Below are 57,671 nucleotides of genomic sequence, written 5' to 3' on the forward strand. Positions count from 1 at the left end.
GGGCGTGGTCACATGGTATCAAGTTCGTAGTTAGGTCTACCTAACCGCGCCCGCCCCCGAACCGCAGGAGGCGTCCATGCCGGCCACCGATCCCCCGCCCCGGCCGCCGCGTCCCCTCGCGCCCGCCCCCGCCGTGTCCATGCGCGATCTGCTGGCCTCGTGCGCGGCCGCCGAAGCCGTCTCGACCCCTCCGCGGCTGCCCGACCCCGCCCCGGCCAAGAAGCCGGACCGACGCCGCCGGGCGGCCTGACGCGCCATCGGACGGTGCGACGCGGACCGGCTCGGACGAGGGGGCCTACCGGACCACCTCGACCGGTCGGCCGATGGTCGCGAACGCCCACATCGCGTCGCCGTCGGCGACGCTCTGCCGGATGCCGCCCGTCTGCACCCTCGGGTCGCGCTCGGGCGGAGAGCCGTCCAGGGCCGCGCTGAAGCCGATCGTCACGCCGTCCGCCTCGGCGAACCGCACGACGTGCTCGACCGGGGCGCCGTCGGTGCCGGTGATCGCACCCGACCGGGAGCGGACCGCGTAGCTGCCCGGCAGCGGGTCCACACTGCCGGGGGCGACCTTGAACGTGCGGTTGACGTGACCGTCCGCGCCGACCAGCCACACCCGGTCGGCCGCCAGCGCGTACACCACCCGCTCGCCTGCGCCCGAGCCGTCGGGCAGCGCCGTGGAGGCGATGGGGCCGGGAGCCTTCGCCGCCTTCGCGGGCGCGCTGCCGCGACGCGGCTCGGCCGGGTCGTCAGGCGCGTTCGCGGACGCCTGGAACGCGAGGAACCCGACCGTCGCCAGGGCGGCCGCGGTGAGCCCGGCCACGAAAGTCGAGCTGCTGCTGGGCACCGGTGACCACCTCGTCCGTCCTGCGCCCGTTCCGGGCCTCTTCCGCGTTCTGTCCCGTACGTGATGTACGTCATGTTTCGCGGCGACGTTAGCAGCCGTCACGGCTCCGTCCGGGACGGCGGTGTCGGGGGCACGGGAGCCGTAGGCTGTTTGCGTGCTCTTGCTCGCTCTGGATACCGCCACCCCCGCCGTCACCGTCGCCCTGCACGACGGCACGGACGTCATCGCCTCCTCGAGTCAGGTGGACGCGCGCCGGCACGGCGAGCTGCTGCTGCCGGCCGTCGACCGGCTGCTCGCCGGCGCCGGGCTCGCGCTCGACGCCGTCACCGGGATCGTCGTCGGCGTCGGCCCCGGCCCCTACACGGGGCTGAGAGTCGGTCTGATGACCGCCGACACCTTCGGGATGGCGCTCGGCGTCCCCGTGCACGGCCTGTGCACCCTCGACGGCCTCGCCTACGCCTCCGACCTCGAAGGGCCCTTCGTGGTGGCGACCGACGCCCGCCGCAAGGAGGTCTACTGGGCGCGCTACGCCGACTCCCGCACCCGGGTGTCGGGCCCCGCCGTGGACCGGCCCGCCGACATCGCCGACGCGGTGGCCGGGCTGCCCGCCGTCGGCGCGGGCGCACTGCTCTACCCGGACGCGTTCCCCCACGCGCACGAGCCCGAGCACGTCTCCGCGGCGGCCCTCGCGAGTCTCGCGGCGGAGCGGCTGGCCGCGGGCGTGGAACTGCCCGCGCCACGGCCCCTGTACCTGCGCCGGCCGGACGCCCAGGTGCCTAAGAACTACAAGGTGGTCACCCCCAAGTGACCGAATCCGTCGACCTCGTGCTGCGCGAGATGCGCTGGTGGGACATCGAGCGCGTGCTCGAACTCGAGAAGGACCTCTTCCCCGAGGACGCCTGGTCCCGGGGCATGTTCTGGTCCGACCTGGCCCACGCCCGCGGCCCGGAGGCGACCCGGCGCTATCTCGTCGCGGTCGACGCGTCCGCGGGCGACCGGATCGTCGGGTACGCGGGCCTGGCCGCCGCCGGGGACGTCGCCGACGTCCAGACCATCGCCGTCGCCCGCGACCAGTGGGGCACCGGCCTCGGCGGTCGGCTGCTGACGGAGCTGCTGAGCGCGGCGACCGCGTTCGAGTGCGCCGAGGTCCTGCTCGAGTGCCGCATCGACAACGTCCGCGCCCAGAAGCTCTACGAGCGCTTCGGGTTCGAGGCCATCGGGTTCCGGCGCGGCTACTACCAGCCGGGCAACGTGGACGCCCTGGTGATGCGCCTCACCGACCCATCGACATCCGCAGCGGGAACACAGGGAAACGAGACCAATGGCTGACGAACCCCTCGTTCTGGGGATCGAGACCTCCTGCGACGAGACCGGCGTCGGCGTCGTGCGCGGCACGACCCTGCTGGCCGACGCGATCGCCTCCAGCGTCGACGAGCACGCCCGCTTCGGCGGCGTCGTGCCGGAGGTGGCGTCCAGGGCCCACCTGGAGGCGATGGTCCCGACCATCGAGCGTGCGCTGAAGGACGCGGGGGTGAGCGCGAAGGACCTCGACGGCATCGCGGTCACCGCGGGTCCGGGGCTCGCCGGCGCGCTGCTGGTCGGCGTCTCGGCGGCGAAGGCCTACGCCTACGCCCTCGGCAAGCCGCTCTACGGCGTCAACCACCTCGCCTCGCACATCTGCGTGGACCAGCTGGAGCACGGCTCCCTGCCCGAGCCGACGATGGCGCTGCTGGTGTCCGGCGGACACTCCTCCCTGCTGCTGTCCACCGACATCACCTCCGACGTCCGTCCGCTGGGCGCGACCATCGACGACGCGGCGGGCGAGGCCTTCGACAAGATCGCCCGGGTGCTGAACCTGGGCTTCCCGGGCGGCCCGGTCATCGACCGCTACGCCCGTGAGGGCGACCCGACGGCGATCGCGTTCCCCCGCGGTCTGACCGGTCCGCGCGACCCGGCGTACGACTTCTCCTTCTCCGGTCTGAAGACGTCGGTCGCCCGCTGGATCGAGGCCAGGCGGGCGGCGGGCGAGGAGGTCCCGGTGCGCGACGTGGCGGCCTCCTTCCAGGAGGCGGTCGTGGACGTCCTGACCCGCAAGGCCGTCCGGGCCTGCAAGGACGAGGGCGTCGACCACCTGATGATCGGCGGCGGCGTGGCCGCCAACTCCCGGCTGCGGGCCCTCGCCCAGGAGCGCTGCGAAGCCGCCGGGATCCGGCTGCGCGTGCCGCGCCCCAAGCTGTGCACGGACAACGGCGCGATGGTGGCGGCGCTGGGCGCGGAGATGGTCGCCCGGGGCCGGGCCGCGTCCGGCTGGGACCTGTCCGCGGACTCGTCGCTGCCGGTGACCGACCCGCACGTGCCCGATCGGAGCGCCGGGCACGGCCACGGTCACGACCATGTGCACGAGGTCGCCAAGGACAACCTGTACTCATGACCGTCGCGCTGATGTGGGAGGCCCGGGCGGCGGCCGGCCGGGGCGGGGAACTGCTGCGGTGGGCGCAGGAGCAGGCGCGGCGGCTCGCGCCGGGGCCCCTGCGCTGCGAGACCTTCCGGGCTCCGCAGGACCGGGTGCTCGTCATCACCTGGTGGGACGCCGGATACGACGACGCCGGCCTGCCCGAACTTCCGGATCCGGACGGCGGGTTGACGGCCAGGGCGGTGCACCGCTGGCGGTTCGAGGCGGTGCCGGACCGGCCCTGAGCGGTCAGGGCTCGCCGGTCTCGCTTTTCGGGGCGGGCTTCGGCAGGGCTCTTGCGAGGAACCCTAGGCGTTCACGCCTGGGAGGAATCGCATCGTGTGGTGGCGACCGGGAGCGTCGCACTGTCCGGGGGTTCGGGCGCGGAGCACCGGGCAGGGCTGCCCTGCGGAGCCGGGAGGTGGGAACACGCGGGCGACCGGTCACCGCACAGGGGATGCCTGTACGGAAGTGGCGCGTTTGTGCGGGCTGCTGCGTGGGGTCGGGTCCCGTGAAGCTCATCGTGCAGGTCAAGCTGCACGTCATGCGCACAGCATCTCCCCGTCGGCGGATCCGGTGCACCGCCCGTGCCGACGTGGGACGCCGGGGGCCGCACCCGCCGGGGGCGCACTCCGGCGGGTTCGAGGAGGTCCGTCCCGCAGGCTCAGTCGCGCGAGACCTCCGCCTCGCAGCGCAGTCGCCGCCCCGCCCCCGTCTCGCGCACCGGCCCGGTGAGCCGCAGCCGTGCCGTGGCCCGCACGTCGGCGCTGGAGGCGCCCAACCGCAGTTCCACATCGCCGGGTTCGACCACCCGCCGGCCCGCGCGGTCGGTGAAGGCGGACAGGTCGGCGTGGAAGCGGAAGGTCACGCGGGCGGCTTCGGCGGCGGCCAGCTCCAGCCGCTGGTAGCCGATCAGCCGCACGTCGGGGCGGGTCACCTCGGCCACCGGGTCGTGCAGATACAGCTGGACGACCTCCGCGCCCGCCCGGTCACCGGTGTTGCGGACGGTGACGGAGACGTCGTACGAGCCGTCCGTGCCGATCTCCGCGTCCGGACCGGTGAAGGACTCCCAGCTGAACTCCGTGTACGAGCGTCCGTGTCCGAAGGGGTACAGCGGCGTCGGGTCCAGGCTGCTGACCTGGCCCGCCAGGCCGAGCGGCGGCTGCAGATACGTCCACGGCTGACCGCCCGGCACGCGCGGCACGCTCACCGGCAGCCGGCCCGAGGGGTTCACCCGGCCCGACAGCACTCCGGCCACCGCCGGACCGCCCTCCTCGCCGGGGAAGAACGCCTGGACGGCCGCCCCCAGCCGCCCGTGCCAGCGGCCCAGTGCGTACGGGCGGCCGGTGAGCAGCACCAGGACGACCGGGACGCCCGTCGCCACCAGCGCGTCCAGCAGGGCGCCCTGGACGCCGGGCAGGCTCAGGTCGGCGACGTCGCAGCCCTCGCCGGACGTGCCCCGCCCGAACAGGCCCGCCCGGTCGCCGAGGACGGCCACGCAGACGTCCGCCTCGGACGCGCGCGCGATGGCCTCCGTGAAGCCGGACGGGTCCGGGTCCGAGACCCCGCAGCCCTCCGTGAACGTCACCTTCGCGTCGGGGAGCTCGGCCCGCAGGGACTCCAGGAGCGTCGGGATGTCGATGCCGGTCTCCACCCCGGGGTGGTGGGGCAGGACATGGGACGGGAAGGAGTAGCAGCCGAGCATCGCCAGCGCGTCCGCCGCCCGCGGCCCGATCACGGCCACCCGGGCGTCGGGGGAGAGCGGGAGCAGGCCGTCGGGGTTGTCGAGCAGGACCACCGACTCCTCCGCCAGCCGGCGGGCCAGCGCGCGGTTCCCGGGCGGGTCGAGGTCCACCGACTCGGGCACGTGCGGCTGCCAGTCCTCGTCCAGCAGGCCCAGTTCGCACTTCTGCAGCAGGACGCGGCGCGCGGCCCTGTCGACCAGCTCCTCCGGAACCTCGCCCGCGCGGACGGCGCCGGCCAGCGCCTCGCCGTAGTACTTCACGGTGGGCAGCTCGACGTCGATGCCGGCGTCCAGCGCCAGCCGGGCCGCCTCGACGGGGGTGCCGGCCACCCGGTGCAGGGTCTGCAGGAAGCCGATGCCGAAGTAGTCGGCGACGACCGTGCCGGTGAAACCCCACTCCTCCCGGAGCAGACCGGTCAGCAGCTCGGGGTCGGCGGAGGCCGGGACGCCGTCGCGTTCGGTGTAGGCCGCCATCACCGAGCGGGCGCCGCCCTCGCGCAGCGCCATCTCGAACGGGGGCAGGGTGACGTCCGCGAATTCGCGGACGCCCGCCCGCACCGGCGCCAGGTTGCGCGCGCCCGCCGAGGAGGCGTACCCGGCGAAGTGCTTGAGGGTGGCGACGACCCCGGCGGACTCCAGTCCGCGGACGTAGGCCGTGCCGACCGTGCCGACCAGATACGGGTCCTCGCCGATCGTCTCCTCGACTCGCCCCCAGCGCGGATCGCGGACGACGTCCAGGACCGGGGCGAGGCCCTGGTGGACGCCCATCGCGCGCAGGTCCCGGCCGATCGCCCGCCCCACCTCCTCGACCAGCGGCGGGTCGAAGGCCGCGCCCCAGGCCAGCGGCACCGGATAGGCGGTGGCCCGCCAGGCGGTGAATCCGGCCAGGCACTCCTCGTGGGCGACCGCCGGGATGCCGAAGCGGCCGGCGGCGACGATCCGCCGCTGGGCGCCGGCCAGTGCGCGGGCGCCGAGCGCCGGCTCCACGGGCGCGGTGCCGAAGGAGCGGGTCAGCTGGCCGAGCCCCCGGGTGATCAGCTCGTCGAAGTCGTAGTCGGCGGTCATGTCGTGCTGGTGCGGGGCGACTCCCTCGCCGTCCGTCGCGGCGCCGACCCACACGCCGTACAGCTGGGCGGTCTTCTCCTCGAGCGTCATCCGGCCGAGGAGGTCGTCGACGCGGGCCGCGGCGGTCAGGGCGGGGTCACGCCAGGGGGCGGTGGTCATGAAACTCCTGTCAGAGGTCGGTGAGCCACCAGGGGGAGGGTGCGCCCTGGAATCCTGTGGAGCGTCCGGCAGGGCGGGCGTCCTGTCGAATGTTTCGATGCGTATTCCGAATGTTCCGGGAACCTATGGCGTCGGCATGGGTTCGTCAAGAGGTCGCGTGACGATACGATCGCCGCCATGACACCCTCGGAGCCCACAGAAACGCGGACAGAAGCGCGGCCGACGCAGACCGCGACGCTCGCGGAGATCGCCCGCGAGGCCGGCGTGTCGGCACCGACTGTTTCGAAGGTCCTCAACGGCCGCGCCGACGTCGCCCCCGCCACCCGCACGCGCGTCGAAGAGCTGCTGCGCACCCACGGCTACCGGCGCCGCCGCGCGGAGGCGACCCGCTCCCCCCTGATCGACCTGGTCTTCCACGAGCTGGAGAGCGCCTGGGCGATGGAGGTCATCCGGGGCGTGGAGAACGTGGCCCGCGACGCCGGCCTGAGCGTGGTGCTCAGTGAGAGCGCCGGACGGCTGACCCCCGGGCGGACCTGGGCCGACCAGGTCGCCGCCCGCCGTCCGCACGGCGTGGTGCTGGTGCTGTCCGGGCTCGACGAGTCCCAGCGGGCCCTGCTGACCAGCCGCTCCATCCCGTTCGTCGTGATGGACCCGGCGGGCGACCCGGGCGCGGACGTGCCCTCCATCGGGGCGACCAACTGGCAGGGCGGCCTCGCCGCCACCCGGCACCTGGTGGAGCTGGGGCACCGCCGGATCGGCGCGATCAGCGGCCCGCCGCAGATGATGTGCAGCCGGGCCCGGATCGACGGCTACCGGGCCGCCCTGGAGACCGCCGGGCTGCCGGTCGAGCCGGGGCTGATCAAGACCGGCGACTTCCACCACGAGACCGGGTACCGGCTGGGCCGTGAGCTGCTCGACCGCCCGGACCGGCCCACCGCCGTCTTCGCCGGCAACGACCTCCAGGCGCTCGGCTGCTACGAGGCCGCCCGTGAACTGGGCCTGCGCATCCCGGAGGACGTGAGCGTGGTCGGCTTCGACGACCTTCCGGTCGCCCGCTGGGTCGGCCCGCCGCTGACGACGGTGCGCCAGCCGCTGACCGAGATGGCCGAGGCGGCGGCCCGGCTGGTCCTCGAACTGGGCCGGTCGGCGTCGCGGGAGGCCCCGACGGCGACGCGGGTGGAGCTGGCCACCAGCCTCGTGGTGCGGACGAGCACGGGTGCGCCGCCTGTGGCCGGAAGTTGACGTATTGACGGGTGTGCGGGACGCCTCCACACTCCACCGAAGTCAATCGGTTGAACAACCGAAACTTTCGGAGGCACCTGCCATGAGATCCTCCAGAACCTCTCAAACCTCTCAGACCTCTCGAACCTCACCCGGGTCGTTCTCGCCGAAGGCCCGCCTCGCCGCCCTGGTCACCGGCGCAGCCGCGGCGGCGGCCCTGCTCGTCGCCGCTCCCGTCTCGCACGCCGCCGACGCCCCGCTGCGCGACCTCGGGGCCGCCAAGGGCAAGGTCGTCGGCACCGCCGTCACCGGCTCCAAGCTCACCGGCGTCTACGGTGACGTCGCCGGGGCGCAGTTCTCCTCGCTGACCCCGGGCAACGCCATGAAGTGGGCCTCGGTGGAGCCTGCGCAGGGCGTCTTCAACTGGGCCGAGGCGGACCAGATCGTGGCGTTCGCCCAGGCCCACGACCAGCAGGTGCGCGGCCACACCCTGGTCTGGCACAGCCAGAACCCGAACTGGCTGACGAACGGCAGCTGGACCTCCGCCCAGCTCACCACCCTGCTCCAGAACCACATCAGCACCGAAGTGGGCCGCTACAAGGGCAAGCTCGCTGCCTGGGACGTCGTCAACGAGCCCTTCAACGAGGACGGCACGTACCGCCCGACCCTCTGGTACAACGGCCTCGGCCCCGACTACATCGCCAACGCCCTGACCTGGGCGAAGGCCGCCGACCCGGCCGCCAAGCTCTACGTCAACGACTACAACGTCGAGGGCGTCAACGCGAAGTCGACCGCCCTGTACAACCTGGTCAAGTCGCTGAAGGAGCGGGGCGTCCCGATCGACGGGGTCGGGCTGCAGGCGCATCTGATCCTGGGTCAGATGCCGTCCACGTTCCAGCAGAACATCCAGCGCTTCGCCGACCTCGGCGTGGACGTGGCGATCACCGAGCTGGACATCCGGATGCCCCTGCCCGCCGACAGCGCCAAGCTCGCGCAGCAGAAGGCCGACTACAAGGCGGTCACCGCCGCCTGCGCCGCCGTCACACGATGCGTCAACCTCACCGTCTGGGGCTTCACCGACTCCGACTCCTGGGTGGAGAGCACCTTCCCGGGCGAGGGCGCGGCGACCCCGTACGACGCGAACTACGCGCCCAAACCGGCGTACCACGGAATCTCCGAGGCGCTCGGCGGCACGACCACGCCCGCGCCGACCGGCAAGTGCACGGCCGCCTACGGCGTCGGCAGCCAGTGGAACACCGGGTTCACCGGGAACGTGACGATCTCCTGCTCGGGCGCCTCGCTGTCGTCCTGGAAGGTGACCTGGACCTATGGCGCGGGGCAGCAGATCACCCAGGCCTGGAACGCCGTCTGCACCCAGTCGGGGGCGGCCGTGTCGTGCGCGAACGCCTCGTACAACGGGACGGTCCCGGACGGCGGTTCGGTGAGCTTCGGGTTCAACGCGAACTGGAGCGGGAGCAATCCGGCGCCCACGGTGACACTGGGCTGACACGTCGGTGAATCCCGCCCTAACACTCTTCTCATATTTCGGACGTACGTTCTTCGTGTGACGGGACTCGGAGAGCGCGGCGGAACCGGCAGGAAAGCGGGCCGGCGGTCGAGAGCGCTGAAGGCCGCCGGCCTCACCCTGGCCGCCGTCCTGGCGGTGGGCGCCGGGGCGGCTGGCTGGGCCTACCGGCACCTCGACGGCAACATCAAGAGCGTCGACATCGACAACGCGCTCGGCGACGACCGCCCGCCGAAGGCGGTCACGACCCCCTCGGCCCCGGCGTCCGCCTCCCCGACGCCCACCGAGGCCGTGAACCTCCTCGTGCTGGGCTCGGACTCGCGCAGCGGCGCGGCGAACCAGGCGCTCGGCGGCGGCGACAGCACCGGCGCCCGCTCCGACACGGCGATGGTCGTGCACATCGACGCCGGCCGGACGACGGCCACCGTCGTCAGCATCCCGCGCGACACCCTCGTCACCCGGCCCTCCTGCCCGCTGCCGGGCGGCGGCTCGACGGCGACGGCGTACGGCGCGATGTTCAACACCGCCTACGCGGTCGGCGGCCCCGCGTGCGCCGTCAAGACGGTGGAGTCGATCACCGGCATCCGCATGGACCACTACGTCGAGGTCGACTTCTCCGGCTTCGCCAGGCTCGTGGACGCGCTCGGCGGGGTCACCGTCACCACCGACGTGGACATCGACGACAAGGACAGCCGCCTGCACCTCGCGGCCGGCGTCCACCATCTGGACGGCGCCGGGGCCCTCGCCCTGGCCCGTACCCGGCACGGCATAGGAGACGGCAGCGACCTCGGCCGTATCGGCCTCCAGCAGACACTGGTGAAGGCCCTGCTGGAGCGAATCGCCTCCACCGACCTCCTCTCCAGCCCGACCCGGCTGTACGAGGTCGCCGACGCGGCCACCGGCAGCCTGACCACCGACACCGGTCTGAACTCGCTCGCCGAGCTGACGGAATTCGGCCGGAGCCTGAAGGGCCTGTCCGCCCAGCACGTCCGCACGGTCACCATGCCCGTGGCGCCGGCCCCCTCCGACCACAACCGGGTGGTCGCGCTGGAGCCGGCGGCGAGTGCGCTGTGGAAGTCGCTGAAATAAATTCCGGTGACGGTGTCGATCCGGCCCGCCGCCGTTCGACGCAGGGGGGAGAGGCCGGGAAGGACCCGGCTCACCGCACCCGAGGAGTCACCATGCCCCGCTACCTGTCGCTCGTGAAGATCGACGAGGCCACCGCCCCCGCCGAGGGCCCCAGCCCGGAGCTGATGCAGCGGATGGGCGAACTGATCGAGGAGGTCACCAAGGCCGGCGTCATGCTGGAGACCGCCGGGCTGACGCCGTCCGCGCAGGGCGTCCGCGCGCACTGGGAGGGCGGGAAGATCACCCTCACCGACGGGCCCTTCACCGAGGCCAGGGAGGTCGTCGGCGGCTACGCGATCATGCAGTGCAAGGACATGGCCGAGGCCGTCGAATGGACGAAGCGGTTCCTGAAGGTGCACGAGGAGCACTGGACGGTGACCTGCGAGGTGCGGGAAATCGCGGAAGGCTGAGCGTTCTTGGCCTGAACGGGCGCCGGGTGTTCGATGGTGAGCTGTGGAACGACAGCCCGCCCCGGACCCCGGCCCGCCCTCACGCCCCCGTACGCCCCCTGACTCCGACGGCGCCCCTGACTCCGGAGGCGTCCCGGTCTCCGGCGGCGCCCCGCCTTCGCGCGAGAGCCCGGACGTCCGTCCGGACCGCCCGGACGCCGGTACCGCCCGGGACGCCAGCACCGGCCCGGACCCCCGTACCGCCCCGGATGCCCGTGCGGCCATCGAGACCGTCTTCCGTCTGGAGTCCCCCCGTGTCATCGCCGTCGTAGCCCGGCTCGTGCGGGACGTCGGCGTCGCCGAGGAACTGGCGCAGGACGCCCTGGTCGCCGCGCTGGAGCAGTGGCCGCGCGACGGAGTGCCGGACCGTCCCGGCGCCTGGCTGACCACCACCGCCCGGCGCCGTGCCGTCGACCTCATCCGCCGGCGTGAGAGCCACTCCCGCAAGCTCCAGGAGATCGGCCGCGACCTGGAGACCGCCACGGCGCCGCCCCAGGAGCCCGCCGACCCCGACGACATCGACGACGACCTGCTCCGGCTCGTCTTCACCGCCTGCCATCCGGTGCTCTCCGCCGAGGCCCGCATCGCCCTCACCCTGCGTCTGCTGGGCGGCTTGAGCACACCCGAGATCGCCCGCGCCTTCCTGGTCCCCGAGTCGACGGTCGCCCAGCGGGTCGTGCGCGCCAAGAAGACCCTGGCCACCAGGAACGTGCCCTTCGAGGTGCCCTACGGCCCCGACCGGGAGGCCCGGCTCGGCTCCGTCCTCGACGTCATCTACCTGATCTTCAACGAGGGGTACGCAGCCACCGCCGGCGACGACTGGCTGCGCCCGGCGCTGTGCGAGGACGCCCTGCGGCTGGGCCGGCAGTTGGCGGCGCTGATGCCGAAAGAGCCCGAGGTCCACGGCCTCGTCTCGCTGCTGGAGTTCCAGGCGTCCCGGACGGCCGCCCGCACCGCCCCCGACGGCACGCCCGTCCTGCTGAAGGACCAGGACCGCCGCCGCTGGAACCGCATGCTGATCGCGCGCGGCATCACCGCCCTCGACCGGGCCCGGAGCGTGGCGGGGGGCGGGGCCCCGGGGCCGTACGCCCTCCAGGCGGCCATCGCGGCCTGTCACGCCCACGCGTACACGTACGACCAGACCGACTGGGCGGGCATCGCCACCCTGTACGGGGTGCTGGCGGCCCGCTTCCCCTCCCCGGTGGTCGAGTTGAACCGGGCGGTCGCCGTCTCGATGACCGATGGCCCGGCGGCCGCCCTGGTCATCGTCGACGCGCTGACGGCCGAACCGGCCCTGCGCGAGTACCACTTGCTGCCGAGCGTCCGCGCCGACCTGCTGTCCCGCCTCGGCCGCACCGCGGAGGCCCGTGCCGAGTTCGAACGGGCGGCGGCGCTGACGGCCAGCGCACGCGAACGGCGACTGCTCCTGCACAGGGCCGCATCGTCGGACTGACGCCCGCGCGGGCCGCCGCGGACCGCCGAGGGATGACTCATGGCCGACCGGCGTCAGGCGGTGGCGGGCTTCCCGATCAGCATGGTCGGGGCGCCCGCCACTCGTGTGAGGAACACCGTCGCCGCCTCGGAACCGTGCGGCTTGGGAAGCACCTTCTTCCGCAGCTCCTCCGGCTCCACCGCCGACCCCCGCTTCTTCACGGTCAGGACTCCGACCTCCCGCTCCCGCAACAGCGCCTTCAACTTCTTGACGCCGAACGGGAGTTGATCGGTGATCTCGTAGGCGGCGGCGTACGGGGTCGGGCGGAGGGCGTCCGCGGTGACGTAGGCGATCGTCTCGTCGACGAGCCCTCCGTCGAGCTCCCTGGCCACGTCGGCGACCAGATGCGCCCGGATGACCGCGCCGTCCGGCTCGTACAGATACCGCCCGACCGGCCGGACGTCAGGGTCGGGCAGGCCGGCGCCGACCAGGGTGCGCGGTCCCGGCAACAGGGTCGCCCGGACGGTCCCCGGCTCGGTCCCGAACCACAGCACCGCCTCCTTCACGTCCCCGCCGTCCGAGATCCACTCGGCCTCGGCCTCGGCGGGGATCGCCTCGTGCGGCACCCCGGGCGCGATCTTGAGGGCGGCGCGCGGGGCGGCGAGCGCGGCGGCGACCGCCCACGACAGGGGAGGCGAGTACGCCTCGGGATCGAAGATGCGCCCCCGGCCGCCCCGGCGCGCGGGATCCACGAAGACCGCGTCGTAGCCGCCGGCGTCCACCTCGGTGACGTCCGCCTCCCGCACCTCGATCAGCTCGCTCAGCCCGAGCGCCTCGGCGTTCGCACGCGCCGCCTCGGCGGCCGCCGGGTCCCGGTCCACGGCCAGCACCCGGATCCCGGCGCGGGCGAGGGCGATCGCGTCCCCGCCGATCCCGCAGCACAGGTCGGCGACGGAGGTCACCCCGAGCGCCTTCATCCGGTCGGCCCGGTAGCCTGCGACGCTCGCCCGCGTCGACTGCTCCACGCCGTTCGGCGTGAAGAACATCCGCTCCGCGTCCCGCGCCCCGAACTTCACCGCCGCCCGCTGCCGCAGCCGGGCCTGGCCGAGGGCCGCGGAGACCAGGTCGGCCGGATGCTCGCGGCGGAGCCGGGTGGCGACGGCGAGTTCGTCGGCGGGGGCGGTGCCGCGCACCGCGTCGAGGAGGGCGCGGCCCTCGGGAGTGCGCAGGGGGGCGAGGTCGTTCACCGGGCCATTGTGGGCCAGTCGGTGGACAGCGCGCCTGTGGCGGCGGTGTCGGGCCGGGTTGGGGAAGGGCGACTGCGAAGATCCGGCGCCATGGGACCTGTCGTACAAAATGACATGAACGGCCTTGACGAGCCGGCCCGCCGCCGCACCCGCCCGAATCCCCGCCCCCGCCCGAATCCCCGCCCCCGCCGGGGGACTCGCAGCGCCGCCGGACGGCCCCTCGGCGCCGCCGGGACCCGCAGTGCCGTCGGGTTCAGGAGCCTCGTCGCCGTCCTTGCCCTGGCCGCCGTCGCGTCGGGCTGCGCCGGAGGGGGCGCCGGAGCCGGCGCCGACCGCTCGGCCCGCCCCGCGCCCGGACAGCAGCCGGAGAAGGCTGCGCCGCCGGTGGTCGCGCCGGCCCGCGCCCTGTACGGCTACGCCGCCCGGCTCCGTGCCGCCCACCTGGCGCGCGTCGCCGCGGCCAGGCGCTGGGGCCTGCGAAAGGTCCCGCTGACGCCCCCGCCGCCCCCCGCGCACAAGCCGGAGATCACCACCCGCAAGGGCTTCGAGGTCGACGACCACGAGGAGCTCGGTCTCCCGCCGGTCTTCACCTCGATCCCCACGGAGGACCGGGTCGTCTTCCTCACCATCGACGACGGCGCCGAGAAGGACCCGGCGTTCCTGCGCATGACGAGCGAGCTGAAGATCCCGTACACCGCCTTCCTCAGCGACTACCTGATCAAGGACGACTACGGGTACTTCAAGGAGATGCAGGACCGGGGGGCGACCCTGAACAACCACACGCTCCACCACCCCTACCTGCCGGCCCTCTCCTACGCCCGTCAGAAGCACGAGATCTGCGGGATGCAGGAGGTGATCCGGGAGCGCTACGGCGCCCGCCCCGCCCTCTTCCGGCCGCCCTTCGGCAACTACGACCAGGACACCCTGCGCGCCGCGAAGAGCTGCGGCGTGCGCTACGCCCCGCTCTGGGACGAGGAGGTCTTCGTCGACCACTGGGAGTACCGCGAGGGGGACCGGGAACTGCACCCCGGCGACATCGTCCTGAGCCACTTCCGCGGTCGCGGCGACTGGAAGGGCACGATGCCCGACCTCGTCCGCCGCTTCCTGGACAAGGTCACGGCGAAGGGCTACGCGGTGGCCCGTCTGGAGGACTACCTGTGAGGGCACGGCAGAAGTGCGCGGGAGCGGCGGCCGCCCTGCTGGTCCTGCTCGTCCTGACGGCCCTTGCCGGCTGCGCCCAGTCCGTCGACCCGATCGAACGGCTGGGCAGGAAGGCCGCGGCCCGGGTCCACCCGGCCGGCCCGGCCGCCGGGCAGCCCGCCTATCGCCGCTGGGGTCTGACGGCCCCGCTGGCCCCCGCCCCGGCCCACCCGGCCCGCTCGCTGGCCGGCAGCCCCGGGACGGCTCTCCCGCCGGTCGTGGACCACGTCCCGACGACCGACAGGGTCGTCTTCCTCACGTACGACGACGGCGCCGAACGCGACCCGCGCTTCGTCGACATGGTCCGCGAACTGCGCCTGCCGGTCAGCATGTTCCTCACCGACAGCGTGATCGGCCCCGGCTACGGCAGGCTGGCCCGGCTGCAGTCGGTCGGGGCCAGCGTCCAGAACCACACCCTGGACCACCCGGCCCTGCGCGGCCTGCCCTACGCCGGCCAGCGCGCCGAGATCTGCGGCCAGCAGGACAAGCTGCGCGCCCGTTTCGGTCTGCGCCCCCGCCTCCTCCGCCCGCCCTACGGCGCCTACGACGCCACCACCCGACGCGCCGCCGCCGACTGCGGCATCGCGGCCGTCGTCCTGTGGCGCGCCTCGATGGGTCCCACGACCCTCGCCTACGCCCACGGCCCCCACCGCCTCCGCCCCGGTGACGTCATCGCCGTCGCCCCGGACGAGACGACGGCCCCGGACCTGCGCGACCGCACGACGCGACTCCTGCGCCAGATCCAGCACGAGCACCTGACGGTGGCCCGCCTGGAGGACTACCTCTGACGCCTCGCCCTCAGACATTGGAGCCGGGACACCGGCCGGGTCCGTCTTCTGCGCCGGTCCGGTGTCGCCGTTCGGCGCCGGCCGGAACGTCGGAGGCAGGTCGTCGGTCGGGGTCGGCATTCTCAGCCCGTCCGGCGTCCGAGGACGAGGCCCGTCCAGGGCCGAAGCGGGGGCACGGGGGCGGCAGCCCCCGGAAACGGCGCCCCGCCACCGGGTGACCAGGACGCTCACGGCGGCCGAAAACCCGACGACGCGCCGCAGGCATTGGCACTCCGCTTGACCGAGTGCTAATCGCGGTCATAGTCTCGGGTCTGGCACTCCCCCCTGGAGAGTGCCAACAGCGACGGGCAGGTCCGGCACCCGCGACGACGGATCCACCTGGTCGCCACCTCAGACAGTTAGCCCCGTGAGATCTCCGAAGGGGGAGGTCGGATCGTGACGACCACCAGCTCCAAGGTTGCCATCAAGCCGCTCGAGGACCGCATTGTGGTCCAGCCGCTCGACGCCGAGCAGACCACCGCCTCTGGCCTGGTCATCCCGGACACCGCGAAGGAGAAGCCCCAGGAGGGCGCCGTCCTCGCGGTGGGCCCGGGTCGCTTCGAGAACGGCGAGCGCCTGCCGCTCGACGTCAAGGTCGGCGACGTCGTCCTGTACAGCAAGTACGGCGGCACCGAGGTGAAGTACAACGGCGAGGAGTTCCTCGTCCTCTCGGCTCGCGACGTGCTCGCGATCATCGAGAAGTAATTCACCCAGTTTTGCAGTGAACTGCGCTCCTGGCCCCGCGTGTTTGTGAAGCCGGGCGCCGGGGGCGCAGTTCGTTTCTCCCACTTTTCCCGAGAGGGCTGAACCGCTCCCATGGCGAAGATCCTGAAGTTCGACGAGGACGCCCGTCGCGCCCTCGAGCGCGGCGTCAACAAGCTTGCCGACACGGTCAAGGTGACGATCGGCCCCAAGGGCCGCAACGTCGTCATCGACAAGAAGTTCGGCGCCCCCACCATCACCAACGACGGTGTCACGATCGCCCGTGAGGTCGAGATCGAGGACCCGTACGAGAACCTCGGCGCGCAGCTGGTGAAGGAGGTGGCGACCAAGACCAACGACATCGCGGGCGACGGTACGACCACCGCCACCGTGCTCGCCCAGGCGCTGGTGCGCGAGGGCCTGAAGAACGTCGCCGCGGGCGCGTCCCCGGCCGCCCTGAAGAAGGGCATCGACGCCGCCGTCAAGGCCGTCTCCGACGAGCTGCTGGCCTCGGCCCGCCCGATCGACGAGAAGTCCGACATCGCCGCCGTCGCCGCGCTGTCCGCCCAGGACCAGCAGGTCGGCGAGCTCATCGCCGAGGCCATGGACAAGGTCGGCAAGGACGGCGTCATCACCGTCGAGGAGTCCAACACCTTCGGTCTGGAGCTGGACTTCACCGAGGGCATGGCCTTCGACAAGGGCTACCTGTCGCCGTACTTCGTGACGGACCAGGAGCGCATGGAGGCCGTCCTCGAGGACCCCTACATCCTCATCAACCAGGGCAAGATCTCCTCGATCGCCGACCTGCTGCCGCTGCTCGAGAAGGTCATCCAGACCAACTCCTCCAAGCCGCTGCTGATCATCGCCGAGGACCTCGAGGGCGAGGCGCTCTCCACCCTCGTCGTCAACAAGATCCGCGGCACCTTCAACGCGGTCGCCGTCAAGGCCCCGGGCTTCGGCGACCGTCGCAAGGCGATGCTGCAGGACATGGCCGTCCTCACCGGCGCCACCGTCATCTCCGAGGAGGTCGGCCTCAAGCTCGACCAGGTCGGCCTGGACGTGCTGGGCTCCGCCCGCCGCGTCACCGTCACCAAGGACGACACCACCATCGTCGACGGCGCCGGCAACTCCGAGGACGTCGTGGGCCGCGTCGGCCAGATCAAGGCCGAGATCGAGAACACGGACTCCGACTGGGACCGCGAGAAGCTCCAGGAGCGCCTCGCGAAGCTGGCCGGCGGCGTGTGCGTGATCAAGGTCGGCGCCGCCACCGAGGTGGAGCTGAAGGAGAAGAAGCACCGTCTGGAGGACGCCATCTCCGCGACCCGCGCCGCGGTCGAGGAGGGCATCGTCTCCGGTGGCGGTTCCGCGCTGGTCCACGCCGTCAAGGTCCTCGAGGGCAACCTCGACAAGACCGGCGACGAGGCCACCGGTGTCGCGGTCGTCCGCAAGGCCGCCGTCGAGCCGCTGCGCTGGATCGCCGAGAACGCGGGCCTCGAGGGCTACGTCATCACCGCCAAGGTGGCCGACCTCGACAAGGGCCAGGGCTTCAACGCCGCGACCGGCGAGTACGGCGACCTGGTCAAGGCCGGCGTCATCGACCCGGTCAAGGTCACCCGCTCCGCCCTGGAGAACGCCGCCTCCATCGCCTCCCTCCTCCTGACGACCGAGACCCTCGTCGTCGAGAAGAAGGAAGAGGAGGAGCCGGCCGCCGGCGGTCACGGTCACGGCCACTCCCACTGACCCAGGTCAGCACCCACAGCAGTACCGAGGCCCGGCCCCCCGTTCCACCGGGGGCGCCGGGCCTCGGCCTTGCCCGGACGCGCGTCAGCCTCCGCTCCACCAGCGCACGTCATCACCGCCACGGCGATGGATCACCGTGCCGGCCGGGTGCACCACGTCCAGGTGCAGTTCTGATGTCGAGGACATCCCTCAGTACGACGGTCTCGCCACCCCTGGCCGTTGGCTGCTCCCGCTCCCCGGTGTCCGTCACAGTCCTCCTCATCCTGCCAGGTCGGGGCCGGGGACCGGAGGGGCCGGGAGCAACCGAGGGGAACACGGCGGCGGGCGCGCCGAGGGCGAGCCGAGCGCGACAAGGTCGGATCATATGTTTGACGTCTGATGGGCGGGGGCGCTGTCGTTCAGGGGCGCACGACACCGAGGGGGCGGGCGCACGGTATGGGACAGCACGGAGCCGGCTCGCCGCAGGGCGGCACTCCGGATTTCAAGGCGACCGCCGAGGACCTGACGAAGCTCGCGGGCGACCTCGGCGACATGCGCGAACACCTGGACGGCCAGGTCACGCGCATGGACGCGATCGTCGACCGGATCGAAGCGGGCTGGCGCGGCCCGGCGGGAACGGCGTACCGCGACTTCCATCGCGCGGCCGCCGAGGACGCCGTACGCATCCGGGAAGTCGTGAAGCTGCTGGAGGAGGCCGTACGGCTGAGCCGGGACGGCTTCTCCAAGACCGACCTCGACGTGCTCGCCGCGATGCGCCAGGTCAGCGTGGACGTCGACAGTGAGGTCGACAGGCTCTCCACGCCGAACGTGGAGGTGGCGACACCCCCACGCAGCACTCTCGACGCGTACTGACGCACGCCACGCTCTGCGCACGGCCACCACGGACGCCACCAAGGGGGAACATGTCGAACGGGTCAGTACCCGATGAGCAGATCACGGTCTCCTTCGCGGCGCTTCAGGAACTCGCCGCCGAACTGGAGGACATCCTCAAGAAGCTCAACGAGAAGCTGGAGGCGCTCTACGGCCGGGTGGAGCCGGTGGTGTTGTCCTGGAGGGGCGAGACCAGAGAGGTCTTCGTCGACAAGCTCGACGAATGGGACCGGTCGGCCCAGGACCTGGAAGCGGCCCAGAAGTGGCTGCACGACTTCGTCACCACCGGGCACCTCAACTACACGGCGGCGCACCGGGCGGTGCTGCGCGGCTGGGGTGCGCTCTGATGGCCACACCGGTTCCGGCGCCTTCCACGAGCCCCACTCCCACCCCGTCCACGGGGGGCGGCCTGCCTCAGCCGTCCGGCTCCGGCGGCGCGAGCCCGACGCCGCATCCGTCGCCCGGCGGTCTCACCGACCCCGCCGGCAACGACATCTCCCGCGGCGACTCGGACTCCGACCGCCACCGACGCACCGCCGAGCTGCAGGCGATGAAGCCCGCACCGCCTGGCAACATCGTCGGCTTCGACGTCCAGCCACAGCACGTGTATTACGCCTCGTACATGCTGCGCAACGCGCAGTACGACTTCGCCGGCCAGGCCACGAAGCTGGTCGAGGGGCTCGACGGGCACGAGCACGCGGTCGGCTGCGGCACCGGCCCCGAGGCTTTCGTCAAGGCGTACGCCGACACCGCAGTCCTCTTTCTCGAGGTGTGGAACAGGACGACGGAAGGCGTCGGCGGCGCCGCGGTCGGCCTCACGATAACCGCGAACAACTACCTCCGGGCGGACCACACCCTCCACCCCCTGACCCCGGTGCTGGCGACGAAGAACCCGCCGGACGTCCTGAAGAGCGCCCGTGCGTCCGGGCCCGTCGCCGAACTCGGCTGGGGCAACGCCCAGGGTGAGGACGGCTGGGGCAACGCGATCATCGACGAGGTCTCGGGTGCGGTGGCCGCGGTCGGGGCCGAGATCCTCCGCCCGATCCTCAGCCACGCCCTGCGTCACGGCAAGGTCGCGGACATCACGCCCGGCGGCGACGACATCGCCCTGCCGGAGATCGCCAAGGTCTGGCGACAGGCCGCCAGGGACGCCAAGACCTCCGCGGAGGCCTTCGACGACGCCATCGCCTACATCACCAACCCGGCGACGGGGCACGACGAGTGGCAGAGCACGATGAAGCAGTTCTGCTCGGCGATGTGGGGGACGTCGGACTGGGGCAAGGAGCATCACGGCTACAAGTGGGCCCACAAGGAGGGCAAGCAGCCTGCTCTCGACGTTCTCCAGGACACCGCGCGGGACGTGGCGACGGCGTGCGACGGGGTCAGCGCGGAAGTGACGAAGATCCGCTCCACCATCGTCGACGTCTACAAGGACGCGGCGACCAAGACCTTCGCGGTGAAGAGTTTCAAGGATCTCCTTGAGCTGATCGGCGAGCTCCCCGCGTTGGCGGCGGAGTTCATCACCAACATCGACACGGGCCGCCTGAACAGCGCGGTGGACTCCTACAACCGCGAGATACACGGCCTCGGCGACGGGCTGACGAAACTGAAGTCCGCGCTGGAGGAGGCGAAGCGCAGCGTCCCCACGTTCGCCGCAGAGGAGGCGAGGGCGGAGGTGTTCGGAGCGCGTTCGCTCAACGATTTCAAGACCGAGCACAAGTACATCAGGGACGCCGACGAAAAGAACCATTTCTACGCACTGGATCTCGCCGGCCAAGAGGGGATCCACAACAGTCACGTCATCGACAAGCATGTCGGCAAGACGGACGAACAGTTGGCGCAGCGGCTCCGGGATCAACAGGTTCTTCGTGACGGAACGGTACGGCCCCTGGCTGCGTCCAGTTTTACCAACATGGCTTCTGCGCAGCGGTACACCCAGGAAGTGATGGACGACGTCGACAACGCCGTGAAGATCGAGAACTGGCTGAAGCGACGGGAACAGGATCACAATGAGAGATCGACGCTTAACCTGGGCTCGACGTTCAGCGATGTGACCGGCCGGACAGTTCTCCGGAGTGAGTATGATCAGAACGGCTTGAGCGCACAGGGTGCTGACGTGCACAGTGTCGACGTGGTTATCCGTTACAAGCAGGGCGTGGACCCCGCATTCGTGGTACTCACTTCCATGCCCACGACGCCGTAGGGCCACTTTTTGTCCCGGAAATGGCACCCCGAGAAGAGAAGGAAGAAAGGTTCTACGAGCGTGACCACATATATCGGGGCAGTGTTCAACAACGGCTTCGTTGCACGATTGCTCGACCTGTCCATCCGGTTGAATGTCTTCGAGGGGGACGACCTGGTTCGGGAGATCGCCCGATTGTGCCGCACTGCGCAACGGGGTCCGGGCAGCTCGTGGGCGCTTCCTTCGGCCACAGCCGCGGCCACCGTGGACCTCGTCGCGGAGGTGCTGGCAAGCCCTCTGAGGGACAGGCTCCCCGCAGGGTTCGAGGAGAAGCTTGCACTGGCCTCCGGTGGTAGGCCGTCTGCGGAATACCTTTCGGACGCAGCCCTTGCCATCCGCCGGCTCGATGGCAACGGCATCCCGGGCTACGGGCAGCTCCCCATGGCCTCTTGGGAGGTTCCTCTGACGTTTCCTGAGCTGGTTGACTTTACGTACTGGGTGGAAACGGACGAGTTCGAAACGCTTGATGATTGTCTGCGGGCAGGATTCGACAGTCTGCATCCAGGGGACTGTGCCGACAAGGCGGTCGGACTCGTGGCGCAGGCGCAAGAGGCGCTGCTCCTGTTCCCGGAACCGGATACCCTTCGGACCACCTTGTCGCAAGGTATCCCCTGGGCGTCTCGGAGTGTCTTGCGAGAGATCGCCAGAAAGGGAAATCGTCACTTTGCGGAATTTCATGACATTCACAGCAGGTAAAGTAAGGGCAGAGTGAATTTCGGGATGTCGCCCGAATGTGCGTCAATCTTCCCAGCGAGGTGATGATCGTGTCCGAGACGGTTCCTGTGCGTACCAGGACGTCGACCTACCCCGACCGGGAGACGGCTCAGTGGGCCACCCAGCAGGTGGTCACCGCCAACGAGCAGCTCATCCACCGGTGGCTCGCCCAGTCCACCCGCCCACGTCTGACCGTCGAGGCGTCGTGGCCGTCGCGGGAGGAGCCGGTGGGGCGGGTGCTGCTGCAGGCGATGATGCTGGCGGGGCGTGGCCCCGTCGACGTGCGGGCCGCCCGGGTGATCCTCAGGCGGGACGCCGGCCGACCCCACGGCTTCGCCGTCCAGGCCACCTTCCCCGTCTACCTGTAGCACTTGTAGAGGCTGACCATCGTGCCCCTGAGCCCCCTCGAACACGACCGCCGCTACGGCGAACTCGACCAGGTCGTCCGCGCCTACGCGGGACAGCAGGCCGACGACACCCCGGACCGGCCGAGCCAGGCGCTGACCGCCTACCTGCGTCAGACCTGGCACGACAGGCCATGGGCCCTCGCCGTCGCCGAGCGCCAGTTGCGGGAGTACGCGGACCATCCGCCGGGACGGCTGAGACTGCGCCTGGGCGAGTTCTATCCCGTGCCCGACGTCGGCCTGTCGGACAGCGAGATCCAGCGGTGGCTGTACTGCCTGGCCGACCACATCAGGCACAGCGTCGAGCAGGGCGAGGTACCGCCTCCGTCCACCCCGGCGACGCACTGGGAGTGGCACGCCCGTTTCCCCGAACTCGGGCAGTTCCTCGGCGGCTGGTTCTCCCAGGACATGCCCGACGAGTTCGCCGGTCACGACGCCGCCGTCGACGACTACCGGGCCACGACCGACGCCCAGCTGGTGGTTCGACTGGTCGGCGAGCTCCATGAACTGCTCGCGCTCGACCTGGACGAGCCCGACTGCGCACTGGCTCTGGCCGAGCTGGGCATGGAGGTCGACCCGCCGGCGCCGTACGCGCCGAGCGGCTGGCTGGAGCTGGTCGCCCACCGGCTGGCCGGGCCGCGGGCCGTGTACGCGCCGGAGACGACGGAGGGCCGGGAGTGACCCTCCCGGCGGATGAGCTGGGGCCGCTCCTCGACAGGCTCTCGTCCGAGCATCGGGTCTACGTCCGTGCCGGGCGTCTGCGCGGCGTCGGCGAGGCCTGGTCCGTCGAGAGGGCCGTCGCCGAGGAAGCGCACTCGCTCGGCGTCAGGTTGTACGAGGAGTACTGGCACCGGTACGTCACAGACGGCCCGATCCCCGCCGAACAGATCGAACTGTCGCTGTACCCCAAGGATCCGGCCGAGGCCGTCGCGCTGATGAGCCGGTTCGCGTCCAGGGACCTGCTGTTCTCCGACTTCACCCTCATGGACCCGACCGAGGCGCGGTCGATCGCCGACCGAGTGGTGCGGCTTCTGGGCCCCGAGGCGCGCTGGTGGTCGAACACCGACGGCCCCGTGTCGGAAGGCCTCGTGGGCTGCACCCTGGACGGTCTCGTCGTGGGGACGGACGGGGTCCGCTTCGCCGCGCTGATCCAGGTGGCCGACGACTGACGCGGCGTTGTTCAGGGGCCGCAGGAGACGACGGCCCATACGGTCTTTCCGGGCGCACCCGGCCGGGGTGCGACGCCCCAGTCCTCGGCCAGCGCCGCCACGAGCGTCAGGCCGCGCCCGCCGTCCGCGAGCTGTCGGCCGTCCGTGCCCGGTTCCTGTACCGGCAGCCGCTCCCCTCGGACGTCGGTGACCTCCACGCGGACGTGCCCCGTGTCGTCGTCCCTGTGCAGCCGCAGTTCGGCGTCCCGGCCGGGAACCCGGCCGTGGGTGACGGCGTTCGCGGCCAGTTCGGCGGTGATCAGTTCGACGGTGTCGTTGACGGCGGTGCCGTACGGCCATCCCCAGGCGTCCATCTGCTGGGAGGCGATGAGTCTGGCCAGACGGGCGCCGCGCGGGGTGGAGCTGAACCGGAGGGTGAGGCCGGTCTCGGGGGCGGGCCGGAGGGCGGTCGTGCCGACGGGGGTGTCGTCGTGGGGGAGGGGCATGTGTCGAAGATCCCGTGTCCGGGGTGGCTGTGACCAGGGGTGACGGTGCTACAGCCGGGGCTTGTCGGGGTGCGGCGGGGTTCCGTGGGCGTGGTCGGGTGTGGTCCTCGGACGCGGGGCTGTGGAGCCGTCGGCGGACCGGGATCAGCGTCGAACAGGAGCGAACAGTTCACTGGAAGTTGCGGGAAGTTGTTGACAGTAAGCCGTCAGTGGAGTCTAGGGTGTGGGTGAGCGGGCCCGTTCGGGTGCTTGCACAAGGGAAGAGTGAGCCGTGACGATCAAGGTCAGTCTTGAGGTGAGCGCGGAGGAACTTCCCGCGCTGATCGACGTGTTGGCGGCCCACGGGGCCGAGTTCGACCTGCGCACCACCTCGCGTCAGGCGGGGACGCCGGAGCCGTCCGTCCTGGACCCGGAGGTGCTCGCGCTGCTTCGTGCGCGGGCCGCGTCGCAGTACGCCGGCTTGTTCGTCTCCTTCGTGGAGAAGGAGGTCCGGGAGCACGGAGCGGTTGCCGAACTGGGCACCGAGAAGACGAGCTACGTCAAGCTCTATGTGCCGGGCCCGCGCAAGGTGGGCGCGTACTGCTACGTGCGGCCGGACCGCACCTACCTCGACTTCCGCCTGCCCGGCGACGCGGCCGAGGGCTGCCGTTTCGCCGCCGCGCGCAACGTCCAGGCCGACAACGCGCACGCCGTGCGCCTGCCCCTCACGACGGCCGATGCCCTGCCCGAGGCGTACCGGCTGGCCCGTCGAGCCGCGGCGGAGGCGGAAGCGGCGTGACCGCGAAGCGCTGTCAGGCTGCGTAAGAACCCTCTGCTCGTTGCGGCGAGCGGACGCGAGGCCCGCCCGGAATCAGGCGGGCCTCTGCTTTTGCGTGGGCCCTGTCGGCCGGAAGCAGCTTGGTGTACAGGGAGACCGGGTCGAGCCGCTTGAGGCCGGTGGCTCTTCTTCCGTGGTAGAGGCTGAAGCCGCCGAGGTGCACGTTGGTGGTCAGCCGATTACCGTACGCCGTCGAAGAGTTGGGGTGCAGGTCCGGCGTGCGCCGGCGTGCCCGGCCGGGCCGTGCAGCGCGGGCAGCGTGTCTCGTCGTTCAGCGGCCGGAAGAGCATGGGCTGGATGTGGGGGCCCTCGCACTCCTGGGCTCCGGTGAGGCGGGGGGAGACGCGGGGGCCGGTGATGTCCGCGGTCGAGGGTGGTTCCGCTGCGGGCGGCGGCGGTGGTTTGGGTGCGGGGACGGCCGGGACGTCGCGGAGGAGGTGGCGCAGGAGGCCGCCGGGGCGGTGGACGGGGGTGCCGTCGTCGGGGAGGCCGCGCAGGATGTGGGTGCGGACGGCAGTGGGCGCGTGACCTGCGGCGAGCCACCGGGCGGTGAGGCGCGTCAGCTCGGCCTGCATGGCCCGGAGGTCGGGGGAGAGGTGGGGGAAGGTCGCGGCGAGGGCTCGAGCCGCTTCGAGCGCGGCGAGGGGCGGGGCGGCCGGTTCCGGTTCCTGCTCCCGTTCCCACTCAGGTTCCGGTTCACCATCCGGTTCCGGATCCGGTCCGGGCTCGGGTGCGGGGGGTTCGGGGGGTTGGTGGGAGGTGTTCTCACCGGGTGTCCTGTTGGGATAGCCGTCGGAGAGCGGAGGGGTCGGCTCACCGACGGCCGGGATCCGGGGACTCGGTCCGACCTGCGAAGACACGGGGGATACGGGGGTTACGACCGCTGCGGCGACTGCTACGGGCAGCCGCGCGAGGATCTTGGCGGCCTCGGCCTCGTTCAACGGGATGCTGGAGACGAGCTGTTGGGTGACCCAGCGACCACCGGGCCCCTGGAGGCGTCGCTCGTGCACGAAGCCCTCCGCCTTCAGTTGCCGCTTGGCCCGGGTGAAGGCGCAGCCGCCGATGTTGGCGCGTTCGGCGGTGCGCGAAAGAGGTTCGCGCGCCCCCTCCGGGAGGGAGAGCTGCCAGGTGAGGAGTCGAACGGCGTCCGAGGAGAGGCGGGGATGCCGGATCAGGTCGTGGGAGAACTGGGTGAAGGCGCGCGGGGGCGCGATATGGTGCCTGTAAATCACGGTGGAGTCGCTTTCCACTGGTGGTTCAGGCCCTCGTGAGCGGTTGCACCCGCTACGGGGGCCGTATTTGTGCTGACGGTACCGCACGGAGAGTGCACACCTGGACGCGTTGAGTGAAGAAAGCTTTCTGGCGGGCGTTCACCCACACGAACCAACTTGGTTTGTTCGAACCCCTGTTGAGCTGCGCTGCTCCTAACCTGCCCTCACTGACAACGGAGTCACGAGGGAGCGAGGCGGGATGGACAAGGGTGCGGATTCGGGCGCGGGGGGCGTGGAGCCGGACTCGGACGGGGAGTTCCTGCGGTGCTTCGGCCGTCAGATGAAGCTGCTCCGGGAGGTGGCCGGGTACACGCAGGCGCAGTTGGGGGAGCGGGTCGGGTACGGGGAGGCGCAGATCGCGGCGGTGGAGCAGGGGAGACGGATTCCGAAGCCCGACCTGATCGACGTGGTGGACCGAGCGGTGGGGGCACGGGGTGTACTCGCGGCGATGAAGCCGGAGGTGGCGAAGGCGCGGTATCCGTCCTTCTTCCGGCGGTACGCGGAGTTGGAGGCGGAGGCTGTTGAGCTGCATGCCTACATCAGCCACGTGATCAAGGGCTTGTTGCAGACGGAGGAGTACGCAAGGGCGGTGTTCCGCATGTGGCGCCCACTCTTGGACGAGGAGGCGATCGAGCAGGGTGTGGCTGCGAGGTTGGAGCGGCAGAAGCTCTTCGCCCGTCGTCCCGCTCCACTGTTCAGCTTCGTCATCGACGAGCACGTTCTGCGTCGGCCCCTCGGCGGTCGTGAAGTCTGGCGGGGCCAGCTGGAGCAGCTGCTGATCTATGGGTGCCAACGAAACGTGGCGATGCAGATCATGCCGATGGAGCGTGAGGAGCATGCCGGTCTGGCAGGGCCGTTCACATTGATCCACTCGAAGGAACAGCGCAGGATGGCTTACATGGAAGTACAGGACGTGAGCGCCCTGTACGCGGAGCCGAAGAAGGTCAGCCCGCTCGAAGCGACGTACGGCGCACTCCGAGCGGAAGCGCTGACTCCCCGGGAGTCACAGGCCTTCATCGAGAAGCTGTTGGGAGAGCTATGAAGACAGGCAGTCCCGCGCCTGCCGCTGCTGAGCTGCACTGGTTCAAGAGCAGCTACAGCGCGGGCAACGGTGGTGATTGTGTCGAGGTCGCGAACGCCGGTACGGCCGTGCTGGTCCGTGACTCCAAGCGGCCGGGGGACGCTCTCCTCACGGTCGGTGCCGACGAGTGGGCCGCGTTCGTGGGGATGGCCGCGCGCGGTTGATGTGGAGGAGGGGCGGCCGATTGCCCGGCCGCCCCTCGCTCAAGCCCACTCACACAGGGTCACTCGCTCTTCTTCTGCCGACCGCGCGTCTTCTTCTCGGGACGCCAGGTGGCGAGGTCGGTCTCGGACAACTCTGCTTCCGCACGCACGGATTCGAGGGCGGCCTGGAACTCCTCGGCGGGGTTGCCCTCCCACTCCTCGTCGTACTCGCCGTACCACTGGTGCACCCACGGCAGCACTTCCCGCAGCCCGGCGAGGAGCGGCACGAGCCGGGGGTCCTTCTTGTCCCAGCCACCGTCCTCGACGCGGTTGCGGATGAGCCCGACGAGGGCGTCCGCCTGGTCGCGGTGGTTCCAGCCGGCCCAGCCGAGGAGCAGCGAGCTGTCGGACTCCAGCGAGGCCCCCGGATAGGAGATGAAGCGCTCCTTGGGGACGTCGAGCTTTCCCCGGTTCGACCAGTAGGAGTGCTTGAGGAAGTCCGCGCCCGTGTACTTCGGCGGCACCTTGATGTCGAGCCGCTGCCCGGTCCTCCTCCCGCTGCGCAACAGCGAGTCCGCCACGGCCACCCGGATAGGCAGCCCCGGAGCAGCGCTCAACTCCCGTACACCTCCCGCCTTCAGGGCGGCGACGAGCAGCCGGAACCGCGCGACAGCCACGGCGAACGGGTTCTCGTCAGCGCCGTCGACCGACTCCAGCGCACGCCGGATCAGCACCCACGCCTCCTCGCTGAACCCCGCACGAACACGCACGCCAGCACCCACGCGGCGGCGATCTGCACGACCCGCTCGTCACGCCAGGTCTCGTACATGGCCGCCGTACGCTCCGCCGCGACGGCCTCACGCCACGCACGCCGGACCTCTACGGGCCCGCCGCCCCATCCCGCCAGCGTCCTTCCGTTGCTCTGCCGGATCCGCGTCGGGAGGACGTTTTCTGACGAAGACGCCCCGGACGGAGGGCACGGGAGGTCATCATCGTCCGAGCGCGGGACGACGTTCAGCGGGGAAGGACGGGGGCGCGCCGGGCGCCGTGTACGGGGGTGTCAACGGTATGAAGGGCTCGTCGGGCAGTCGTGTGCCGTGGTCGAGGTTTCTGCGGCTCTGCTCAGGGGGACTGCTGGCTCTGCTCTGTCTCTGCCTGCCCGGTGCCGCCCGGGCGGCCGACGGGGGCGGGGACGACACTTCCGCGGGGAAGCTCGTCATCGACATCGGCTGGGACTCGTCCAAGCAGGAAGTGGTGGTCCGAAGGCGATGCGCGTACACCCTCGCCGCCCGGAGTGAGGCACTGGCCGCGCTACGGGAGACGGGTTCCGCGTTCTGCTCCGGCTACACCGTGCTCCGCGACGGGGGAAAGCCGGCCACCGACGACTGGGAACCGCCGACGGACAAGGTGACGCAGGGGTCGCCCCGCGATCCCGCGCACGTCGAAACGGAATCCACCTACTCTCTGGCCCGGCGTTCCGGCCCGGACGCACTCGAGGTCGCCATCGACCTGCCGACTGTGCTGGTGCGGTATCCCGAAGGGCTCCCCAAGCTCTGGACGGTCGAGGTCCGCGCTCCGCGGTGGCGGTTCAACGACCTGCGCGGACCGGTCGAATCGCAGACCTCCGACGCGGTCTCCTGGAGAGTGGCGACCGCGGCCCGGGACAGAGCCGCCGAAAGCCCCTCGGTCGTCCTGCGCAGGACCCTGGAGACGACGATGCTGCCCTCGGTACGGCGGCAGACGCGCATCGAACTCGTGGCCGCGTTCGGCGTCGCCGTTGTGGGGATCGGCGCCGTCACCGCGCTCCTCGTGGCGCGGCTCGCCGGACCCGCCGCGCCCCGGAGGTGGCGGGCGGCGACCATGGCGGGGGCGGTGGCCACGTTCTTCTTCGCCTCCGTCAGTACCCCGCCGATGCCGTGGCCTTCCTGGATGCACCTGGGCGTTTTCACGCTCAGCGACACAGGCGCGCCGACGCCCGACGAGATCTGGACGCCGAGCCCTGCCCTCGGTCTCTGGCTGTGGTACGTCCTGCCGGTGGCGGGTTGGTGGTTCAGCCGACGGCTGGCCACCCTGAGACCTCCGTCCCCTCGGATACTCGTGGTGAGTTGCGCGTCACCCCTTCTGCTGCTCCTCCTCATGACGGGCGACCAGTCGGCCGGGCCCGGGATCTGGTACGCGCTCCTCGGTACCGGAGTGTGTGCTCTCGGCCTGACTCTCGTCCTTCGCCGGACCGCGGGAGGTGCGCGGCGCAGATGGGCGGCCACGGCCGGTGCGCTGCTGTGGATCGTCGCTGTCACGTACTGGCTCAGCCGGTTGTCGATCGGGACCTTCGGCTACACGGAGACCGGTGCCGACGCGGCCGTCGGACTGCTCTGCGCGTGGCCGATCGCGGCCTGGCTCACGTCGCTGCTGGGACCGGTGGCGCGGCGGACCCTGGGGAAGACCGACCGGGCGATCTGCTTCCTCGCGTTCTGGGTCCTGGTGACGATTCCGTTCCTCGCCGCCTATGGCCCGGAGCCACCGGGCGACGAGTGGTACCTGTGGAGCTACTACAAGGTCTCCTTCTTCACGGGATACCTCGGCTCTCCCCTCTGCGCGGTCGCCGTCTGCGGTGTGGTGCTGCAACTCCTGTACCTCCTCCGGCGCGGCGCCGTCGGCGACGGAGGCAGGGCTGTCGAGCCCGTCGGCAGGGTGCTTCTCGTCTGCGCCGTCCTCATGGCCCTGGGGAACCCCAGCCTGCGGACACTGTCGATGTGGGGTGACGCCCTCGCGGTCCTGTGGGTCGCGCTCGGCTCCCTCGCGCTGCTCCCGGTCGGGTCCGACATCACCGCCGCCAAGTTCAGGCGCGTCGGCCGCCGGGCACACGCGCGCTTCATGGGCCGGTGGGTGCGGGCACAGCTCGTCTGGGACGCACGGGCCGACTACCAGCGGGCCGCACGCTCCGCACTCGCCGAGGACCACACGCTGACCCCGTCGGACTTCTCCGCCCGATGGGACGCCCTGGAAGTGCCCGGACGCTGCGGTGACCCGGCCACCCGACTGGCCCGCGCGAAACGGTTCGCGCTCGGCTCCAGTGCCGGAGTCGCTCCCCGGACCGCGGGACTGGCCGGGGCGCTCCTCGCCCAGTCGCTGGCGCTGCCATGGGCGGTCTACAAGCTCGGGACCGCCGACGCCGTGGGCGTCGATCCCTTCATGCCGTTCCACCTCACGGAGATCTCCAAGGTGCTGAGGTTCGCACACTGGGCTCTGTACGGCTTCGTCTTCGGCTACTACTACGCCCTTCTGCGGGGCAACACACCAATCGGCAAGGCGGCGGCGCTCGCAGCGGTGGTCCTGCCGGCCGAGGTGCTGGCCATGAGCGTGCTCACGGTGGATCCGCAGTACACCAGGTACCCCTCCTGGGCCGACATGGCGGTGGCGTGCGGCGGCCTGGCGGGCCAGACCTTCGTGGTGTGCATGGGGCTGGGGCTCGGCTGGGAGTGGTGGCTGGCGAGGGCCGCCGCCATGAAGTGGTCACAGGTACGGAACTTCCGCCGGCTGTCCTCCGTATCGGTTCCCCTCACCACCGTGCTCGTCGCCGCCGCGACCGCGTTCGCCACGGTGGTCGCGGGAACGTGGGCGCAGCAGGAGCTCCAGCCCCCGTCCGGCCGGCCGTCGTCGACCGCGCCCGACTCGCCCACGGAGCCCGCGCCGTGACACGGACGGCCGCAAGCCCCGCCGGGCGGATGAACGAGGCCACCCGAAGGGCGCGCCCCGTCACCGCACGGTCGCGTGTCCGGCGGTCCTCGTGGGTCCGCCGGACACGGCTGGGGAGTTGCGGCGCGCTCCGGCTGCCGGCGCCTACCGGGTTCCCGCCTCCGCCGGCGGCCGGGAGGAAGGCGGCGTGGGACTGGTGTCGGGCTCGGACGGCCGGCTGTTCCGGAGCCCGGCGGACGAGGCGAACTCGTAGCCCGACCAGACGTCGCCGCCGCGCCAGGCGGAGCCGTCCCAGACGTACGCCGAGGCGACCGTCCCGTAATAGCCCGCTCCGCAGGACTGCCAACCGCCCCAGTCGTACACCTGCTCAGGGCCGTACGGTCCGGGGAACTCGCCGCCCGCCTGCCCCGTGGCGCCGTACTTCCAGGCGCTGGTGCGGCACACCTCCCAGGCGGAGCCGTTCCACCGGTAGACGGTGGCTCGCGCGGCGGCCCAGCCGTCCGGCCTGGTCTGACCTGTCCAGCAGCCCGAGTTCAGCGCGTAGGTGTTCGCGTAGGCGAGGTTGCCGGAGAACGCGCCGGGTCGTCGGTGATCGATGCCCGCGCTTCCCTGGACGCACAGGCCGCCGCCGTTGTACACGGTCACCCTGGTGGCCCAGGTCCACGCGTTCGCCGGTTGGGCCCAGACGGCGGCCATCATCAACGCGACGAGCGCACACAACGCGGCCTTCATGGTCAGGCGGAGCATTGCCATGGGTGTCTCCGTTCCTCGATTCGCCCGCGACCGCGGCCGTGGACCCTTTGCGGGGCCCCATCCGTCCGCGGAGGCCGCCGATGCCGCGAACGGATCGGGGTGACCCTTCGGACGGCGTGATAGGGCGCGGCGGCCGTGCTGGTGGTCGGAGTCGGTCGGCACAGCGCTCACCGGTGGACGCGCTGCGGATGCGGGACATGGCGGCCGGCGTACTCACGGCCACGGGATGAGATGTGTCGTCGGGGAATGCGAACCAGATCGCCCCGGCAGGGTGAGTCCCGTTCGGCTCACCGCATTCCACGATAGGCGATCCGGGTGCCCCTCGCTCCTCGGCGCCGTCCACCCCACCGGCCCCACCCCGCCCCGCCGACGCATCCCGGCCCTGCCCGCACCGGCAGCCGGCGAGGCCCGGCCCGACCTGCGCACCGGGGCTTCACGACGCCGACAGGACCCCGGAAACCGCACGAGGGCGGGGGAGTTGAGGCAGTTCGGCACCCATAGGGCGAGGCATGCGAGCATGCCGGCGTCAGGCGACCGGCCGCCCCTCCCTCATGCCTCGCGGACCACTCAGAACGCCTGAAGATAAACCCGCGCCCGATCGCCTTCCAGTGTGTCGACGTAGACGTCGATCCACTGCACCTTCTTGCGGCGGTGGTCGTTCACGCAGGGCGGGCACACCCCGGCCCAGCGTGCTCCCTTCAACGTCTGCGGCTCGGGCAGCCCCAGGTGCCCGAAGCGCTCCCCCTCGGCGGAGTCCCCTTTCCTCACGCGCAGGGGCTCTTCGGAGCGGAGGTCCTGCGCGATGCCCTCGGCGGTCTTCTCGCTGGTGACGAAGGTGAGGAGGTAGACGTCCTCTTGGGGGTTGAGCTGGATGGCACCTTTGATCTGTGTGGCGTCCTCCGGCACCGCCACGTTCATGAACGCGGACGCGTCCAAGGCGCCGGCCTTCTTGTCCCACTGATAGTCGCGTCCCTCGGTCACGCGGCGAGCGCCCTGGTCGCCTCCGGAGCACGAGACGAGGAGGAGGGCGGTTGTCAGCGCCGCCAGCATGTGGGCGCCACGTCGGATCGTCACCGGTTCTCCTCGTCGCCCCGGGAGACATCCCCGCGGGTGCCTTCGCGGCCCTGGTCCGGCGGGGCCGTCGTGGCGGGTGTGCCGCTGTTCAGGTCGTACGTGTAGGTGGAGCTGCTGCCGCGCATGTCGAATTCCTGAGCGAGACCCGTCTTGTGCAGACGCCCCATCTCGGCGTCGGGGATCACGACGCCGCCGGGGAACGTGGTCGACTTGCCGGCGTCCCAGTTGTATCTGTCCCACACGTTGACCTGGTAGTCGAGCGAGACCTTGGGCTTGCCGTCCACGCCAAAGCGAACTCCGCGCGCTAAGTGGTGATTTGAGGGTCAATCAGAACGCGTCCAGTACGGAGGAATTCCGGATCCCCGATCCCACGCCGGTGTCCGTGCTCTGGAGCAACAGGCCTGTGGCGCGCAGAGCCGCCTTCTCCGACCCGAGGCGATTCATCAGCGTGGTGAGCTGTTGGCTCCATGTCTCCTTCGCGGTCTTTAAAGCCTGGCCGGTGAGCCAGTCTTCGCCGTCACCCTGGCCGAACGCGGTCACGGCCGCACCGGTGCTTTCGGCTGCCTTGGCGCCTGCCTTCGAGGTGTCCGGCTCCAGGTGCTCCTCGATCGCCTTGGCCGCGGCCCTCTTCCGGGCGGGGGCCGACGCGAAGTCCTTGCCGGGCGCTCCGCCCCCTCCGTCGGCCGCCAACTCGTACGGGCCCCGATGGACAGAGCCCGGGGCCTCCCCTGCCAGCGCGGAAATCCTGGTCGGCTCCCGTGACCACGGGCGGTGCACCGCGGCAGGGCAACGCTGAGCGAAAGGCCGCCGTTCCTGTGTGCGGTGTGGAACGGGGGCTTTTTCCCAGGCGGGCGGCGTCGGACGTCGTGCCGTCAGGTCTCCAGCGCGTCCAGTGCTCCCAGCTGGGCCATCAGACCGAGGCGGTCGTACTGCCACCAGGCCTCGGCGATCCTGCCGTCGTCGTCGAACCGGCAGATGGTCGTCCCGGTCATGGTGACGTCCCGGCCGGTGGGCGCGAGGCCCATGAACTCGCCGTGGTGCGTCGCGTCGAACGTCCAGCGGGTGCACACGCGGTCGTCCTCGGAGATCTGGTCCTCGACGGTGAACGTGACGGCGAAGCCGGCGCGCCACATCTCGACCTCGCGCCGCATCGCGTCCATGCCGATCACGTCCTGCACATTGGACGGGTCATGGTGGTGGTAGTCCTGCGCCAGCAGACCGTCGAGCGGCGCCAGCTCACCCGGGGCGGCCAGCGTCTCCAGGAACCGCCGCGCCGTCGCCGCGTACAGCTGATCGTCCCGCACGACGTCGAGATCGGTGAACGTGGGCATCTCGTCGCACAGCGCGACCAGTTCCTGGAAGATCTTGCCGGTCTCCGGAAGGTTCGAGTTCCGCATCGCCTCCTCGAACGAGGGGAACTCCACGATCTCGATGAAGTGCGAAGCGTCCGAGCGGTCCTTGCCGACCACCGCGTGCGTGGCGGTCCGCTTTCCCTTGGTCTGCTCGACCCATGTGTCCATCAGCCGGTCCATCTCGTCGAACCGGCTCGTCCTGCAGTCGATGAGCTGTACGAACGTCATGACGTCGCCTCCGGCCCCCCTGGATCCGGTGTTCGGACACGCCCATCTTCCCACCGGAGCGCCGACGCCACCCGTCCGCCCGCGGGCCCGCTACTGGGGCCCGTACTTGCGTCCCGTCCGCGAGCTGACGCCGCCCAGCAGCCCCCGGGGGGTCACCTTCACCAGCCCCATCAGCGCCTTGTACCGCGGGTCGGGGATCGACACCGACTTCCCGCGCGCCAGATCCTGCAGCGCCGCCGCGACCAGCTTGTCCGCGTCCAGCCACATCCACCCGGGGATGTTGTCCGTGCCCATCCCGGCCCGCTCGTGGAACTCCGTGCGGACGAAGCCCGGGCACAGGGCCATCAGACGCACGCCCGTCCCGGCCAGGTCCTTCGCCGCGCCCTGCGTGAACTGCACGACCCACGCCTTGGACGCCCCGTACGTCCCGCGCGGCACGAACGCCGCCACCGAGGCCACGTTGACGACGCCCCCGCGCCCCCGCTCGCGCATCGTGGCCGCCGCCGCGGACGTCAGCCGCAGCACCGCCTCGCAGTGCACCTTGAGCATGGTCAGCTCGTCGGCCATGGAGACGTCGAGGTAGCGGCCCTTGTTGCCGAAGCCTGCGTTGTTGACCAGCAGGTCGACGGGCTTCTTGCGGTCCCCGAGCCGGACGGCCACCGCCTCGATGCCCACGTCCGTCGACAGGTCGGCCGTCAGCACCTCCGCCTCGATGCCGTGCCGGTCGTGCAACTCGGTCGCCTGCTCGCGCAGCCGCTTGGTGTCCCGTGCGACGAGGACGAGATCATGCCCGTCCGCCGCCAGTCTGCGGGCGAACGCGGCGCCGATGCCCGCGGTCGAACCCGTGATGAGAGCCGTTGTCATGACAGAAGGTTAGTGATCCGGAGCGGGTGCGTCCCTTCTCTGCACGCGGCCTCCCGAAGGTGAAGGTCGCGTGAGCGCCGCTCACCGTGAGGGCGTCACCCTCCGTGCCGCGCCAGATACTTCCGGGCGGCGGCCACCGTCTCCGGATGCAGGGCCGCGCCCGCCGCGAGCGTCCGGGGCAGCAGCTCCCGGTGCGTGGTGACGGCCTGGAACTGCATACGGGCCGTCACCTCGTGATCCGGCAGGTGGACGATCTCCACCGCGTCCCCCGCGCGGATCTCGCCCGGCACGATCACCCGCAGGTACGCGCCCGTGGCCGCCTTCTCCGTGAACCGCCGGACCCAGCGCCGCTCGCCCAGATGCCCCTGGAAGGTCAGGCACGGTATCCGCCCCGCGCTCACCTCAAGCACCACCTCGGAGCCGATCCGCCAGCGCTCGCCGATCCGCGCGCCGGACACGTCGAGCCCCGTCGTGGTGAGGTTCTCGCCGAACGCGCCGGAGGCCAGCGTGCGCCCCAGCTCGCGCTCCCACGCGTCGAGGTCCTCGCGCGCGAAGGCGTACACCGCCTGGTCGTCGCCGCCGTGATGGCGCAGGTCGCACACCGCGTCCCCGGCCAGGCCGCTCGCGCCGACGCCCTTCGGACCGGGCGCGGACACCCGCACGGGCCCCTCGACCGGCTGTTTGTCGATGCCGGTCAGGCCCTGGGGCTGGTCGGTGTACGACACGGCCGTCGGGCGGCCCACATTGACGGACAGAAGCCTCATGGCGGCACGATAGGCGACCGGACATCAAAGTGTCGACGCATTATTCGCTCGGCAACCCAAGCCTCCCTTATGCTCGGTGGATGATCGAGGCCCGTCATCTCCGCGTCCTGCGCGCCGTCGCCGCCACCGGCTCCTTCTCGGCGGCCGGGCGGGAACTGGGCTGCACCCAGCCGGCCGTCAGTCAGCAGATGAAGGCCCTGGAAGCATCCGTCGGCACCCCGCTGCTCGTCCGCAACGGTCGCGGGATGCGGCTGACCCAGGCAGGCGAGGCCCTCGTCCGGCACGCGGCCGGGATCCTGTCGGGCCTCACCGCGGCGGAGGAGGAGGTCGCGGCCATCGCGGGCCTGCGCGCCGGCCGGGTCCGCCTGGTGTCCTTCCCCAGCGGCAGTTCCACCCTCGTCCCGACCGCCCTCGCAGCTCTGCGCGCCGCCCACCCCGGCACCCGCGTCTCCCTCGAGGAGGCGGAGCCCCCGCAGTCGGTGCGGCTGCTGCGCGAGGGCGACTGCGACATCGCCCTCGCCTTCCGCTACGAACGCGCGACCCCCGGCGTCCACGAGCGCACGACCCCCGGCGTCGCACACGAGGCCGGCCCCGGCAAGGCCCCCACGGTCGGCCCCGGCCCGGTCGGCACGGGCCCGGTCCGCTCGGGCGCCGCCGCCCCGGTCCGCTCGGGCGCCGTCGGCCCGATCCGCGCGGGCGCCGCCGGCTCCGGGGACTGCGGCGACGACGAATGGGACGACCTGGTCGTGCGGCCGCTGCTGACGGACCGTCTGGTGGCCCTCGTCCCCGAGCGGCACCGTCTCGCACGCATCGGGTCCTCGGACGCCGTCGCCATCGGCGACCTCGCCGACGAGCCGTGGATCGCCGGCTGCCCGCGCTGCCGCGGCCAGCTGGTCCATGTGTGCGAGAGCGCGGGCTTCACGCCCCGCATCGACTTCGCGACGGACGACTACCCGGCGGTGGTCGGCCTGGTCGGCGCCGGTCTCGGCGTCGCCGTGCTGCCGCAGCTCGCGATCGACTCCGTACGCCCCCGCGGCGTCCGGGCGCTGACGCTGGAACCGGCGGTCCGACGGGAGATCGTCGCGCTCACCCTGCCCGACCTGGCCCACGTGCCGGCGGTGACGGCCACCCTGGAGCAGCTGAGGCGGGCCGCGGCCTCCTCATGAGAGGGCCGGTGGGAGAAGCGGAGGGCACGCGCGCGTGCCCTCGTTCCTGAAGACGCGTGCCTTCTGAAGACGCGTGCCCTCGTTTCTGCAGACGCGCATGCCCCCGTTTCTGAAGAAACGTTCCTTCATGTGTTCGAGGCGGTGTCCCTCGCGCCCGACGACGCCGAGACCAGGCGGTTGCGCGCCCGCCCCATGAGCTCTTCGCGCTCGTCCTCGGTCAACCCGCCCCACACGCCGTACGGCTCGCGCACCGCCAGCGCGTGCGCCGCGCACTGCGCGCGGACCGGGCACCTCATGCAGACCTCCTTGGCCGAGTTCTCTCGAGCGCTCCGAGCCGCCCCGCGCTCGCCCTCCGGATGGAAGAAGAGCGAGCTGTCCACTCCGCGGCAGGCAGCGAGAAGCTGCCAGTCCCACAGATCCGCGTTCGGTCCGGGAAGGCGGGAGAAATCTGCCATTGCGTGACCCCTTGTAGCCGTTCAGAGCGGATACCGTGCCCACGACCGTACAACTACGATCTAAGGAGATGAAAATATGACTCATTGCGAATCTAGCCTCAGACACCAGTAAAAGGGAAGAAATGAGGCCGAATGGGGCACCGCATGTGATGAAAGCTTGAGGGTCCGTGTGCCTGACTCCTCTGTGTCCGCGCCCTCACGTAGAGTGCCGAAGAATGCACGCAGCCCCGTAACTCTTTCGAGTGACCATCGTTGAGTGTGCGGTAGCGGTTGAGAAGACAAACGCTCGGGCAGGCGTCCGAGACGGTCGACCGCACAGGTGACGATTTCGTACCAGCCTGGAGGCACAAGGTGACGCGCATCAGCTGCGGAGGGCGGCCATGACTTCCGTCCTCGTCTGCGACGACTCCCCGCTTGCCCGAGAGGCGCTCCGCCGCGCGGTCGCGACCGTGCCCGGCGTCGAGCGCGTGACGACGGCGGCCAACGGCGAGGAAGTCCTCCGCCGCTGGGGGGCCGACCGCTCGGACCTGATTCTGATGGACGTGCGCATGCCCGGACTGGGCGGCGTCGAGACCGTACGGCGGCTGCTGTCCGCCGACCCCGGCGCCCGCATCATCATGCTGACCGTCGCGGAGGACCTGGACGGCGTGGCCCTCGCGGTCGCGGCCGGCGCTCGCGGCTACCTGCACAAGGACGCCTCGCGCGCGGAGCTGCGGGCGACCGTCACGCAGGCCCTCGCCGACCCCACCTGGCGGCTCGCCCCGCGGCGGCTGCGCTCGGCCGAGATGGGCGCGGCGCCCACGCTCACCGCGCGTGAGATCCAGGTCCTCGAAGGCATGAGCCACGGCCGCTCGAACGCGGAGATCGGCCGTGAGCTGTTCCTCTCCGAGGACACCGTCAAGACGCACGCCCGACGGCTGTTCAAGAAGCTCGGCGCCTCGGACCGCGCACACGCGGTGGCCCTCGGCTTCCGCTGGGGCCTGGTCCGCTAGGCAGATCCCCGACCGTCGCCGCCGGGGCCCGGTCCCGGCCGCGCCGTGCGGTGCCGGACCGGCGGCCTCACGGCCCCGGTCGGTCGCCGGGCGTTCAGGCCTTCCGGCACTCTGGCCTTCGGGCACTCTGGCCTTCCGGCCTCGGACCGCCGGTGTCGCAGCTTCGACCCGGAGACTGCGTGACTGGTGGTGGCTGCGCGACCGGCGTCCGGTGGTCCGCTCCGGACGCGCGTGACATCGGTCATTTCACTGAGGGGAGTGGGCTCATGCGCGAACCTCCCTGGTCAGAGGCGATCCGAAGGCCGGGTGAAACCCCTTGCCGCCGCACATCGGACGGGTGCGGCGCGGGGCCCCAGCGGACGCCCGCTGCTCGTTTCGCCGCGGATGCCGCATCCTTGAGGTGTGGAGTTCCTCGGGGACGAGTCGGTCGAGCGGAAGGGGAGGGCGCAGGGGATGACATCCGGCGCACCTGCTCATAACGCTTCGGTGCACAACGACGGGCACGGTGCCGCGGCCGGTCCGGCCGCAGTGCACCATGGACCGATGCGCGATGACGAGGCGGTCACTGCCGTGGGGACGATCGGGGCACTCGTCCATCGCGCCGTGGACGGCGACGAGCAGGCCACGCATGACCTGCTGGCCCACGTCCACCCTCTGGCGCTGCGCTACTGCCGTACCCGGTTGTCCCGGCTGCCCGGCGACGCGCGCCACTTCGTGGAGGACCTCGCGCAGGAGGTCTGCGTCGCGGTCCTCCTCGCCCTGCCCCGCTACCGGGACACCGGCCGGCCCTTCGAGGCCTTCGTCTTCGCCATCGCCGCCCACAAGGTCGCCGACCTGCAGCGGGCGGCCATGCGCCACCCGGGCTCGACGGCGGTCCCCTCCGACGAGATGCCGGAACGGCCCGACGACTCCCTCGGCCCCGAGGAGCGCGCCCTGCTCAGCAGCGACGCCGAATGGGCCAAGAAGCTCATGGCCAACCTGCCCGAGAACCAGCGGGAGCTGCTGCTGCTGCGCATCGCGGTGGGTCTCACCGCGGAGGAGACCGGCCAGATGTTGGGAATGTCACCCGGGGCGGTCCGGGTGGCCCAGCACCGGGCGCTGAGCCGGCTGCGGGCGCTCGCCGAGCAGTAGGGCGGGCCGCCGGGCGGGCGGAAGTCGCCCCGGAGAGAGCGCTTTCGCCGTCGGTCGGTCGTCCGCTGAACACGTCGGTTGAACACGCGGGTCGCGTTCTCCGTACGAACATACGAAGCCCGGAGTCACGCTCTTCCGTGGAATTCGGGCGGTGCGCTTCCCGTTAGCATGGACATCCGCACCGATCAAGGCCATTTGGGGAAGGTGTCATGACTGCAAACGTCGACGGAGTGCCCGCCAAATTCGCGACCCTCGGGCTCACCTACGACGACGTGCTGCTGCTGCCGGGCGCATCCGAGGTGCTCCCCAACGCGGTCGACACCTCGTCCCGCATTTCTCGCAATGTTCGTGTCAACATCCCGCTGCTGTCGGCGGCGATGGACAAGGTGACCGAGTCGCGCATGGCGATCGCGATGGCCCGGCAGGGCGGTGTGGGCGTGCTGCACCGCAACCTCTCCATCGAGGACCAGGTCAACCAGGTCGACCTCGTGAAGCGTTCCGAGTCCGGCATGGTCACCGACCCGATCACGGTGAACCCGGACGCGACGCTCGCCGAGGCGGACGCCCTGTGCGCCAAGTTCCGCATCAGCGGTGTGCCGGTCACCGACGGCGGCGGCAAGCTGCTCGGCATCGTCACCAACCGCGACATGGCCTTCGAGTCCGACCGCTCGCGTCAGGTGCGCGAGGTCATGACGCCGATGCCGCTGGTCACCGGCAAGGTGGGCATCTCCGGCGTCGAGGCGATGGAGCTGCTGCGCAAGCACAAGATCGAGAAGCTTCCGCTGGTCGACGAGGCGGGTCTCCTCAGGGGCCTCATCACCGTCAAGGACTTCGTCAAGGCCGAGAAGTACCCCCGGGCCGCCAAGGACGGCGAGGGCCGGCTGCTCGTCGGCGCGGCCGTCGGCGCCAGCCCCGAGGCGCTGGAGCGCGCCCAGGCCCTCGCCGAGGCCGGCGTGGACTTCCTGGTCGTCGACACCTCCCACGGCCACAACAGCAACGCCCTCAGCTGGATGTCGAAGATCAAGTCGAGCGTCCGCGTGGACGTCATCGGCGGCAACGTCGCCACCCGTGACGGCGCCCAGGCCCTGATCGACGCGGGCGTGGACGGCATCAAGGTCGGCGTCGGACCCGGCTCGATCTGTACCACCCGGGTGGTCGCCGGCATCGGCGTCCCGCAGGTCACGGCCATCTACGAGGCGTCCCTCGCGGCCCGTCCGGCGGGCATCCCGCTGATCGGCGACGGCGGCCTGCAGTACTCCGGCGACATCGGCAAGGCGCTGGCCGCCGGCGCCGACACGGTGATGCTGGGCAGCCTCCTCGCCGGCTGCGAGGAGTCGCCGGGCGAGCTGCAGTTCATCAACGGCAAGCAGTTCAAGTCGTACCGCGGCATGGGCTCGCTGGGCGCCATGCAGTCCCGCGGCCAGGCCAAGTCGTACTCCAAGGACCGCTACTTCCAGGCGGAGGTCGCGGCCGACGACAAGCTCGTGCCCGAGGGCATCGAGGGCCAGGTGCCCTACCGCGGCCCGCTCGGCAACGTGCTGCACCAGCTCGTCGGCGGTCTGCGCCAGACCATGGGCTACGTGGGCGCCGCCACCATCGAGGAGATGGAGACCAAGGGCCGCTTCGTGCGGATCACCTCCGCGGGTCTCAAGGAGAGCCACCCGCACGACATCCAGATGACGGTCGAGGCGCCGAACTACAGCAGCAAGTAGGCGACCGCGAGCGACGAGCAGGCGCTCACGCGCGCGTGAGACACGACAAGGGCGGTCCCGGGACATCCGGGGCCGCCCTTGTCGTGGCCGTCGGCGATACTGGAAGACGCTGCAACGCATCAGGGAAAGGCCACACACGTGACTGAGATCGAGATCGGGCGCGGCAAGCGCGGCCGCCGGGCGTACGCCTTCGACGACATCGCCGTCGTCCCCAGCCGCCGTACGCGGGACCCGAAGGAGGTCTCGATCGCCTGGCAGATCGACGCCTACCGCTTCGAGCTGCCCTTCCTGGCCGCCCCCATGGACTCGGTCGTCTCCCCGGCCACCGCGATCCGCATCGGTGAGCTCGGCGGTCTCGGCGTCCTCAACCTCGAGGGTCTGTGGACCCGGCACGAGGACCCGCAGCCGCTGCTGGACGAGATCGTCGAGCTGGACGCGGACACCGCCACCCGTCGCCTCCAGGAGATCTACGCGGCTCCCATCAAGGAGGAGCTGATCGGGCAGCGCATCAAGGAGGTGCGCGACTCGGGCGTGGTCACCGCCGCCGCGCTCTCCCCGCAGCGCACGGCCCAGTTCTCCAAGGCCGTCGTCGACGCGGGCGTGGACATCTTCGTCATCCGCGGCACGACGGTGTCGGCGGAGCACGTCTCCGGCTCGCACGAGCCGCTGAACCTCAAGCAGTTCATCTACGAGCTCGACGTCCCCGTGATCGTCGGCGGCTGCGCCACCTACACGGCGGCGCTGCACCTGATGCGCACGGGCGCGGCGGGCGTCCTCGTCGGCTTCGGCGGCGGCGCGGCGCACACCACCCGCAGCGTGCTCGGCATCCAGGTCCCGATGGCGACCGCGGTCGCTGACGTGGCCGCCGCGCGCCGCGACTACATGGACGAGTCCGGCGGCCGGTACGTGCACGTCATCGCGGACGGCGGCGTCGGCTGGTCCGGTGACCTCCCCAAGGCGATCGCCTGCGGCGCCGACTCGGTGATGATGGGCTCGCCGCTCGCGCGCGCGACCGACGCGCCGGGCCGCGGCAACCACTGGGGCATGGAGGCCGTCAACGAGGAGCTGCCGCGCGGCAAGAAGGTCGACCTCGGCACGGTCGGCACGATCGAGGAGGTCCTGACGGGCCCCTCGCACACCCCCGACGGCTCGATGAACTTCTTCGGCGCCCTGCGCCGCGCCATGGCCACGACCGGCTACAGCGAACTGAAGGAGTTCCAGCGCGTCGAGGTCACCGTCGCGGACTCGGTGCACCGACGGTAGGCACCCCCCCACACACACGCCGACAGGGGCTGGTCACCTCACCCGAGCGAGGTGACCGGCCCCTGCCGGCGTATGCTCCCCCGTTCACAGCCGGTGCGCCGCCCCCGTGGGCGTGGCGCCCCGCGTGTCCAGCAGGAGTTGCGCCTTCACCGACAGGCCCTGGAGGTCGTACGTCCGGTGCTGCTGGAGAAGGATCGTGATGTCGGCGTCGGCCGCGGCCTCGTAGAGGGAGTCGGCGCGCGGCACCGGGCGGTCCAGGACGCTCCAGGACGGGACGTGCGGGTCGTGGTAGCTGACGGCGGCGCCGAGCTCCGTCAGGCGGACCGCGATCTCACGCGCGGGGGCTCCCTGCTCGTCGGCGAGGTCGGCCTTGTAGGTGACGCCGAGCAGCAGCACGCGCGCGCCGCGCGCCGATTTGCCGTGCTCGTTGAGGAGGGCGGCGGCGCGCTGGACGACGTAGCGGGGCATGTGGTTGTTGACCTGCCGGGCCAGTTCCACCATGCGCAGCGGGCTGCCGGGCCGGCCGACGTGGTCCAGGGGGACGGAGTGGCCGCCGACGCCGGGGCCGGGGCGGAAGGCCTCGAAGCCGAAGGGCTTGGTCTCCGCGCAGCGGACGACGTCCCACAGGTCGACGCCCAGGTCGTGGCAGAGGACGGCCATCTCGTTGACGAGGGCGATGTTGACGTGCCGGAAGTTGGTCTCCAGGAGCTGCACGGTCTCGGCCTCCCGCAGCCCACGCGCGCGTACCACCTTGTCCGTGAGCCGGCCGTAGAAGGCGGCGGCCGACTCGGTGCAGGCGGGGGTGAGGCCCCCGATGACCTTCGGCGTGTTGGCCGGGGTGAAGGCACGACTGCCGGGGTCGATCCGGCTCGGCGAGTAGGCGAGGTGGAAGTCGCGGCCCGCGCGCAGGCCGGACGTCTCCTCCAGCAGCGGCAGCAGGAATTCCTCCGTGGCGCCGGGGTACACGGCTGACTCCAGGATCACGGTGGTGTGCGGCCGCAGGTGCCCGGCGAGGGTGCGGGCGGCCGCCTCCATCTGGCTCAGGTCGAGACGGCCGTCCGCGTCGCGTGGGGTGGGGGCGCAGATGACGGCGGTGCGCACCCGGCCCAGCTCGGCGGGGTTGGCGGCGGTCCGGAAGCCCCCCGAGAGCATCCGGCGCAGTTCGGCGGGACTCAGCGAGCCCGCCTCGGGGCCGGTGCGGTAGCCGACGGTGGGGATGCCGGCGGCCACGGCGGCCTGGGCCAGGGGGAGGCCGAGCGGGCCGAGTCCGATGACGGCGAGATCTGCGGGCATGGCGTATGCCGTCCTTCCCAATAACCGAGGTGGGACAGGTGCGCAAGCCCGGTGGACAGGATGGGCGAGCGCAATGTCAGACTAGGAGTAAATATGACCGTTATGCGGGATTGATCGACTGTGTTGACCGGCCGTGTTCCCCGACGGGGCGGTCGGGTTCCGTGGGAGTTGTCCACAGGCTCAGGCCCCTGGTGGCTGAAGTGGCGCAGCGCGGTCAGAATCTGGGCATGGGGGATACGGACGGGGTCTCGCCCCGACGGGCGCGGCCGGCACGACCGACAGCGGGAGGCAGCGGTGAGGACAGCGACACTGGGGCCGGCGCAACGAGCCGAGTCACTGGCGGCGATGGCCGAGCGTGAACTGGACGTGCTGGTGGTGGGTGCCGGAGTGGTGGGCGCCGGCGTGGCGCTGGACGCCGTGACGCGCGGCCTGTCCACCGGACTGGTCGAGGCGCGGGACTGGGCTTCGGGCACGTCGAGCAGGTCCAGCAAGCTGATCCACGGCGGCCTGCGCTACCTGGAGATGCTCGACTTCGCGCTGGTGCGCGAGGCGCTCAAGGAGCGCGGGCTGCTGCTCGAACGGCTCGCCCCGCACCTGGTGAAACCGGTGCCCTTCCTGTATCCGCTCCAGCACAAGGGCTGGGAGCGGCTGTACGCGGGCTCGGGCGTCGCCCTGTACGACGCGATGTCCATGGCCCGCGGCCACGGTCGCGGGCTGCCGACGCACCGTCACCTGAGCCGACGCCGTGCCCTGCGCGTGGCGCCGGCCTTGAAGAAGGACGCCCTCGTCGGCGCGTTGCAGTACTACGACGCCCAGATGGACGACGCCCGCTTCGTCGCCACGCTGGTGCGCACCGCGGCGTCCTACGGGGCGAAGGCGGCCAACTGCGCGCGCGTCACCGGATTCCTGCGGGAGGGCGAACGCGTCGTGGGCGCACGGGTGGAGGACGTCGAGGCGGGCGGGGAGTACGAGATCCGCGCCCGGCAGATCGTCAACGCCACCGGTGTGTGGACCGACGACACCCAGGCGATGGTGGGGGAGCGGGGGCAGTTCCACGTCCGCGCCTCCAAGGGCATCCACCTCGTCGTGCCGCGGGACCGCATCAGCTCCTCCTCCGGGCTGATCCTGCGCACCGAGAAGTCCGTGCTCTTCGTCATCCCCTGGGGCCGGCACTGGATCATCGGCACCACCGACACCGACTGGGATCTCGACAAGACCCACCCGGCCGCCTCCAGCGCCGACATCGACTACCTCCTCGAGCATGTGAACTCGGTCCTCGCGGTGCCGCTGACCAGGGACGACGTGGAGGGCGTGTACGCGGGACTGCGGCCGTTGCTGGCGGGCGAGTCCGACGCCACCAGCAAGCTCTCCCGGGAGCACACCGTCGCCCATCCGGCGCCGGGACTCGTGGTCGTCGCAGGCGGCAAGTACACGACGTACCGGGTGATGGCCAAGGACGCGGTCGACGAGGCGGTGCGCGGACTCGATCTGCGGGTCGCCGAATGCGTCACGGAGGACGTGCCGCTGCTGGGCGCGGAGGGTTACCGGGCGCTGTGGAACGCGCGGGCGCGGATCGCGGCGCGCACCGGCCTGCACGTGGTGCGCGTGGAGCATCTGCTCAACCGCTTCGGGGCGATGGCGGAAGAGGTCCTTGACCTCGTCGTCGCCGACCCCTCCCTGGGCGAGCCGCTCCAGTTCGCCGACGACTATCTGCGCGCCGAGATCGTGTACGCCGCCTCGCACGAGGGGGCACGGCACCTGGACGACGTGCTGACGCGCCGCACGCGCATCTCCATCGAGACCTTCGACCGCGGCACCCGCAGTGCATTGGAGGCCGCCGAGCTCATGGCGCCGGTGCTGGGCTGGGACAAGGACCACATCGAGCGCGAGGTCGAGCACTACCAGAAGCGGGTGGAGGCCGAGCGGGAGTCGCAGCGTCAGCCCGACGACCTGACGGCGGACGCGGCGCGACTGGGCGCGCCGGACATCGTGCCCCTCTGACGGCCCGTCGCCTGCGACTCGGCTCCGGCTCCTGTCTGCAACGGGGCCGGGGCCCTTCGTGGGATGCCACGGCTCGGGCCCGGTTCGTGCTCGTGGTCGTGCCTGTCACGGGACCCGGCGGCTCCGGCCTGCGGCGGCTCCGGCCCGCGGCGGTCGGGGCTCGCGGGGCTGCCGCACCCGCGACGGGGGCCCTGGTCAGCCGGTCGGCCGGTTTGTTTCGGGCCCTGCGTGCGTTTCACTCGAACGGGTGATGCCTTTCGGGATCTCCGTTCGACGCCGAGGCGTTCTACGGATTGCGAGGGCAGAACTCGGCGGCGAGCAGGGCCGGTTCCAGGCCGGGATCTGCGATCGCCGTCGTGTTCACCCGGAAGGTGAGGACACGCCGGCCGTCGGCGGTGGCTGCGGTGCGCACGTAGCTGCCCGGGATCCGGCCGTTGTGCCCCCACACCGTGACGCCGCACGGGAGCTTCGCGGGGAACAGGCCCATGCCGTACGAGCCGTGCGCGGTACGGGTGTCGAGCATCTCGCGCAGCCGGCGCGGGGGCAGCAGCTCGCCGCCCAGCAGCGCCGCGTAGAAGCGGTCCAGATCGGTGAGCGTCGAGACCAGCTCGCCCGCGGCTCCGGCCACCCGCGGATCGAGTTCGGTGACGTCGGCGCCGTCAGGGTCGTAGGCGCGGCCGTGCGGAGAGGGCAAGGAGACGCGGGATCCCGGGAAGGAGGTGCCCGTCAGACGCAGGGGATCGATGATCCGCCGCTCGGCCTCCGAGGCGTACGAGCGGCCGGTGACCTGCTCGACGATCAGGCCGAGCAGAACGTAGTTGGTGTTGGAGTAGGCGAAGCGGCCGAGGTCGGCCGGGGGGTGGGTGACAGCGACGCGGACGGCTTGGAGCGGAGTGAGGGGGGCGGCGCCTGCGGTGTCCCGGGTGTAGTCGTACAGTCCGCTGGTGTGGGTGAGCAGGGAACGAAGGGTCAGCGCGCGCCCGTCGTTGCCGGCCCCGCGCACCAGTCGCGGCAGATGCGACTCCACCGTGTCGGACAGCGCGAGCCGGTGCTCCTCGGCCAGTTGGAGCACGACGGTCGCGAGGAAGCTCTTCGTGACGCTGCCGGCCCTGAAACGGTCGGACCGGGAGGTGCCCGGGCCCGCTTCGGCGTAGCGGGCGCCGCTCTCCTCCCGGGCCAGCATGGCCGCGGCGGGCACGTCGCCCCGGGTGAGGAGCAGCGGGAGCAGCAGGTCCGTGGGCGGAGTGGAGGCGGCCTGCGAACTCACCGTGCACAGGCCGAGGAGCGCCAGGGCCAGGGGGGAGGTCGCAAGGCCTCGCCGCAAGGGCATCGCGGGTCCCCCTCTCGCCTCGGTCCCGGCTCTTTTCCCGTCGGTTCGTCGCACCCATCATCCAGGGCCGGGGCGCACACTCCTCACCCGGTCCGCGCCCCCTGACCGGCGCTCGAACGGCGCATTGGCCGGAGCGTGCTGCACCTTCTGGCCGGAATGCTCCCCTCCTGGGGTGCGGTCGGGAAGCGGTGAGGGGCACCCTGGGCGTCGGGCACTTGTCGGGTGAGGGACAATGGAGGCTCTGTCAGGGCGGGTTGCATGAGGGGACGCATGTCGGAGGCGGAGCGGGCGGGAGCATCCCGTCAGGACAAGAGCGCACGTCTCCTCGCCGGGCGGTACCGGCTGGGAGACGTACTCGGCCGCGGCGGCATGGGGACGGTGTGGCGCGCCGAGGACGAGACCCTCGGACGCACGGTCGCCGTCAAGGAGCTGCGGTTCCCGGGGAACATCGACGAGGACGAGAAACGCCGCCTGATCACGCGGACGTTGCGCGAGGCCAAGGCCATCGCGCGGATCCGCAACAACAGCGCGGTGACGGTCTTCGACGTGGTCGAGGAGGACGACCGGCCGTGGATCGTCATGGAGCTCGTCGAGGGCAAGTCGCTCGCCGAGGTCATCCGTGAGGACGGCGTGCTGGAGCCGAAGCGTGCGGCGGAGGTCGGGCTGGCCATCCTCGACGTGCTGCGCTCCGCGCACCGCGAGGGCATCCTGCACCGGGACGTGAAGCCGTCCAACGTGCTGATCGCCGAGGACGGCCGGGTCGTGCTCACGGACTTCGGCATCGCGCAGGTCGAGGGCGATCCGTCCATCACCTCCACCGGCATGCTCGTCGGCGCGCCCTCCTACATCTCCCCGGAGCGGGCCCGCGGGCACAAGCCGGGGCCGGCGGCCGACCTGTGGTCGCTCGGCGGTCTGCTGTACGCGTCGGTCGAGGGATCGCCCCCCTACGACAAGGGCTCCGCCATCGCCACGCTCACGGCGGTGATGACGGAACAGCTGGAGGAGCCGAAGAACGCGGGCCCACTGCGGGACGTCATCTACGGCCTGCTCACCAAGGACCCCGCGCGGCGCCTCGACGACGCCGGCGCGCGGGCCATGCTCAACGCGGTGCTGCACGCGCCGGAGCCGCATTACGCGGAGCCCGCGGACGCGACGAAGGCAGTGCCGCTGCCGGCGTCGCCGGACGGCCCCGGCGGCGGCGGGAGTTCGGCGGGCGCCGAGGCCGGCGAGAAGCTGCGCGGCGCGCTGCGGTCCGTGCGGAAGGTCGCGGTGGCGGCGGGGGCGGTGACCTCGGCGGCCGCGGCCCGCGCCAAGTCGTCCAACGGGACGAGCGGTTCCGGATCCGGGGGAGCGGGCGAGGCCCCGAAGGGGGGCGGTGCGTCGCATCGCGCCGGTTCCGCTTCCACCGCCGTGTCGCCCACGGTGCCGCCTCCGCCGTCCACCGCCGCGCCCGCTGTCCAGGGGTCCGGCAACCCCGTGCCTCGGTCGGCTCCGGCCTCGGCCTCGGGTACCGCGGCGGGTTCGGGGATCGCGAGCCGAGCGGGTTCCGGTGCGGCAGCGGCGTCCGCGTCCGTGCCGGCGGCGCGTTCCGGTTCGGGCGCAGCCGCGGGCGCCGGGTCCGCCCCGGGCAGTGCTGCCGGGGGGAACGGCGAGAGCGGCGGGCGGAGTTCGGGTTGGCCCGTCATGACGCCTCCGGACCTGCCTCCGCGGTCGGTGCCGAGGGCCCCGCTGACCGACGTGGTGCCGAAGCGGACGCTGGTGATCATCGCCGTGGTCGTGGCGCTCGCGGTGCTCGGCACCGTGCTGGCCCTCACGCTCGGCGGCGGTGGCGACGACTCCGCGGGCGGCGCGAAGGGCGGCGCCTCCACAGCAGCGGCCGGCGGGAGCGCGAGCGGCGACTCCGACAGCAAGCAGAACACCGGCGACACGACGCGCAAGGACGGGGCGGGTTCGAAGGACCCCTCGAAGTCCGGGGCGTCGGGATCCACGCCGAGCAACACCACCGCGGCAGGCGGCGCCGGGGCCGGCGCCGGCGAGGACGGCGCGGCGGTGACGACGTACAAGGGCGCCCAGGGGTACACGATCGGGCTGCCCGCGGGGTGGAAGTACCAGAAGACGGTCGCCGCGGGAGACCGCTTCACCGGGCCGGACGGGCAGAAGCTGCTCGTCGCCTGGACGAACACGCCCAAGGGCAGCCCCGTGGCGGACTGGAAGAGCCAGGAGCGCTACATGGTGCGCTCGCAGTACAAGAAGGTCCGCATAGAGCAGGTGAACTACCGCGGCTGGAACACGGCCGACTGGGAGTTCACCTACCAGGAGAGCGGGACGGCCTACCGCACCATCGACCGCGGGTTCGTGGTCAACGACGGTCTCGGGTACGCGCTGATGTACACGGCGAAGGCCGCGGCCTGGGGCGCCGACCTGAGCGCGACGACCTGGTCGACGCTGGCGGACACCTTCATGCCGAAGAAGTAGCGGCCGCCGGGCGGGCCGGGTTCGGGGGCGAGATCCGGCATCCCCTCTTTGCAGGTTGCCTCCGGCACGTATCGTGAGTGGTCGCGGACCGTACGCATTGAGCAATGCGGCTGGATTCTGCTGCAACGGGACGCAAGGCGAACGGAATTGACCGACCGGGCGGCCGGGGGAGGCAACGTGGACGACTACGCGGGTCGGGTACTCGCCGACCGCTACCGCCTGCCGCTGCCGCTGTCGGACGAGTACGAGCACGAGAGCCGGGCCTTCGACACCTACAGCGGGCAGGAAGTCCTGGTCCGCCAGGTGCCGTTGCCGGAGGTCGTCGAGGCGGAGGTGCTCGACGCCGAGGGACTGCCCGAGGGGTTCACGGCCCGTGAGCGCGGGGCCCGGCGACCGGGCACGCGCAACGCCGGCGAGGCCTCCGGGACGCGCCGGCCGGCCGACCCCGTCGTACGGCGCGCGATGGAGGCGGCGCAGGCGGCCGCGGGCATCCCCGACCACCCGCGGCTCGACCAGGTCTTCGACGTGTTCGCCCAGGGCGGCTCGCTGTGGATAGTGAGCGAACTCGTCGAGGCGCGCCCCCTTTCGGCCCTGCTCGCCGAGCAGGCGCTGACCCCGTACCGGGCGGCCGAGGTCGCCTCCGACGTGCTCATGGCGTTGCGGGTGCTGCACGCGCACGGGTGGGTGCACCGGAACATCACCGCCCGCACGGTGCTCGTCTGCGACGACGGGCGGGTCATGCTGACCGGGCTCGCGGTCGGCGCGGCGGAAGAGGCGCTCTGCGGATACGACCCGGTGCCGGCCGAGGACACGACGGCGGCCGAGGCGGACCGGGCGGGCGATCCGGCCCTGGGCGGCGGCGCGACGGCCCTCGGGCCCGTGCCCCCGGGCGGACACCCCGGAGCCGGCGGTCACCCGGCGCACGGTGCGAACGCGGGCCCCGGCGGCGCGGGATTCGGCGGCGCGGGACTCGGCAGGGGTCCGGGCGGTCCCCGGGCCGGCGCGGTGGACGCCGAGGCCGCTCGGCGCGCCGCCATAGAGGCCAGGGCGTCCGGTGCACGGCCCGTGCCGGCCGCAGAGGCGTCCGGCGCAGGCGGGGCGTCCGGCGCCGTGGCGCGCAGGGCCCCCGCGGAGACCGGCGGGGACATCCGTGCCGCGCGGGCCGGGGCGATCGCCGCGTATCGCGCCGGAGCGCGCGCCGCGGCCCGTGTCCAGGAGGCGCAGGAGGCGCAGCAGAACGGCCGCGCGGCGCTGCCCGGCGCCCGCACCCCCGCCGACGGCGACCCCCCGGCCCCGGGCGGCAGCCCTCCCGGACAGATCGCCGACCCCTACGGCGTGCAGGGCGCGCCCGTGCCCGGTCCCGCACGCTACAGCGCCCCTCAGCCTCCTTCGCACGCCTCCCTCGCGCCCCACCCCGGATCCCCTTCCGGCCGCCACACCGGCTCCCGTCCCGGGCAGGTTGCGCAGACGACGCCGGGCGGCACGGCGAGCGGCGCGCGCACCGGCGCCCGCTGGGACGGATCGCCGACCGCGACGTCCGGCGCGGGCGTAGGCCGGGGACCCGCCACCGCGCTGGCGGCGGAGCGGGCCCGGCAGGCGCGGATGGCCGTCGTCGGGCCGGTCACCGAGCGGTGGGCGCCCGAGCAGGCGGGGCCGGTCCACGAGAACTGGCAGCTGGCCGCGCCGATCGGTCCCGCGACCGACCTGTGGGCGCTCGGCGCGCTGCTGTTCCGAGCCGTCCAGGGCCATGCGCCGTACCCGGAGGAGTCGACGGCCGAACTGGTGCAGATGGTGTGCGCCGAGCCGCCGGCCTTCGCCGAGGAGTGCGGACCGCTGCGGCCGGTCGTGGAGTCGCTGCTGCGCCAGGACCCCACCGACCGCCCCGACTTCGAGGAGCTGCGGGGCTGGCTGCGGTCGCTGGTGAGGTCCGCGCCGGAGCCCGAGGCAGGCACGCACGTCGTGGTCGCGCCGCCCGCCGATCCGCGCCGCCTGCCGATCATCCGCCGCAAGGGCGAACTGGTCCGCCGACGTCGCGCCGGGCTGCCCGCGTCGCACGGACGGCACAAGCGGGGCCGTGCCGAGCCGGAGCGCTCGCCCCGCAGCCTGGGCCGGACCCTGGTCGTACTGGTGCTGCTGGTGCTGGCCGCGGCGATCGCCTACGCCATGCTGTTCATGCCCAAGGCAGGCGAGGACGACGCCGCCGGCACGGACGGCGGGCGGCGGGCCGGGGCCACCGGGACGCCGGCCGGACAGGCGCCCCACGCCAGCAGCGAACCCCGGCCCGACCAGAGCGCGCCCGCCGACGGGGTCTCCGGATCGCCGTCGTCCTCGTCGGCGCAGGCCACCCAGACCGGCGGGTCCGGCGCGGGCGTCGCCGACGGCTTCACCCTCCGCAAGGACGAGGCGGGCTTCCAGATCGCCGTGGCGAACGGCTGGGGCCGCACGCCGAAGAACGGCCGGGGCCAGGTCCTCTACACGCACGGCGACTTCGAGCTGATCGTCGTCGCGGGCCGGGACAGCACGTCCGGGAACGGCAGCGACCCGATGGTCTATCAGCGGGAGAAGGAGAGCGAGCTCCAGCCGTACCGGGCCTCCAGTTGGGCGACGGCCTCCGGACTGCGCACGACGACCGTGGGCACGCGGACCATGGCCGAGGGTCAGTTCACCTGGACCGACGGCGACGGTCGCAAGCTGTACGTCCGCAACCTCGCGATCCTGATCGCCGGGCGCTATCACGTCGTCCAGGTCAGAGGGCCGGAGGCCGAACGGGACGAGGTCACGAGGCTGTACGAACAGGCGGCGGCCACCTACCAGTACACCGGCTGACGCCGCCGCTCGGGCCGGTTCCCGCCTCGGCGGGGAAGCGACAACCGTCACAGTGCTGTCTCCTTGGCGCCCCTGCGGTTCCGTGGAGGCGACAAGGTCTTTACGCTGACCCTGTCAAGAGCATTGCGGGGCAACGTGAATCAGATGCAGGGCCAGCTCCTGGCCGGCCGCTACCGGCTCGCCGACGCCATCGGGAGCGGCGGCATGGGCCGGGTGTGGCGTGCCCACGACGAGCTGCTGCACCGGGCTGTGGCCATCAAGGAGCTGACCGCCGCGCTCTACGTCGCGGAGAGCGACCAGGCCGTGCTGCTGGCGCGGACCAGGGCGGAGGCCCGGGCGGCCGCGCGGATCAACCACTCCGCCGTGGTCACCGTCCACGACGTGCTCGAACACGACGGCCGGCCGTGGATCGTGATGGAGCTGGTCGAGGGCCGTTCGCTGGCCGACGCCGTCAAGGAGGACGGCCGCGTCGAGGCCGCCGAGGCCGCCCGGATCGGCATGTGGGTGCTGCGCGCACTGCGCGCCGCGCACTCCGCGGGCGTACTGCACCGCGACGTCAAGCCCGGAAACGTGCTCCTCTCGCACGACGGACGGGTCCTCCTCACCGACTTCGGCATCGCCCAGATCGACGGCGACACCACCATCACCCGCACCGGCGAGGTCGTCGGATCCGTCGACTACCTGGCCCCCGAGCGGGTGCGCGGCCATGATCCCGGCCCGTCCTCCGACCTGTGGGCGCTGGGCGCGACGCTGTACACGGCGGTCGAGGGACGATCGCCGTTCCGGCGCACCTCGCCGCTGACCACCCTGCAGGCCGTGGTCGAGGAAGAGGCCGCCGACCCGCAGTACGCCGGCCCGCTGGGACCCGTCATCAGCGCCCTGCTACGGAAGGATCCGGCCGCCCGGCCGGGCGTCGCCGAGGCCGAGCAGCTTCTCGCCGAGGCGGCCGAGGGACGGCGTCCGTACGAAGCCCAGGCGTATGTGCCCACGCAGTACGGTACGCCCGACCCGGATACGGGCGGCCACCGCACGGCGTCCCGCTCCGGGTCCCACCAGACGCCCGCCACCTCGTACGCTCCCGCCGCTTCGTACGCTCCCGCCGCTTCGTACACTCCCGCCACCTCGTACGCCCCCGTCGGCCCGGAGTCGGCGACGCCGGTGCCGGGCCATCCCGTGACCGGCCCCACCGCCGTGGGCCCGATGCACACCGGCCAGGAGCCGACGCACGCACGCCAGGCCGCACCGGCGGTCGGGCCGCCGCCGTCGCCGCCCCGGCGCCGTCGCCGGCTGCGCTCCCTCGTGCTGGTGGTGGCCGTCGCCGCGCTGGTCGGCGGGGGCACGGCCGTGGTGCTGCAGAAATGGGACCAGGAGCGGTCGCAGACCGTCGACTCCGGGGCGACGTCCGGCTCGCCGAGCCCGACGGACACCGCCGCCTCCGTCGAGGAGGGCGCCGTGCCCGACTCCTGGCGGCCCGTCGACGACCCGCTGGGCTTCGGTCTTGCGCTTCCCAAGGGCTGGAAGCGCAAGGTGTACCAGGACGACGGCGACCTCCAGCAGGTCGACTACTCGCCCGACGGCGGCAAGCACTTCGTCCGCATCGCGCTCGACAAGTCCCCCGACTTCAGCGACCCGTACGCGCACCAGATCGACCTCGAACAGCAGCTCAAGAGGCTGGTCGACTACCGACGGGTCACCCTCGAGAGGAACGTCTACCGCGACCGGGCGGGCTCCGAGTGGGAGTACACCTGGACCGCGTTGGCCAAGGACACCGGGTTCCCCGGACCGCGCCGTGCGATCGAGGAGACGTACGTGGCCCGCAACGGCGCCGAGTACGCGATCTACATGTCCTCGCCCGCCGAGGACTGGGCGACCACGGCCCGGCAGTTCAGATCGGTGCTGCAGAGCTGGCGCGAGCCCACGGCGTAGTACCGGCCGCCGGCTCCCGCAGTTGGCCGGACGGCGCCCCGGAGGCGGGCCGTCCGGTGGGGCATGATGTGCCCATGGGGACCGAGGGGGGCAGGAGCACCGCGCGGGTCATCGCGGGCCGTTACCGGCTGGAGGCGAGACTCGGGCGCGGCGGCATGGGAGTGGTGTGGCGGGCCACGGACGAGCTGTTGGGACGGCGTGTCGCGGTCAAGGAGCTGACCCAGGACGACTCGCTCTCCGACGAGGAGGCCCGCGAACGGCGCGACCGGACGCTGCGCGAGGCGCGTGCCGTCGCCCAGTTGCGCCATCCGCACGTCATCGTCGTGCACGACGTCGTGGTGGAGGACGAACGCCCGTACATCGTCATGGAGTTGCTGGACGGCGGCTCGCTCGCCGACCGGATCGCCGAGCACGGCCCGCTCGCACCGGACGAGGCGGCCCGGATCGGCATCGCCCTGCTCGGCGCCCTGCGCGCGGCGCACGCGGCCGGGGTTCTGCACCGGGACATCAAACCCGCGAACGTCCTGCTGGAACGCGACGGCGACCGGGTCGTCCTCACCGACTTCGGCATCGCGCAGGTCTCGGGCGCCACCACGCTCACCCAGACCGGCTCGTTCGTCGGCTCGCCCGAGTACACCGCGCCGGAGCGGATGTCCGGGGCGCGCACCGGCGCGGAGTCCGACCTGTGGTCGCTGGGCGCGCTGCTGTGCACGGCGCTGAGCGGCGAATCCCCCTTCCGCCGGGACTCGTTGGGCGGCATCCTGCATGCCGTCGTGTTCGCCGAGATCCGTACGCCCCCGCAGGCCGGGCCGCTGCTGCCGGTCGTCCGGGGCCTGCTGGAGCGCGATCCGGACCGGCGGCTGGACGGAGCGGAGGCGGAGCGGCTGCTGCGCGCCTACCTCGACACCGGGTGCACGCCGACGCCGGTGTCCAGCGACTACACGCCGACGCAGGCCGACGTGCCCCGGCCGCAGACCGAGCAGGCCGCCCGGGAACGCTCCACGAGGAGTGTCCTGGTGGCCGCGCTGCTGGTCGCCGCGATGGCCGGCGCGGGTGTGTCGGCGGCGGCGCTGCTGATGAAGGGGGACGGCGACGGAGGGCGCGCGCCCGTGAGTCCGGCGCCGACGGTCTCCGCGAGCGGGTCGGGGCGCCCGGCGAGCGGGTCCCCGAGTGCGCCGGTGTCGTCCGCTCCGTCGCCCGCCTCCTCGCTCACGCCGAGCCGTACGCCGTCCGCCCCTTCCGGATACCGGGTGGCCGAGGACCCCGCCGGGTTCGCGCTCGCCGTGCCGGAGGACTTCACGCGGGTGCCGCAGGGCGAGCGGGTGTTCTACATGTCGCCGGGGCAGGTCTTCCGGCTCGGCGTCAAGGTGTCCGGGGCGTCGCCGGACGGCCCGCTCGCCGTCATGAAGCGGGCCGCCGCCCAGGGAGCGGACACCAACCCGGGCTACCACGACGGCCGCGTCACCGAGACGAGTCAGGGCGGACGGCCGGCCGCCCTCTGGCAGTTCACCTGGAACGGCTTCAGCGCGGCGGAGGGCCCCCGGCACACCTACGACCTGTGCTGGGAGGAGGGCGGGCGGCTGTACGACGTGTGGGTCTCGGCGCCGCTCGGGAAGGTGCGGGAGGCGCGGGAGTACTTCGACGTCGCGGTCGACACCTTCGTCGTCGGGTGAGGGTGAGGCGTCCGCGCGGGGCGGGCGCGTAAAAGGGGCATAAGGAGCGGTACACGTCACGGGTCTGTGACCGGTGGGGCGGACCGGTGGAAATCGGCCCGTGTGGCGCGATGTGATGAGCCCATGAGTCACCACGGGGGAGTCGGGCCCGGGCCCGACGACACGACGAGTTTTGTTCTGCAACCGCCGAACCCGAACCCTCACCCGAGCGCGAGTCCCCGTCCGAGCCCGAGCCCGAGCGTGAATCCGAGCCCGAGTCCCGGCCCGCACCCGGGATCCGTGTCGCCGCAGGCCGCGCCGGTGCAAGGGCCGCCGCAACCGCCCGTGGACACACCGCCGCAGGAGCCCGGCGTCGGGCGGCTCGTCGCGGGGCGCTACCGGCTGCTCGCCAGGCTCGGGCACGGAGGCATGGGCACCGTGTGGCGTGCCAAGGACGAGACCGTGGACCGCGAGGTCGCCGTCAAGGAGCCCCGCGTGCCGGACTCCCTTCCCGAACGTGAACGGGCCAGGGCGTACGAGCGGATGCGGCGCGAGGCGCGGGCGGCGGCACGGCTCGACCATCCCGCCGTGGTCGACGTCCACGACGTCGCCGTGGTCGACGGCCGGCCGTGGATCGTGATGGAGCTGGTCCGCGGACGTTCGCTCGGCGACGCCCTGCAGGAGGGCACGCTCGGGACGCGCGAGGCGGCCCGGATCGGCCTGGAGGTGCTCGGCGCGCTGGAGGCCGCGCACGCGGCGGGCATCCTGCACCGGGACGTCAAGCCGGACAACGTGCTGCTCGGCCGGTACGACCGGGTCGTCCTCACCGACTTCGGCATCGCCCAGATCGAGGGCGAGACCAGCCTGACCGACACCGGGGGCTTCGTCGGCTCGCCCGAGTACATCGCACCCGAGCGGGTGCTGGGCCGGCGTCCCGGGCCCGCAGCCGACCTGTGGTCCCTGGGCGTGGTGCTGTACGCGGCGACCGAGGGCGTGTCGCCGTTCCGCCGCAGCAACACCCCGGCCACCCTGCAGTCCGTCCTCAACGCGACGCCCGCCCCGGCCGCCGCCGCGCAGGGGCCGCTCGCCGAGGTCATCGACGCACTGCTGCAGAAGGACCCGGCGCACCGTCCGGCGGCCGCGCGGGTGCGTGCCCTGCTGGAGGCCGCCGCGAACCCGCCCGCGCCGCAGCCTCCGCAGCCTCCGCAGACCGGCCGGCGGACCGGGCCGCACCCCGGACGGCTGCGCCTCCGGCGTCGGCCGGGCCGCGCGGTCTGGATCGGGCTCGGCGCCGCGGTCGTCGCGGCGGCGGCTGCGGCGTGCCTGGTGTTCGCCGATCCGTTCGCCGGACCGCTGCCGGACGGCTGGACGACGAAGCCCGAGAAGGGCGTCACCGCGACGCTGGCCGTGCCCGACAGCTATGTGCGCAGCGAACCCGAGAAGACCGCCGCCCCCGGCGAGCACTGGGTCGGGTACACCGACCCCAGCGGCGCGATCTCGGTCGTCCTGCGGGTGGAACGCGGGGCGGAGGACACCGGTCACCAGATCAAGGACTCCGCCGCTGCCGAGATGTACGCCGACAACGGGGATTTCAAGGAGTCCGGCAGCTACGAGCTGAACATGCCGAAAGGGCCCCGGACCCGCACGGACGACAACGCGACCTTCCACGGCCGCAAGGCCGCCGGGAACACCGTCGTCTACACCACGAACGACAGCAGACAGCCGGCCCCCCGTGAGCTGCGGATCCTGTACTACAAGTCCACCGCCGGTGACATGTACAAGCTCAT

51 protein-coding genes and 1 pseudogene (1 of these 52 cut by a window edge) are annotated in these 57,671 nt (G+C 72.0%); 36 read left to right on the top strand and 16 right to left on the bottom strand.

Going from position 1 to position 57,671, the window contains the following annotated elements:
* Positions 1–76 precede the first annotated feature (76 nt).
* Positions 77–250: a hypothetical protein gene (locus tag ABT300_RS00860; RefSeq protein WP_351670054.1), complete on the top strand. Its 174-nt coding sequence runs from the start codon at positions 77–79 to the stop codon at positions 248–250.
* A 45-nt stretch (positions 251–295) separates the two neighbouring features.
* On the opposite strand, the gene ABT300_RS00865 is transcribed toward ABT300_RS00860, so the two are convergent.
* Positions 296–844 carry a hypothetical protein gene (locus tag ABT300_RS00865; protein WP_351670057.1) on the bottom strand — a complete coding sequence of 183 codons (549 nt, stop codon included), beginning with the start codon at positions 842–844 and terminating at the stop codon, positions 296–298.
* Positions 845–998: 154 nt separating this feature from the next.
* Between ABT300_RS00865 and tsaB the strand changes: the two genes are divergently transcribed.
* The 4 genes from tsaB to ABT300_RS00885 are packed head-to-tail and all read left to right on the top strand — an operon-like array spanning position 999 to position 3,541.
* Positions 999–1,652, top strand: coding sequence for a tRNA (adenosine(37)-N6)-threonylcarbamoyltransferase complex dimerization subunit type 1 TsaB (gene tsaB / locus ABT300_RS00870; protein WP_351670060.1), 654 nt, complete (start codon positions 999–1,001; stop codon positions 1,650–1,652).
* Entirely contained in the window at positions 1,649–2,173 is a 525-nt protein-coding gene (gene rimI, locus ABT300_RS00875) for a ribosomal protein S18-alanine N-acetyltransferase (RefSeq protein ID WP_351670063.1), read from the top strand. Before tsaB ends, rimI begins: the two co-directional genes overlap by 4 nt.
* Entirely contained in the window at positions 2,166–3,275 is a 1,110-nt protein-coding gene (gene tsaD / locus ABT300_RS00880; protein WP_351670066.1) for a tRNA (adenosine(37)-N6)-threonylcarbamoyltransferase complex transferase subunit TsaD, read from the top strand. The genes rimI and tsaD overlap by 8 nt, the downstream gene beginning before the upstream one ends.
* A complete protein-coding gene (locus tag ABT300_RS00885; protein ID WP_351670069.1) occupies positions 3,272–3,541 on the top strand; it encodes a hypothetical protein in 270 nt (89 codons plus the stop codon). The genes tsaD and ABT300_RS00885 overlap by 4 nt, the downstream gene beginning before the upstream one ends.
* A 419-nt stretch (positions 3,542–3,960) precedes the next feature.
* On the opposite strand, the gene ABT300_RS00890 is transcribed toward ABT300_RS00885, so the two are convergent.
* Positions 3,961–6,264: a beta-xylosidase/alpha-l-arabinosidase gene (locus ABT300_RS00890; RefSeq protein ID WP_351670072.1), complete on the bottom strand. Its 2,304-nt coding sequence runs from the start codon at positions 6,262–6,264 to the stop codon at positions 3,961–3,963.
* 177 nt (positions 6,265–6,441) lie between these two features.
* Between ABT300_RS00890 and ABT300_RS00895 the strand changes: the two genes are divergently transcribed.
* From ABT300_RS00895 to ABT300_RS00915, 5 genes are all read left to right on the top strand, one after another.
* Complete coding sequence (locus tag ABT300_RS00895; RefSeq protein WP_351670075.1) at positions 6,442–7,506, top strand: LacI family DNA-binding transcriptional regulator; 1,065 nt, start codon at positions 6,442–6,444, stop codon at positions 7,504–7,506.
* Between the two features lie 82 nt (positions 7,507–7,588).
* A complete protein-coding gene (locus tag ABT300_RS00900; protein ID WP_351670078.1) occupies positions 7,589–8,992 on the top strand; it encodes a glycoside hydrolase family 10 protein in 1,404 nt (467 codons plus the stop codon).
* Between the two features lie 57 nt (positions 8,993–9,049).
* A complete protein-coding gene (locus ABT300_RS00905) occupies positions 9,050–10,099 on the top strand; it encodes an LCP family protein (protein ID WP_351670081.1) in 1,050 nt (349 codons plus the stop codon).
* A gap of 92 nt (positions 10,100–10,191) precedes the next feature.
* Entirely contained in the window at positions 10,192–10,548 is a 357-nt protein-coding gene (locus ABT300_RS00910; protein WP_351670084.1) for a YciI family protein, read from the top strand.
* A 262-nt stretch (positions 10,549–10,810) separates the two neighbouring features.
* Positions 10,811–12,040, top strand: coding sequence for an RNA polymerase sigma factor (locus ABT300_RS00915; protein WP_351670253.1), 1,230 nt, complete (start codon positions 10,811–10,813; stop codon positions 12,038–12,040).
* A gap of 53 nt (positions 12,041–12,093) precedes the next feature.
* Here ABT300_RS00915 and ABT300_RS00920 read toward each other — a convergent pair whose 3' ends face one another.
* Complete coding sequence (locus tag ABT300_RS00920) at positions 12,094–13,266, bottom strand: THUMP-like domain-containing protein (RefSeq protein ID WP_351670087.1); 1,173 nt, start codon at positions 13,264–13,266, stop codon at positions 12,094–12,096.
* A 114-nt stretch (positions 13,267–13,380) separates the two neighbouring features.
* Between ABT300_RS00920 and ABT300_RS00925 the strand changes: the two genes are divergently transcribed.
* The 11 genes from ABT300_RS00925 (at position 13,381) to ABT300_RS00975 (ending at position 23,134) form a co-directional block, all read left to right on the top strand.
* Positions 13,381–14,427: a polysaccharide deacetylase family protein gene (locus ABT300_RS00925; protein WP_351670090.1), complete on the top strand. Its 1,047-nt coding sequence runs from the start codon at positions 13,381–13,383 to the stop codon at positions 14,425–14,427.
* Complete coding sequence (locus tag ABT300_RS00930) at positions 14,424–15,254, top strand: polysaccharide deacetylase family protein (RefSeq protein WP_502977851.1); 831 nt, start codon at positions 14,424–14,426, stop codon at positions 15,252–15,254. The genes ABT300_RS00925 and ABT300_RS00930 overlap by 4 nt, the downstream gene beginning before the upstream one ends.
* Before the next feature lie 435 nt (positions 15,255–15,689).
* Positions 15,690–15,998, top strand: coding sequence for a co-chaperone GroES (gene groES / locus ABT300_RS00935; protein WP_057584642.1), 309 nt, complete (start codon positions 15,690–15,692; stop codon positions 15,996–15,998).
* Positions 15,999–16,109: 111 nt separating this feature from the next.
* On the top strand, positions 16,110–17,735 hold the full coding sequence (gene groL, locus ABT300_RS00940; protein ID WP_351670095.1) for a chaperonin GroEL: 1,626 nt from the start codon (positions 16,110–16,112) through the stop codon (positions 17,733–17,735).
* Between the two features lie 435 nt (positions 17,736–18,170).
* Complete coding sequence (locus tag ABT300_RS00945) at positions 18,171–18,587, top strand: WXG100 family type VII secretion target (RefSeq protein WP_351670098.1); 417 nt, start codon at positions 18,171–18,173, stop codon at positions 18,585–18,587.
* A 50-nt stretch (positions 18,588–18,637) separates the two neighbouring features.
* The gene (locus ABT300_RS00950; protein WP_351670101.1) at positions 18,638–18,952 is read left to right on the top strand and encodes a WXG100 family type VII secretion target; all 315 of its coding nucleotides are present in this window, start codon (positions 18,638–18,640) and stop codon (positions 18,950–18,952) included.
* Positions 18,953–19,227: 275 nt separating this feature from the next.
* Positions 19,228–20,808: an RNase A-like domain-containing protein gene (locus ABT300_RS00955; RefSeq protein ID WP_351670104.1), complete on the top strand. Its 1,581-nt coding sequence runs from the start codon at positions 19,228–19,230 to the stop codon at positions 20,806–20,808.
* Positions 20,809–20,868: 60 nt separating this feature from the next.
* A complete protein-coding gene (locus ABT300_RS00960) occupies positions 20,869–21,543 on the top strand; it encodes a hypothetical protein (protein ID WP_351670107.1) in 675 nt (224 codons plus the stop codon).
* A gap of 86 nt (positions 21,544–21,629) precedes the next feature.
* The gene (locus ABT300_RS00965) at positions 21,630–21,929 is read left to right on the top strand and encodes an RNase A-like domain-containing protein (protein ID WP_351670259.1); all 300 of its coding nucleotides are present in this window, start codon (positions 21,630–21,632) and stop codon (positions 21,927–21,929) included.
* Positions 21,930–21,950: 21 nt separating this feature from the next.
* A complete protein-coding gene (locus tag ABT300_RS00970) occupies positions 21,951–22,646 on the top strand; it encodes a contact-dependent growth inhibition system immunity protein (protein WP_351670110.1) in 696 nt (231 codons plus the stop codon).
* On the top strand, positions 22,643–23,134 hold the full coding sequence (locus tag ABT300_RS00975; RefSeq protein WP_351670113.1) for a hypothetical protein: 492 nt from the start codon (positions 22,643–22,645) through the stop codon (positions 23,132–23,134). Before ABT300_RS00970 ends, ABT300_RS00975 begins: the two co-directional genes overlap by 4 nt.
* Before the next feature lie 11 nt (positions 23,135–23,145).
* Here the strand turns inward: ABT300_RS00975 and ABT300_RS00980 are convergent, their stop codons facing one another.
* Positions 23,146–23,619 carry an ATP-binding protein gene (locus tag ABT300_RS00980; protein ID WP_351670116.1) on the bottom strand — a complete coding sequence of 158 codons (474 nt, stop codon included), beginning with the start codon at positions 23,617–23,619 and terminating at the stop codon, positions 23,146–23,148.
* Positions 23,620–23,890: 271 nt separating this feature from the next.
* On the opposite strand from ABT300_RS00980, the gene ABT300_RS00985 reads away from it, so the two are divergent.
* Positions 23,891–24,397, top strand: coding sequence for a hypothetical protein (locus ABT300_RS00985; protein ID WP_351670119.1), 507 nt, complete (start codon positions 23,891–23,893; stop codon positions 24,395–24,397).
* Between the two features lie 218 nt (positions 24,398–24,615).
* Here ABT300_RS00985 and ABT300_RS00990 read toward each other — a convergent pair whose 3' ends face one another.
* Entirely contained in the window at positions 24,616–25,668 is a 1,053-nt protein-coding gene (locus ABT300_RS00990; RefSeq protein ID WP_351670122.1) for a hypothetical protein, read from the bottom strand.
* Positions 25,669–25,906: 238 nt separating this feature from the next.
* On the opposite strand from ABT300_RS00990, the gene ABT300_RS00995 reads away from it, so the two are divergent.
* Together ABT300_RS00995 and ABT300_RS01000 are read left to right on the top strand one after the other, a co-directional pair.
* Positions 25,907–26,749, top strand: a complete 843-nt coding sequence (locus ABT300_RS00995; RefSeq protein WP_351670125.1) for a helix-turn-helix domain-containing protein — start codon at positions 25,907–25,909, stop codon at positions 26,747–26,749.
* Entirely contained in the window at positions 26,746–26,952 is a 207-nt protein-coding gene (locus tag ABT300_RS01000) for a DUF397 domain-containing protein (RefSeq protein ID WP_351670128.1), read from the top strand. The genes ABT300_RS00995 and ABT300_RS01000 overlap by 4 nt, the downstream gene beginning before the upstream one ends.
* 59 nt (positions 26,953–27,011) lie before the next feature.
* On the opposite strand, the gene ABT300_RS01005 is transcribed toward ABT300_RS01000, so the two are convergent.
* On the bottom strand, positions 27,012–27,701 hold the full coding sequence (locus ABT300_RS01005; protein WP_351670131.1) for a DUF7008 domain-containing protein: 690 nt from the start codon (positions 27,699–27,701) through the stop codon (positions 27,012–27,014).
* Positions 27,702–27,999: 298 nt separating this feature from the next.
* On the opposite strand from ABT300_RS01005, the gene ABT300_RS01010 reads away from it, so the two are divergent.
* On the top strand, positions 28,000–30,627 hold the full coding sequence (locus ABT300_RS01010; RefSeq protein ID WP_351670134.1) for a hypothetical protein: 2,628 nt from the start codon (positions 28,000–28,002) through the stop codon (positions 30,625–30,627).
* A 144-nt stretch (positions 30,628–30,771) separates the two neighbouring features.
* Here ABT300_RS01010 and ABT300_RS01015 read toward each other — a convergent pair whose 3' ends face one another.
* From ABT300_RS01015 to ABT300_RS01045, 7 genes and pseudogenes are all read right to left on the bottom strand, one after another.
* Entirely contained in the window at positions 30,772–31,380 is a 609-nt protein-coding gene (locus tag ABT300_RS01015) for a hypothetical protein (protein ID WP_351670137.1), read from the bottom strand.
* A 567-nt stretch (positions 31,381–31,947) separates the two neighbouring features.
* A complete protein-coding gene (locus tag ABT300_RS01020; RefSeq protein ID WP_351670140.1) occupies positions 31,948–32,454 on the bottom strand; it encodes a hypothetical protein in 507 nt (168 codons plus the stop codon).
* Positions 32,451–32,741, bottom strand: a pseudogene (locus ABT300_RS01025) (hypothetical protein); the annotation flags it as partial. The pseudogene ABT300_RS01025 and the gene ABT300_RS01020, both read right to left, overlap by 4 nt.
* 40 nt (positions 32,742–32,781) lie before the next feature.
* Positions 32,782–33,231, bottom strand: a complete 450-nt coding sequence (locus ABT300_RS01030; protein WP_351670143.1) for a hypothetical protein — start codon at positions 33,229–33,231, stop codon at positions 32,782–32,784.
* Between the two features lie 95 nt (positions 33,232–33,326).
* Entirely contained in the window at positions 33,327–34,034 is a 708-nt protein-coding gene (locus ABT300_RS01035) for an ester cyclase (protein ID WP_351670146.1), read from the bottom strand.
* Between the two features lie 90 nt (positions 34,035–34,124).
* Complete coding sequence (locus tag ABT300_RS01040) at positions 34,125–34,898, bottom strand: SDR family NAD(P)-dependent oxidoreductase (protein ID WP_351670149.1); 774 nt, start codon at positions 34,896–34,898, stop codon at positions 34,125–34,127.
* A gap of 95 nt (positions 34,899–34,993) precedes the next feature.
* Entirely contained in the window at positions 34,994–35,662 is a 669-nt protein-coding gene (locus tag ABT300_RS01045) for an MOSC domain-containing protein (protein WP_351670152.1), read from the bottom strand.
* A gap of 80 nt (positions 35,663–35,742) precedes the next feature.
* Between ABT300_RS01045 and ABT300_RS01050 the strand changes: the two genes are divergently transcribed.
* Complete coding sequence (locus ABT300_RS01050) at positions 35,743–36,828, top strand: LysR family transcriptional regulator (RefSeq protein ID WP_351670155.1); 1,086 nt, start codon at positions 35,743–35,745, stop codon at positions 36,826–36,828.
* 125 nt (positions 36,829–36,953) lie between these two features.
* On the opposite strand, the gene ABT300_RS01055 is transcribed toward ABT300_RS01050, so the two are convergent.
* Positions 36,954–37,283, bottom strand: a complete 330-nt coding sequence (locus ABT300_RS01055; RefSeq protein ID WP_057584636.1) for a WhiB family transcriptional regulator — start codon at positions 37,281–37,283, stop codon at positions 36,954–36,956.
* Positions 37,284–37,663: 380 nt separating this feature from the next.
* Here ABT300_RS01055 and ABT300_RS01060 point away from each other — a divergent pair, with 380 nt between their 5' ends.
* The 4 genes from ABT300_RS01060 (at position 37,664) to ABT300_RS01075 (ending at position 42,381) form a co-directional block, all read left to right on the top strand.
* A complete protein-coding gene (locus ABT300_RS01060; RefSeq protein ID WP_003948568.1) occupies positions 37,664–38,275 on the top strand; it encodes a response regulator transcription factor in 612 nt (203 codons plus the stop codon).
* 543 nt (positions 38,276–38,818) lie between these two features.
* Positions 38,819–39,406: a sigma-70 family RNA polymerase sigma factor gene (locus ABT300_RS01065; protein WP_057584634.1), complete on the top strand. Its 588-nt coding sequence runs from the start codon at positions 38,819–38,821 to the stop codon at positions 39,404–39,406.
* Between the two features lie 209 nt (positions 39,407–39,615).
* Entirely contained in the window at positions 39,616–41,118 is a 1,503-nt protein-coding gene (gene guaB / locus ABT300_RS01070) for an IMP dehydrogenase (protein WP_351670160.1), read from the top strand.
* A 138-nt stretch (positions 41,119–41,256) separates the two neighbouring features.
* On the top strand, positions 41,257–42,381 hold the full coding sequence (locus ABT300_RS01075; protein ID WP_351670163.1) for a GuaB3 family IMP dehydrogenase-related protein: 1,125 nt from the start codon (positions 41,257–41,259) through the stop codon (positions 42,379–42,381).
* Between the two features lie 84 nt (positions 42,382–42,465).
* On the opposite strand, the gene ABT300_RS01080 is transcribed toward ABT300_RS01075, so the two are convergent.
* The gene (locus ABT300_RS01080; RefSeq protein ID WP_351670166.1) at positions 42,466–43,674 is read right to left on the bottom strand and encodes a nucleotide sugar dehydrogenase; all 1,209 of its coding nucleotides are present in this window, start codon (positions 43,672–43,674) and stop codon (positions 42,466–42,468) included.
* A 294-nt stretch (positions 43,675–43,968) separates the two neighbouring features.
* Between ABT300_RS01080 and ABT300_RS01085 the strand changes: the two genes are divergently transcribed.
* The gene (locus tag ABT300_RS01085) at positions 43,969–45,675 is read left to right on the top strand and encodes a glycerol-3-phosphate dehydrogenase/oxidase (protein ID WP_351670169.1); all 1,707 of its coding nucleotides are present in this window, start codon (positions 43,969–43,971) and stop codon (positions 45,673–45,675) included.
* A gap of 286 nt (positions 45,676–45,961) precedes the next feature.
* On the opposite strand, the gene ABT300_RS01090 is transcribed toward ABT300_RS01085, so the two are convergent.
* A complete protein-coding gene (locus ABT300_RS01090) occupies positions 45,962–47,005 on the bottom strand; it encodes a serine hydrolase domain-containing protein (protein ID WP_351670172.1) in 1,044 nt (347 codons plus the stop codon).
* A 270-nt stretch (positions 47,006–47,275) separates the two neighbouring features.
* Between ABT300_RS01090 and ABT300_RS01095 the strand changes: the two genes are divergently transcribed.
* The 5 genes from ABT300_RS01095 to ABT300_RS01115 all read left to right on the top strand — a co-directional run.
* Complete coding sequence (locus tag ABT300_RS01095) at positions 47,276–49,480, top strand: serine/threonine-protein kinase (RefSeq protein ID WP_351670262.1); 2,205 nt, start codon at positions 47,276–47,278, stop codon at positions 49,478–49,480.
* Positions 49,481–49,657: 177 nt separating this feature from the next.
* Positions 49,658–52,306: a serine/threonine kinase C-terminal domain-containing protein gene (locus tag ABT300_RS01100; protein ID WP_351670175.1), complete on the top strand. Its 2,649-nt coding sequence runs from the start codon at positions 49,658–49,660 to the stop codon at positions 52,304–52,306.
* 144 nt (positions 52,307–52,450) lie between these two features.
* The gene (locus ABT300_RS01105; protein WP_351670178.1) at positions 52,451–54,232 is read left to right on the top strand and encodes a serine/threonine-protein kinase; all 1,782 of its coding nucleotides are present in this window, start codon (positions 52,451–52,453) and stop codon (positions 54,230–54,232) included.
* Positions 54,233–54,306: 74 nt separating this feature from the next.
* Positions 54,307–55,905, top strand: coding sequence for a serine/threonine-protein kinase (locus ABT300_RS01110; RefSeq protein WP_351670181.1), 1,599 nt, complete (start codon positions 54,307–54,309; stop codon positions 55,903–55,905).
* A gap of 123 nt (positions 55,906–56,028) precedes the next feature.
* On the top strand, positions 56,029–57,671 hold the 5' portion of the coding sequence (locus tag ABT300_RS01115; protein WP_351670184.1) for a serine/threonine-protein kinase. 91 nt of this gene lie beyond the right edge of the window; only the first 1,643 of its 1,734 coding nucleotides appear in the window; its start codon is at positions 56,029–56,031; the stop codon falls past the right edge of the window.

The organism is Streptomyces sp. NPDC001027 (assembly GCF_040299045.1).
Lineage (GTDB): Bacteria > Actinomycetota > Actinomycetes > Streptomycetales > Streptomycetaceae > Streptomyces.

Bases quoted from the DNA above. Each gene is read 5' to 3' on its own strand.
- ABT300_RS00860 (WP_351670054.1), top strand. From the start codon at position 77: ATGCCGGCCACCGATCCCCCGCCCCGGCCGCCGCGTCCCCTCGCGCCC.
- tsaD (WP_351670066.1), top strand. From the start codon at position 2,166: ATGGCTGACGAACCCCTCGTTCTGGGGATCGAGACCTCCTGCGACGAG.
- ABT300_RS00885 (WP_351670069.1), top strand. From the start codon at position 3,272: ATGACCGTCGCGCTGATGTGGGAGGCCCGGGCGGCGGCCGGCCGGGGC.
- ABT300_RS00890 (WP_351670072.1), bottom strand. From the start codon at position 6,264: ATGACCACCGCCCCCTGGCGTGACCCCGCCCTGACCGCCGCGGCCCGC.
- ABT300_RS00895 (WP_351670075.1), top strand. From the start codon at position 6,442: ATGACACCCTCGGAGCCCACAGAAACGCGGACAGAAGCGCGGCCGACG.
- ABT300_RS00900 (WP_351670078.1), top strand. From the start codon at position 7,589: ATGAGATCCTCCAGAACCTCTCAAACCTCTCAGACCTCTCGAACCTCA.
- ABT300_RS00910 (WP_351670084.1), top strand. From the start codon at position 10,192: ATGCCCCGCTACCTGTCGCTCGTGAAGATCGACGAGGCCACCGCCCCC.
- ABT300_RS00925 (WP_351670090.1), top strand. From the start codon at position 13,381: ATGAACGGCCTTGACGAGCCGGCCCGCCGCCGCACCCGCCCGAATCCC.
- groL (WP_351670095.1), top strand. From the start codon at position 16,110: ATGGCGAAGATCCTGAAGTTCGACGAGGACGCCCGTCGCGCCCTCGAG.
- ABT300_RS00945 (WP_351670098.1), top strand. From the start codon at position 18,171: ATGGGACAGCACGGAGCCGGCTCGCCGCAGGGCGGCACTCCGGATTTC.
- ABT300_RS00950 (WP_351670101.1), top strand. From the start codon at position 18,638: ATGTCGAACGGGTCAGTACCCGATGAGCAGATCACGGTCTCCTTCGCG.
- ABT300_RS00955 (WP_351670104.1), top strand. From the start codon at position 19,228: ATGCTGCGCAACGCGCAGTACGACTTCGCCGGCCAGGCCACGAAGCTG.
- ABT300_RS00980 (WP_351670116.1), bottom strand. From the start codon at position 23,619: ATGCCCCTCCCCCACGACGACACCCCCGTCGGCACGACCGCCCTCCGG.
- ABT300_RS00995 (WP_351670125.1), top strand. From the start codon at position 25,907: ATGGACAAGGGTGCGGATTCGGGCGCGGGGGGCGTGGAGCCGGACTCG.
- ABT300_RS01000 (WP_351670128.1), top strand. From the start codon at position 26,746: ATGAAGACAGGCAGTCCCGCGCCTGCCGCTGCTGAGCTGCACTGGTTC.
- ABT300_RS01010 (WP_351670134.1), top strand. From the start codon at position 28,000: ATGAAGGGCTCGTCGGGCAGTCGTGTGCCGTGGTCGAGGTTTCTGCGG.
- ABT300_RS01015 (WP_351670137.1), bottom strand. From the start codon at position 31,380: ATGGCAATGCTCCGCCTGACCATGAAGGCCGCGTTGTGTGCGCTCGTC.
- ABT300_RS01035 (WP_351670146.1), bottom strand. From the start codon at position 34,034: ATGACGTTCGTACAGCTCATCGACTGCAGGACGAGCCGGTTCGACGAG.
- ABT300_RS01040 (WP_351670149.1), bottom strand. From the start codon at position 34,898: ATGACAACGGCTCTCATCACGGGTTCGACCGCGGGCATCGGCGCCGCG.
- ABT300_RS01045 (WP_351670152.1), bottom strand. From the start codon at position 35,662: ATGAGGCTTCTGTCCGTCAATGTGGGCCGCCCGACGGCCGTGTCGTAC.
- ABT300_RS01050 (WP_351670155.1), top strand. From the start codon at position 35,743: ATGATCGAGGCCCGTCATCTCCGCGTCCTGCGCGCCGTCGCCGCCACC.
- ABT300_RS01055 (WP_057584636.1), bottom strand. From the start codon at position 37,283: ATGGCAGATTTCTCCCGCCTTCCCGGACCGAACGCGGATCTGTGGGAC.
- ABT300_RS01060 (WP_003948568.1), top strand. From the start codon at position 37,664: ATGACTTCCGTCCTCGTCTGCGACGACTCCCCGCTTGCCCGAGAGGCG.
- ABT300_RS01065 (WP_057584634.1), top strand. From the start codon at position 38,819: ATGCGCGATGACGAGGCGGTCACTGCCGTGGGGACGATCGGGGCACTC.
- guaB (WP_351670160.1), top strand. From the start codon at position 39,616: ATGACTGCAAACGTCGACGGAGTGCCCGCCAAATTCGCGACCCTCGGG.
- ABT300_RS01080 (WP_351670166.1), bottom strand. From the start codon at position 43,674: ATGCCCGCAGATCTCGCCGTCATCGGACTCGGCCCGCTCGGCCTCCCC.
- ABT300_RS01090 (WP_351670172.1), bottom strand. From the start codon at position 47,005: ATGCCCTTGCGGCGAGGCCTTGCGACCTCCCCCCTGGCCCTGGCGCTC.
- ABT300_RS01095 (WP_351670262.1), top strand. From the start codon at position 47,276: ATGTCGGAGGCGGAGCGGGCGGGAGCATCCCGTCAGGACAAGAGCGCA.
- ABT300_RS01105 (WP_351670178.1), top strand. From the start codon at position 52,451: ATGCAGGGCCAGCTCCTGGCCGGCCGCTACCGGCTCGCCGACGCCATC.
- ABT300_RS01110 (WP_351670181.1), top strand. From the start codon at position 54,307: ATGGGGACCGAGGGGGGCAGGAGCACCGCGCGGGTCATCGCGGGCCGT.